Source organism: Flavobacteriaceae bacterium (assembly GCA_003443635.1).
Lineage (GTDB): Bacteria > Bacteroidota > Bacteroidia > Flavobacteriales > Flavobacteriaceae > AU392.
Genome location: CP031964.1, coordinates 749,730 through 807,400 on the forward strand (window position 1 = coordinate 749,730; position 57,671 = coordinate 807,400).

Consider the following 57,671-nt stretch of genomic DNA (forward strand, 5'->3'; position numbering starts at 1 on the left):
ACCCCCAGGGGGAGATTATCAATATAATCAGAGATGTTGGCCACATCAATAGCATGCGCTAGTTTATCTTTATCGACATAATCCTGTCCCACTGCAATATTATGAGCAATAGTATTATTAAAGATATACCCCTCTTGCATGACCACCCCACAGTGCTCACGCCATACCTTTTGAGAGATATTATTGAGATTAAAATTATTGATCGATATATCCCCTTTCTCGACTTCATAGAATCTGAGTAAGAGTTTCATCAGTGTGGTTTTCCCACTACCGCTCACTCCTACAATAGCAGTTGTTTTATTAGCAGGGATGGTTAAGGACAATCCTTTGATCACAGGCTCTAAGCTTCCGATATATCTAAAAGAGATATTATTGAGTTGAATGCCTGAATTCTCAGGGAGTGATTTCACTTTTTCGTCAGTAGCTAATTCCTCATCCTCTTTATTGTGAATTTCTCCTAAACGATCTAAAGAGATTTTAGCATCTTGGACATCTCTCATAAAACTAATAAGCTGACTGATAGGCGCATTGAGCTGTCCTACGATAGAGGTAATGGCCAGCATGGCCCCCAGCGTAATATCTCCATCAACCACTAACTTAGCAGAGAGAATGGTAATGAACATGTTCTTGAGCTCATTAATAAAATTAGATCCTACGGATTGTGTTTGTTCTAAGACAAGATTCTTGGTAGAGATCTTAAAGAGGCGTGCCTGTACAAACTCCCAGTTCCATCGCATGCGTTTTTCAGCATTGTGGAGTTTAATTTCTTGCATACCATTGATAAGCTCAATGACCTTACTCTGCTCGTTACTGACTTCATGAAACCGTTTGTAGTCGAGTTCTTTTCTACGTTTAAAGAAGAAGAGTACCCATCCAACATATAGTAAACTCCCAAAGAAGAAGACACTAAAGATTTGTAAGCTGTAATAGCCCAGCACAAAACTAAAGACGATCAGATTAAAGAAAGAGAACAACATGGTAAGTGAGGAGGTGGTTAGAATCCTTTCAATACGCTTATGATCGTTAATGCGTTGTAATAGATCCCCTGTCATTCGTACATCAAAGAAAGAGATGGGGAGTTTCATGAGCTTTATAAAGAAATCAGAGATCAGAGAGATATTAATACGTGTACTGAGATGCAAAAGAATCCAAGACCGAATAATTTCCAGGGAAGCTCTACCAATAAAGAGGAAGAGTTGAGCTGCAAGTACGAGATAGATAAAGTTGAGATCTTGATTTTTAATACCGACATCGACCACACTTTGAGTTAAGAATGGGAAGATGAGTTGTAATAGACTCCCAGCAAGCAGACCAATGGCTAGTTGTACGACAAACCGTTTGTATTTATAGACATACTTTAAGATAAATCCAAAGCCAAAGGATTGTTTGTCATCATCAAACTCTTCGTTGTAGAACAAGGGTGTGGGTTCTAAGAGTAAGGCAATGCCTTCTTCAGTAGCGTCATTGGCATTGTTACCGATCCAGAACTTGATAAACTCAGTTTTGGAGTATGTTAATAGCCCATGAGCAGGATCAGAGACATAGACAGTATCTTTTTTTATTTTATAGACCACGATATAGTGGTTCTTGTTCCAATGTACAATACAGGGGAAGGAGGCTTGTTTTAACTTCTCAAAAGAGAGTTTCACTCCAAGAGAGCGAAAGCCAAGAGATTCTACTGCATCACTAAGACCAAGCAAACTACTTCCTTCACGAGTGGTTTCGGAGAGTTCACGTAATTGTTGTGCACTAATGGTCTTACCATAATGTTTGGCAATGATCTTAATACAGGTAGGGCCACAGTCTTTAGCCTCGGCTTGTTTGTAAAATGGAAATTTTAATCTCAAAGGTGATTACTTTATATTACTTAATAAAAACCTCCTCTAAGAGAGGTTTTAAACTAACTAGATATCAAATTGAAAAACTTCTCTAGAAAAGAGAAGTTTTTATTAGATACAAGACCTAACTAAAGGACTGTCTGGACAACTTATGTTTAAATTGAATGTAACACATTGAGGGTTTTCTGCAGGACAACCACTATTGTTAGAACATTCATGCTCACATACACCACCACTACTAATTCCAGCAGGCCCTAATCCTCCATTAATATGTAATTGCTCTTGTTTATTTAGGGTTTTACCTAATTTTTTCAAATTTTTCATAATAAAATGATTAATAAATTATATTTGCTGTGAACATTTAAAGACACTCACAAATTGTGTCTATTCTTCGCGAGAGAATATCTTGTTCAGTAAAGCCCTTAATTGGGCTTTACTTATTTATACAGTTTTATGTAAAGTGTTAGTTTGTTTCAGGTTAGCATTTTCATAGAGATCTTCAATAAAATAGATCAGTTCAGAACGTTCGTATTCTTTAGGGAAAGAACGTCCGTTTATTAAGATCTCAGGAGTGAAGTTGATGTTTTTGTCCTTACACCATTCACTAGCTAGTTTAAGCGTATTTAAATAAGGTGCTCTGTTATTAGTTTCTCCCCACTTATTAAACCACTGTTCAGACGTTAAGCCTCCATAGATGTCATGCATGGCCTCTAAACATTTTGCTTTGCTTTCAGTATGATACAACTCCAACAACCTGCTGGTAATATTAATTAAAGGCGTATTATCCTGGTGAGTACTAAAACGAATGTGTATCTGAACCTCTTCAGAATGTTTTTTTAATACCTGTTCTATTAAGGTATGTACAGGTTTACAATGCCCACAAAACGGACTTGTGATAAGTGTAATGTTTAAAGGTGCCTCAGGATTTCCGAAAACAACTTCAGACGCACCTGTAATAGTAGTATCTACAACTGTAGATTTATTTAATAAAGCCTCAAACAAGCTGTAATCTCTTTTAAACTTAAAATACTTGATCTTAGACTCTTTAAGTTCTTTGATGAGTTTAATATTAGGAGAGAGTATATTCCAGATGGTAAACACAGATAAGAAACTAAAGGAGCTCACCAGTAGAGCATTTAGAGTAATATTAGAAAGTATAATAGAGTTATAATTAAGAGAAAGAATAAGAGCAGCCTGAATCCAAAGTACGGCGGTAACACTTAAACATAAGAAACACCATTGTTTGACTACTGCATATTGATAGTAAATAGAATACAATGTCACAGGAATGGCAATTAAACTAAAAATAAATACGATAGTTAAACTACTTGCAATAAGTGTTAATAGTAATGTAGATAGCAATAGACCAATAAAGTAAATCATACTAAAATCACTTAGCTTATACCTTCCAAATTGAGCTCCTTTAGAAGATAATACAGAATTACAACTGTTACCTGTATTAGTAGATTGAGAACAGAAGGCATCCCCTAAGAGAGATTGTTCACCCAGTTCTTGTTTTATAATAGCTCTACTTATATAGACACCTATGGCAGATAATAAAAAGTAGACAGCAGTACTTAAGCTGGAGCTCACTTTAATAAAAAGACCAGCTAAGAGCATTAGAGATAAAGAGATAAGAATAGTATTTACTTTAGAGGTGTTATTTTTTTTAAGTTCAATACCTTCTGTTTTTTCGACAGCGACGATGATGCCGGTAAATTTCTCTAGAAACTCACTAGAGGACACATTTTGTTTTTTCTTATCACCAGAGATGAGATTATAAACTTCATTATTGTTGTTCACAATAACAAAACTCATTCCGCTTTCATCTTTGATCTGAGCTAAGAAACAATTAGGGAGTTGCGATAGTGTTTCTTGATTGATGGGGACATCCAGAGCGATGTTATCGATATTAAAATGATCTAGGACTCCTGTTATGGAATGTAGACTTGGATAGGAAGGATGGCTTTCTATTTGAAAGGATAACTCTTCTTTATCACAAGAGATGGCATTGTTAAATAATAATAGTTCTACCTGAGTTGCTAAGGAATTGTTCACAGTAATTTATTTTTTTGAGAAAATCACTGAAAAAAAACATAAAAAACAAAAGTAGGGAGGCTTGTTAGTACTTATAGATTAAGGTTTGGGAATAATCATTTAAATATAAGAAATGAAGCGCATTTATATAAAAATTATAACTCTTGAAACCCTATAATTATCTATAACAGATGGTTAAGTTACAGTAATATCAATAATTAATTTCAATATAAAGCTACTTATAAAATTTTAATTTTAATTACGGTAAAACCTTACTTTGGTTACGGTAAAACCTCACTTTGTAATATTTTACTATAATAGTGTTTGAAATAATTAACAAAACTTTATGTGTTAAATATTTTAAACTGTTAAAAAACAAATAAAACTTATGTTAAGCATTTTTTAATAACTTGAATAATATAAATAATGACTTTTAAGTATCAATAGGCTTTTTCTTTATATTTGTTTTGTATGAATGAAAACCTTAACCCATCTAACGATAACCTTTCTTCTGAAGAATATGATATAGAAAGAGCATTACGACCACTTTCTTTTGAAGATTTCACAGGGCAAGATCAGATTTTAGAGAATCTAAAAATATTTGTAAAAGCTGCTAATCTTAGAACAGAGGCTTTAGATCATACATTATTTCACGGCCCTCCAGGATTGGGTAAGACTACACTAGCGCATATACTAGCAAATGAACTAGGTGTAGGTATAAAAGTAACTTCTGGACCAGTTTTGGATAAACCAGGAGATTTAGCTGGATTGCTTACGAACTTAGAAGATCGCGATGTACTTTTTATAGATGAAATTCACCGTTTAAGCCCTATTGTAGAAGAATATTTATACTCTGCAATGGAAGATTATAAAATTGATATTATGATTGAATCTGGACCTAATGCCAGAACAGTTCAAATTAATTTAAATCCATTTACTTTAATTGGTGCAACCACACGATCAGGGTTATTAACTGCTCCAATGCGTGCACGTTTTGGAATTAGTAGTCGTTTACAATATTATTCTACAGAATTACTATCCACTATTGTAGAACGAAGCGCACATATTTTAAATGTTCCTATTTCTATGGAAGCCGCTATTGAAATAGCAGGAAGAAGCAGAGGAACTCCAAGGATAGCTAATGCGCTCTTGCGTCGTGTTCGTGATTTTGCACAAATAAAAGGCAATGGAGAAATTGATATTGAGATATCAAAATTTGGATTGAAAGCCTTAAATGTCGATGCGCACGGATTAGATGAAATGGATAATAAAATTTTAACTACCATTATAGATAAATTTAAAGGAGGCCCAGTAGGAATAACAACATTAGCCACTGCAGTAAGCGAAAGCTCAGAAACTATTGAGGAAGTCTACGAACCATTTTTAATCCAACAAGGTTTTATAATGCGTACACCACGTGGTAGAGAAGTAACAGATTTAGCTTATAAACATCTTGGACGTATAAAAGGAAATATTCAAGGCGGGTTGTTTTAAATATTCTGTTATAGATAACTTATTCTAGAACTTCATAATAGTGAAATCAAAAACCTCATATACACAATTAATAAAAACCGAAGCGAAACGCCTCGGTTTTTTATCTTGTGGAATGAGTAAAGCAGAATTTTTAGAAGAAGAAGCTCCTCGATTAGAAAAATGGTTGAAAAATAATATGCATGGAGAAATGCGTTATATGGAAAATCATTTTGATAAACGTTTAGATCCAACCAAATTAGTAGAAGGCTCAAAAAGTGTGATTTCTTTGATATTAAATTATTATCCTTCAGAAGTTCAAAAAGATGAAACTGCTTTTAAAGTTTCTAAATATGCTTATGGAACTGATTATCATTTTGTTATTAAAGATAAATTAAAAGAATTAATACATTTTATACAAACTGAAGTAGGAGAGGTTAATGGTCGTGCTTTTGTAGATTCAGCACCAGTTTTAGATAAAGCTTGGGCAGCAAAATCAGGATTAGGATGGATAGGTAAACACAGTAATTTATTAACGCAGCAAGTAGGATCATTTTATTTTATTGCAGAGTTAATTGTTGATTTAGAATTAGATTATGATACACCAGTAACAGATCATTGTGGAACCTGTACTGCATGTATAGATGCTTGCCCAACACAAGCAATCACTGAACCTTATGTAGTAAATGGTAGTAAATGTATTTCGTATTTTACGATTGAACTTAAGGAAAATATCCCTTTAGAATTTAAAGGGCAGTTTAATGATTGGATGTTTGGTTGTGATATTTGTCAAGATGTATGTCCTTGGAATCGATTTTCAAAAACACATAATGAACCCTTATTCAATCCACACCCAGAATTGCTTTCGATGTCTAAAAAAGATTGGGAAGAGGTTACGCAAGATACATTTAATAAAGTATTTAAAAACTCAGCAGTAAAGCGAACTAAATTTTCAGGATTAACTCGTAATATTGAATTTTTGAAAGATTGATGATTATTTCTTTTTTTTAGGAGGAATTTTTAATCTGTATATCGCTTCAAATTCAAATAAAAAACTCGATTGGATATCAGGATTGAGTTGATTTCTATTATCATTAATATCAAACCCAGGTAATCTTAACCCTATGCGTTGCCCTTGTTGATAAGCTTCATAATTATTACTAGCATGACCAAATTTAGCTCGTAATAAAATATTTTTGTTTAATACTTTAGTTTGAATATAAGCAGTTGCTTTTAAAGAACCTTGATCTGCATACAGATTTGCATCATTCTCATTTACATTATAACTTCTACCTACACCAATATAATCAAATCCAATAGAGAATTTATTAAATGCATAATTTACATCTGCAGAAATAGGAAGTAATACATCCATCGAAAATCGTTTATTAGGACCTAAATAATACCAACCAAAAAAAGGTGTTGTTACAAAACCAAAAGCTTCAGTAGAGCCATAAGCGCCAAATTTATAAACTAAATTTTCTGACTTTTTATAACTAAAAATAGCAATACCTCCATATTGAAGATCATTACTAGATATGTTTTTATAATCTGAAGCTAGTTTTGGGAGGGCAACAAGGCTGCTTGTCCATTTTTCTGAATGATTAATGATTAATCCTAATTTTAATAAAGTACTATAAACTGTAATAGGGTTACTTCCGGGAAATAATTGAAATCTATTCCTGTTAAAAATAGGTCCAGTTACAAATGTATATTTGTCATTAATAACAAATGGGATTGTTAAATCGACATCTAGAGCTTCTACATTAGTACTGCCTGGAGTGTTTTCAAAGTCATTTTTAAATGAATGTCCATATCCTATTGATAAAAGATCTACAAAATCTTGAGCATCTGTAAAAACAGGAAATATAAATAGAACTAAAAATAATTTTTTCAAAGAATGAAATTTAAAACGCAAAAGTAGAGAAATCATATAGGTAAAATGGTAATAAAACCTTTAAAAAAGTAGAAAGGGATGTTAAAAAGTAATATTTAAACGAAAAAACATTAAAAGTATTTCTTTACGATTTTTAAAATAAGAATAACGTTTTAAATTTTGCAATTCCTTTTAAGGGTTTACCTTTGTAAGTCGATATTTAATGAAATTATATGATTAAGCAAAGTAAACGTCGTGAAGCATTAGTGTATCATGCCAAACCAATTCCAGGGAAAATTAAAGTAGTACCTACTAAAAAATATGCAACACAAAGAGATTTATCTTTGGCGTACTCACCCGGAGTAGCTGAGCCGTGTTTAGAAATAGAAAAAGATAAAACAAATGCTTATAAATATACTGCTAAAGGTAATTTAGTAGCTGTAATTTCTAATGGTACAGCTGTTTTAGGTCTAGGCAATATAGGCCCAGAAGCGTCTAAACCTGTAATGGAAGGGAAAGGATTGCTTTTTAAGATTTTTGCAGATATTGATGTATTTGATATAGAAGTAGATACTGAAAATGTAGAAGAATTTATTCAAACGGTTAAAAATATAGCACCAACATTTGGTGGTATTAACCTTGAAGATATTAAAGCTCCTGAAGCGTTTGAAATAGAAAAGCGTTTAAAAGAAGAATTAGATATCCCTGTAATGCATGATGACCAACATGGAACGGCTATTATTTCTGCTGCTGCTTTGTTAAACGCTTTAGAAATTACAGGAAAGAAAATTGATGAAGTTAACATTGTAATAAGTGGAGCTGGAGCTGCAGCAATCTCTTGTACTCGTTTATACCAATCTTTTGGAGCTAAACGAGAGCATATTGTAATGTTAGATAGTAAAGGTGTAATAAGAGATGATAGAGAAAATCTTAGTTCTCAGAAATCAGAATTTGCAACCTCTAGAAAAATTAACACTCTGGATGAAGCAATGAAAAGTGCAGATGTATTTATTGGTTTATCAAAAGCAGATATTGTAACAACAGATATGCTACTTGCTATGGCTAAAGATCCAATTGTATTTGCTATGGCTAACCCAAATCCAGAAATAGAATATCAATTAGCTATAGATACTCGTGATGATATTATTATGGCTACTGGTAGAAGTGATCATCCTAATCAAGTAAATAATGTATTGGGATTTCCTTTTATCTTTAGAGGTGCTTTAGATGTTAGAGCAACCGCTATTAATGAAGAAATGAAAAAAGCAGCTGTTAAAGCATTGGCTGAGCTAGCTAAAGAAGCAGTTCCAGAACAAGTAAATGTAGCTTATGGTGAAACAAGATTAACTTTTGGAAAAGATTATATTATTCCAAAACCATTCGATCCTCGTTTAATTGGTGTTGTACCTCCAGCTGTTGCAAAGGCAGCAATGGAAAGTGGTGTAGCAGAAGAACCTATTGAAGATTGGGAAAAATATGAGAGCACACTTTTAGAACGTTTAGGAGGTGATAATAAATTAGTTAGATTAATACACAGTAGAGCCAAACTTGATCCTAAACGTGTTGTATTTGCTGAAGCAGATCAATTAACTGTTTTAAAAGCAGCTCAAATAGCATATGATGAAGGTATTGCACAACCTATATTATTGGGGCGTAAAGAAAAAATAGAGTTACTTAAAAAAGAAATTGAGTTTGATGCAGAAGTATTAATTATTGATCCTAAAAGTGACGGAGAAGAGGAAAGAAAAGATCGTTATGCAGAAATATATTGGAAGCAACGCAAACGTAGAGGAATTACGTTAATTGCTGCTAAAAAATTAATGCGTGAACGTAATTATTATGCCGCTATGATGGTTAATGAAGGGGATGCTGATGCTTTAATTTCTGGATACTCCAGAAATTATCCTACAGTTGTTAAACCAATGATGGAATTAATAGGTTTAGAAAAAGGTGCGACACGAATCGCTACTACTAACTTATTGATGACAGATCGTGGACCTTTATTTTTAAGTGATACATCAATTAATATAGATCCTACTTCTAAAGATTTAGCTAAAATTGCTCAAATGACAGCAACTACAGTTAAAATGTTTGGATTGGAGCCAGTAATGGCTATGATTTCGTTTTCAAATTTTGGTTCTTCAACAAACGAAAGTGCCACAAAAGTAAGAGATGCTGTAAATTATTTACATCGTTTTTATCCACACCTTATAGTGGATGGGGAATTGCAAACAGATTTTGCATTAAATAATAAAATGAGACAAGATACTTTTCCATTCTCTAAGCTAGCAGATAAAAAAGTAAATACACTAATTTTTCCAAATTTAAATGCAGCTAATATTACTTATAAACTTTTAAAAGAATTAAACAATGCAGAGAATATCGGTCCTATTATGATGGGGATGAAAAAACCAGTTCATATTTTACAGTTAGATGCTAGTGTAGACGAAATTGTAAATATGACAGCAATAGCTGTAATTGATGCCCAGAAGAAGCAAAAAAGAGTTAATTTAAATTAGTTTTTTAATTAAATACTTTGTGAATAATTTTATTACATTTGATTTGCTAACCGTTATCTATTAATGATTACTCATATACAAGGAAAACTTACCCAAAAAAACCCAACAAACGTTGTTATAGATTGTAATGGAATAGGTTATTTAGTTAATATTTCATTACATACATTTTCGCAAATCCCAGATCAAGAAAATCTAAAACTCCTTACTCATCTTCATATAAAAGAAGATTCACATACTTTATATGGCTTTTATTCCTTTGCAGAACGAGAAATCTTTAGACTTTTAATCTCAGTAAGTGGTATTGGTACAAGTACTGCTCGTACAATGTTATCATCTTTAACACCTAAACAAGTAAGAGAAGGAATTGCAAGCGAGGATGTTAGTTTAATACAGTCGGTTAAAGGGATAGGGTTAAAGACCGCACAACGTGTAATTATTGAATTAAAAGATAAGGTATTAAAGATTTATGATATTGATGAAGGATTGAGTTTTCAGAGCAATACAAACAAAGATGAAGCGTTATCAGCATTAGAAGTTCTTGGTTTTGCTAAAAAACAATCTGAGCGTGTTGTAGATAAAATTATATCAAATCAAACAGATATTAGTGTAGAAACCATTATAAAAGAAGCATTAAAAAATTTGTAATTAAATTGAATACGACCAATATTACACTAAATAAATTTCTGAAAACCCAAATATTAGTAATTCTACTGCTATTTTTTTATGACTCAGTATTGGGTCAACAAACACCTCCAAAACAACCAGATTCAACTAAAACAACATTTTCTTTCAGGAATTTAAAACTACCAAACCCAAATAGTGTCGTTACAAAATATACATACGATCCTATTACAAATCGCTATATTTATACGGAGAGGGTAGGAAGTTTTAATATAAAATATCCATTAATTTTAACCCCTAAAGAGTATCAGAAATTAGTAGATGCAGAGAATTTAAAAAATTATTATAAAGAAAAAATAGATGCTTTTGAAGGTAAAAAAGAAGGAGCTGATGAGCTTCGAAAAAATCTTATTCCGGATTTTTATGTAAATTCAGATTTCTTTTCATCAATTTTTGGAAGTGATACTATTTCGATTGCTCCGCAAGGATCTGTAGAATTAGACTTAGGAGTATTGTTTACAAAACAAGACAATCCTTCATTTTCTCCAAGAAACCGTAGCAATTTTACATTTGATTTCGATCAACGGATTAATTTAAGTTTACTAGGGCAAGTTGGAACGCGATTACAGGTAACAGCAAATTTTGATACAGAAGCGACTTTTAATTTTCAAAATTTAGTAAAATTAGAATACACGCCTACCGAAGATGATATCGTAAAAAAGATTGAAGTAGGTAATGTAAGTTTGCCTTTAAATAGCTCATTAATTACTGGAGCACAAAGCTTATTTGGCGTAAAAACAGAGCTTCAGTTTGGGAAAACAACTATAACAGGAATTTTTTCGGAACAACGATCAGAAACTAGAAGTGTGGTGGCACAAGGAGGTGGAAGGCTTCAAGAATTTGAGTTTTTTGGATTAGATTACGATGAAAACCGTCATTTTTTCTTAGCTCAATACTTTAGAGATAATTACGATGAAGCACTCTTAACATACCCATATATAAATTCACCTATACAGATTACACGTATTGAAGTATGGGTAACTAATAGAGGTAATCGAACTGATAATATAAGAAATATTGTAGCAATTGAAGATTTGGGAGAGGCGGATCCATCTGCTTCAAAAGTCTCAATTCCTTTTGATAACTTAGATCAACCACAGCCTGGATTTCCATTTGGCACATTTTTTAATGTTGGACCCAATACACCTCCAGATAATGGTAATAACGATTTAGACCCTACAGCTATAGGTACTACTTCGGTTCTTAATGAAAATATAAGAAACATTTCAAATGTTCAAAGTGGTTTTGGTAGTGTAAGTCAATTTGTAAATGAAGGATTCGAATATAGTAGATTAGAAAACGCAAGGCAATTAACACAGGCCAATAGAGAATTCACATTAAATACACAATTAGGTTATATTTCTTTGAATCAACGTCTTCAAAATGATGAAGTTCTTGCAGTTGCGTATCAATATACAATAGGTGGTCAAGTATTTCAAGTTGGTGAATTTGCTAATGATGGTGTAGATGCTACTGGAGTAAGTACAGATACAAATACGGGGAATCAAGTTATTGACAATAATGCTTTAGTATTAAAAACACTTAAAAGTTCCATAACAAGTGTAGAAGAACCGTTTTGGAACTTAATGATGAAAAATATTTATGACACGGGTGCTTTTAGATTGAGTCAAGAAGACTTTAGCTTAAATATTTTTTATACAGAAACATCTCCATTAAATTTTATTACTCCAGTTGAAGGAACTACTTTTCCTATATTTGATAATAATACTCCAGACACAAGTGATGATGGATTAATTCAAGAGACCCCATTAATTCGCTTATTTAATTTAGATAAGTTAAACTTTAATGGCGATCCACAAGGTCGTGGTGATGGCTTTTTTGATTTTGTACCTGGGATAACAGTAATTACAGAAAATGGAAAATTAATATTTACAAATATAGAACCCTTTGGGAGGTATTTATTTGATGTTTTAGATGATGATAATAACCCAAATAATAATGAAGTAGATTATGCAACTAGTGATCGATCAGGATTTAATCCTAATCAAGCACTATATGTTTACGATCGACTTTACCAAGAAACAAAAACAGCCGCTTTAGAAGATGGAGAAAGAAATAAATTTCAAATAAAAGGACGTTATAAATCAGAAGGAGGAGGAGGAATTCCTATAGGATCTTTTAATGTGCCAAGAGGATCTGTTACAGTAACTGCTGGAGGGCGAGTATTAGTTGAAGGTATAGATTATACAGTTGATTATATAGGAGGCACGGTACAAATAATAGATCCTGCATTGCAAGCATCAAACGTGCCAATTCAGATATCTACAGAAGATAATGCTGTTTTTGGACAGCAAACCAAACGATTTGCTGGGTTTAATATTGAACATCAGTTTAATGAGAATTTTGTTCTTGGAGGAACTTTTATTAACCTTAGTGAACGCCCAATTACACAAAAAGCAAATTTTAATAGCGAACCTATTAATAACACAATTTTTGGTATCAATGGTAATTTTTCTACAGAGTTACCTTTTCTAACGCGATTAGTAAATAAACTACCAAATATAGATACAGATGTACCATCACAACTTTCTGCTAGAGGGGAATTTGCTTATTTATTACCTGGATCCCCAAAAGGAATTGATTTTGAAGGAGAATCTACATCGTTTGTAGATGATTTTGAAGGAACACAAAATGGAATTGATTTACTATCGCCATTAGCTTGGACTCTATCGAGTAGACCTAGAGAATTAGGAAGAATATATGCTGAAGGAGGGGAAGATGAAAATGGTGTACAAAACGGATTTGATAGAGGTCATTTAAATTGGTACTCAGTAGACCCTATTTTTTATAGCAATCAACGCCCTAGTGGAATCTCAGATGATGATGTTTCAGATTTATTTACCAGACGCGTATTTATAGATGAACTTTTCCCTCAAGTAGATATTGCTCAGGGACAAACAACAGTAATAAATACATTAGATTTAGCTTTTTACCCAGGAGAGCGAGGTGCATATAATATGGATCCAGCTGCAACAAATGATATTTTAAATAACCCTACAGATAGTTGGGCAGGTATAACAAGGCAATTGACTTCTACAAATTTTGAACAATCTAATGTAGAGTTTATTGAATTCTGGGTACAAGATCCTTTTTTAAATAACCCAAATGGTGCTGGTGGTAAATTAACTTTTAATTTGGGTAATATCTCTGAAGATATTTTAAAAGATGGTAGAAAACAATATGAAAACGGATTGCCAGAGAATGGAGATATTTCTGGGTTAGTTCCTACAGATTGGGGGTCGGTTGTGCCACAAGAACAATCTTTAGTATATGCTTTTGCAACAGAAGGACAAGAAAGAGCTAATCAAGATGTTGGATTTGATGGTTATGATGATGTAGAAGAAGCAACAGTGTTTCCAGCGTTTAGCGGGCTAGAAGACCCAACGAATGACAATTATGTGTTCTTTTTAAATAGAGATGGTAATATTTTTGAGCGCTATAGAGATTTTAATGGACTTGAAGGTAATACACCTGATCAATTTTCTAATGAAGATCGTGGATCTACAACACAGCCAGATGTTGAAGATGTGAATAGAGATAATACATTAAATACGATAGATAGTTATTTTGAATATGAAGTAGATATCACACCTACTGCACTTGCAGATGAAAATAATGAACTAATAAATGATAGAAGATTAAATGTACCAGTAACACTTCCTAACGGAAATCAAGCTACCGTAAATTGGTATCAATTTAGAATTCCGTTAACAAGTGCTACAAGGGCAATTGGAGGTATTACAGATTTTAGATCTATTCGTTTCATCCGGATGTATTTAAATGAATTTTCAGAAAATACAGTACTTCGTTTTGGAACTTTAGATCTAGTAAGAAGTGATTGGAGACGATATAATTTGGCATTAGATGATGAACCAAATAATGATGACGATAATACTATTTTTACCGTAAGTAATATAGGAATACAAGAGAATGATGGACGTTATGTATCTCCTCCTGGGGTTGAACGAGAAGAGCTTAATAACAATAATAATATTATAAGACAAAATGAAGAATCACTTGTTGTTGAAGTTTGCGATTTAGAAACTAGAGATTCGAGAGCGGTTTTTAAAAATATAAATGTAGATATGCGTAGATATAAAAGACTACGTATGTTTTTACATGCTGAAAATGGAAGTAAAGGAACAATAAATGATGGAGAAGCTATCGGTTTTATACGTATGGGTAATGATTTTACTGAGAATTTTTATCAAATAGAAGTGCCTTTGCAAGTGACGAATGGCAATTCTAATATCCCCGAAGTTGTTTGGCCAGATGTAAATGAGATTGACTTACCAATTGAAATACTGGCACAAATAAAAGCTTTAGGAATTTCTAATGGAACTTTAGGAAATGAAGACCCTACTTTTTATGATGTTGTCGATGATGTCTTAATAGATAATCCAGTTTCAGAGTTTTCACCATATACAGAAGGGCAACAAAGAGTTGCTATTAAAGGGAATCCTAGTTTTGGAGATATTCGAACATTAATGCTCGGAATTAAAAATGCAGATCCAGAAAATCTCGATATTTGTACAGAAGTATGGTATAACGAATTGCGTTTATCTGAAATTGATAATGAAGGCGGTTGGGCTGCAGTTGCTACAGTAGATGCTAATATTGCAGATTTCTTAACAATTAATGCAACTGGAAGAAGAAGTACTACCGGATTTGGCTCGATAGAACAAGGACCTAATGAAAGAAGTAGAGAAGATGTACAACAATACGATTTTGTGACTAATGTGAGATTAGGACAGTTATTACCAAAAAAATGGGGATTAAATATACCTTTTAACTATGCACAAAGTGAAGCATTAATTACTCCAGAATACGATCAGAGATTTAAAGATATAAGATTAGACGATCGTTTGCGAGCTGCACAAACCTCTGAAGAAAGAGAAACTATTAGAGAACAATCTGAAGATTATACGAAACGAAAGAGTATTAATTTAATTGGTGTTACCAAAAATAGAACAGGAGATAAAACTCCAAGGTTTTACGATGTAGAAAACCTGACGCTTAACTATTCATTTAATGAAACTGAACATAGAGATTTTGAAATTGAAAATGCATTAGATCAAAATGTTAGAGTAGGAGGTAATTATAACTTTAACTTTAACCCAATTAAAATAGCACCTTTTAAGGAAAAAGATTCTTTATTTACAGGAGAGTATTGGCAACTTTTGAAAGATTTTAATTTTAATTTATTGCCTACAAGCCTTTCTGTAAACTCAGATTTTTCACGACAATTTAATAGACAAAGATTTAGAGAGATCGATTTAGGTGCGGGGAATATTGGTGTCGATGAATTGTTTAGACGAAACTATCTTTTCGATTTTCAGTATACTGTAAATTGGGATATTTCAGATAATTTACGAGCAAACTTTTCTGCTACAAATAATAATATTGTTCGTAATTATTTTATAGATGATAATTTAAGTGGAGAACAAGATCCTACCTTAGATGTATGGGATAGTTTTTTTGATATAGGAGACCCAAATAGAAGAGCACAACAATTAGGAATTAATTATCAAATACCTTTAGACAAAATCCCTGTTTTTGATTTTGTAAATGCTACATATGCTTACACAGGAGATTTTCTTTGGCAAAAAGGATCAGATTTATTTGGCAATATAGAAATAGATGGAGAAAATTTTGATTTAGGGAATACTATTTCTAATAATAACACACATAATATAACGGCTGCCTTAGATCTAAAAAAATTATACAAACGTCTTGGTTTAGTAAAAAGAACTTCAAGGCAATCTAATGTGGCAAGGGGGCCAGTGCCTCCAGGACCAAATGCTGGTAATCAAAAAACAAAGCCAAAAACAAGCAAGCTTTTTAATACTGCAGTAGATATTTTAACAAGCGTAAAGCGATTACAAATAAGTTATCAAGAAAGAAATGGAACTTTCCTTCCAGGGTTTTTAGAAACACCTGGGTTTTTAGGAACGTCAAAACCATCTTTAGGATTTACATTTGGCGGACAAAGAGATATTCGAAATTTAGCTGCGCGAAATGGATTTTTAACAACATTTCAAGATTTCAATCAACAGTTTACACAAACGGAAATTAAAGATTTAAATTTTTCAGGAGTTGTAGAGCTTTCAAGAGATCTTAAAATAGATATTAATGGAGGAAGAAGTTATGCAAGTAATTTTACCGAAAACTTTAATACCATAGATATAGATAATGATGGTCGAAGTGATCAATTTAATTCATTAATTCAGAACACATTTGGAAACTTTAATATATCAACTGTATTAATAAAAACAGCTTTTAATAAAAGTGATGAAAATGGTTCTAAAACGTTTGATGATTTTAGAGCGAATAGATTGCCGATAGCAAGACGTTTAGCTCAAAACGCAGGAATTAATCTTTCTGATCCTGCTAACTTTGAAAATGGGGATGTTAATAATTTCCCATTAGGCTTTGGGCGTACAAACCAAGCGGTATTATTACCAGCATTTTTATCTGCATATTCTGGGAGAGATCCAGAGAAAGTAAAACTAGGAGCCTTTAGAGATATTCCAATCCCTAATTGGAATTTAAAATATAGCGGATTTACAAAACTAAAATGGTTTAAAAAGAATTTTAAACGTTTCTCAATTACACACGGTTATAATTCTACATATACAATTAATCAATTTAGATCTAATTTAGATTTTGAAGCAAGAAACCCAAATTTAGATTTTGCATCTCAACCAGCAAATGCAATAGATCAAGCTGGTAATTTTAAAAATGAAACTCTATTTAGTAATATTAACTTAACAGAAAGTTTTAGTCCATTAATTAGAATAGATTTGGAATTAAAAAATTCTCTTAAGGTTTTAGCAGAGATAAGAAAAGATCGTTTACTATCTTTGAGCTTTGATAATAATTTGTTAACCGAAGTACAAACAGACGAGTTTACTTTAGGTTTAGGATATAGAATTAAAGATGTTAGAATTAGATCACAATACGCTAATAATGCTAGTAAAATCATAAAAAGTGATTTAAACATGAAAGCAGATATATCTATAAGGGACAATAAAACAATAATCAGATTTTTAGATTTAGAAAATAATCAAGTAACAACAGGACAAACAATATGGAGCCTTAAATATTCTGCAGATTATGCATTTAGCAAAAATCTAACCGGAATATTCTTTTTTGATTATCAATTCTCAGAATTTGCTATATCTACAGCGTTTCCGCAAACGACTGTACGTTCAGGAGTAACATTGAGATATAACTTTGGAAACTAAAATAAAATTAATATAAAACAAGATTACATTATGAACATTCCATCAGATTTAAAATACACTAAAGACCACGAATGGGTAAAAGTTGAAGGAGATACGGTTACTGTTGGTATAACAGATTTCGCTCAAAGTGAATTGGGTGATATTGTTTATGTTGAGGTTGAAACTTTAGATGAAACTTTAGCTGCCGATGAAGTTTTTGGTACAGTAGAAGCTGTTAAAACAGTTTCTGATTTATTTTTACCAGTTTCTGGCGAAATTATTGCATTTAATGAAAGTTTAGAAGACGAACCAGAAAAAGTAAATAGTGATCCTTATGGAGAAGGTTGGATGATTAAAATAAAATTCTCTGACGCCGATCAATTAGAAAATTTAATGTCTGACGAAGATTATAAATCTTTAATAGGTGCGTAAAAAATGGCTGTTATTAATAGCTGTTTTTTATACTATAATTTTAGGAGTTTGTAGCATTATTAGAGTTGATGTTCCCGATTTAGGAACAAATAACAAAGATAAAATATTGCATTTTCTTGCTTATGGATTATTAACTTTATTATGGTATTGTGCGCTATTAAAAATATTTAAAGTAAATAAATTAATTTTAATTGTCATTGGATCAGTAATTTATGGTATAATTATTGAGGTCTTACAAGGAGTGCTTACAACATTTAGAGATCCTAATATTATGGATATTTTTGCAAATATTCTTGGAATTGTTGTAATGTCAATAATTATAATTATTAAAAATAAGCGTTAAAAAATTATAAATTTTTGCTTATTAAGTAAATTAATAGTTATTTTACCAATCTTGAAAATACAATAATTATGGAACAAAAGAAAAGTCAAAAAGCAGATGTAAGCAGAAATGGTTCAGTTTATTTTGCGGTAGGTCTTGCATTAATGCTGTTAGTAACTAATTATACAATCAATTATAAAACTTACGATAAGTCTGATATAGATATAGGGTTGTTAAACTTAGAAGAAGAATTAGAGGAAGAAGTTCCGTTAACTGAACAAATTGTAACCCCTCCCCCTCCACCTCCACCTCCTGCAGCTCCAGAAGTTATTGAAGTAGTAGAAGATGAAGAAGAAATTGAAGAGACTGTAATTGAATCTACAGAAACAGATCAAGAAGAAGAGATTGTAGAAGTAGAAGAAATAGAGGTAGAAGAAGAAGAAGAAATTACTGAAGTAGCTTTTGCTGTTATCGAAAATGTTCCAGTTTTTCCAGGATGTGAAAGAGGGAATAATGATAAAAAGAAGAAGTGTATGTCTGATAAGATTACAAAATTTGTGCAAAAAAACTTTAACACAGAACTTGCAGGAGATTTAGGATTATCAGGAAGACAAAAAATACAAGTATTTTTCAAAATAGATCAAACCGGTAATGTAGTTGGAGTTCAGTCTAGAGCGCCTCACCCAAGACTTGGAAAAGAAGCTGCTCGTGTGATTAATAAATTACCAAAAATGAAACCAGGGAGACAAAGAGGAAAAGCAGTTATTGTACCTTATGCATTACCAATTGTATTCCAAGTACAAGATTAAATAAGCTATCAATTTTTACATAATATTAAATCCCGTTACAAATTTTGTAACGGGATTTTTTTTGGTATGCTTATTGTGATTTATCATAATTATTAACATTTTAAAACAAAATAATTATGAATTTTTTTAAAAAAAATCACAAACTCGTTGATCAGAACGAGAAGAGTGAAAAAAAGCCACACAAGCATGATGCTAATTTACAAAAAAACACAATGCTTTACTTTCAAGTTGGGTTAATACTATGCTTATTAACAAGCTATGAGTTATTAGAATTACAATTTAAAACTTCAAAAACCTCAATAAATGATGATCTTGCTTATGAAGACACTACAAGCTTTATTGAATCACCTACATTTAAAATTGAACAAGTAAAAGAGCCTGATCCAGAACCTGTTCAAAAAAAAATAATTACAAGTGTAATTAAAGAGGTGCCAGATGATACTACTATTAAAGATAACTTAAATGATATTATTACAGAACCTGAGCCAACTTTAGAGCCAGGTATAGATCCAGGAGATATATTTATAGAAGATATTCCAGAAGATATTCCAGTTCCAGTAAATTTTGTGCAAAATGTTCCAATTTATCCTGGATGTGAGAGACATTCTTCTAATGATAAGCGAAAAAAATGCATGTCGGATAAAATCACAAAACTAGTGTCTAAAAAATTTAATAATGAAATAGCAGGAGAGTTAGGGCTAAATGGAAAGCAGCGAATTCAGGTACAATTTAAAATTGATAAATCAGGAAACGTAACAGATATTAAAGCTAGAGCTGCACATCCTGGATTGGAAAGAGAAGCTATTAAAGTGGTTAATAAAATACCTCATATGATCCCTGGAAAACAAAACGATAAAAACGTGGGGGTAATTTATAATTTGCCTATAACGTTACAAGTGCAAAATTAAATATACCGTATTATATATTTAACCGTTATCATTAATATGATAACGGTTTTTTATTAACCAAAACTTAAAAAATAGTATCTTTCAGCTGTATAAATAGTTTCAATAATTAATGAAGAATTTTTTCCTACTTATTACTTTCTTGAGTTTTACGAATATATTTTCACAAGAATTATCTGAATATGAAAAACCACCAGTTTTTCCTGATTGCGAATCTGAATCTGTTGAAAACTTGAGAACGTGTTTTTATAATAATATTTCAAAGTTCGTTTATGAAAATTTTAAAATCCCAGAAATAGTAAATAATGAAAACTATAAAGGTAATATTGTTGTATTGTTTGAAGTAAATGCTAGAGGGGAATTTGTAGTGCTTTATGTAGATGCTATTTATGAAGAATTAAAAAAAGAAGTAAAGCGTGTATTTGCAGAACTTCCTGAAATTAAACCATCAACATATAATGGAAGACCAACCTATAAACAATACTCTTATCAGATAGATATTCCACTTACGAAATCTAAAACTAATATAGAAATTGTTAATGCTAAAACAAATAAAAATACTGTTTTATTCCCTTTAACTTTAGAAGAATCTAAAGAAATAGAATCTATAAAAAATGGAGATTTTGATAGGCAAAAGAAATTTAAAAGTCAATTAAATATTCCATTGTCACATGAAGTATATTCTCGTTTTGATAAAGCTCTAAATAGAATAGGAGTTAATACGCATACTGCGAGTAGACCTTTTTTATACGATGTAGTAAATAATCATCATGATTTTGAATCTATATTAGACTCTCTCCAATTAGATAAAAGTAGTTGGTTTGGCCGTAAGTTTTTTAACGAACATATGGTACGATTTCAAGGTGATAATTATTGGTTTACAATAGATCCAGCAGCAGATCTCCAATTAGGTGTAGAAACAGATGAGCGTAAAGAAGATAATATTACTTACAATAATACACGTGCTATATTTGTCCAAGGTGGAATAGGAAAAAAGTTTAGTTTTTTTAGTGCTATTTATGAAAGTCAAGGGCGATTTGCTCAGTATTTTAATGATTTTGCAAGATCTATTCGTCCAGCTGGCGGTAATCCAGCAGTAATTCCAGGAAGAGGTATTGCAGATGAGTCTAGAGCAGGAGATTTTGATTATCCTGTAGCTGAAGGATATATATCGTATACTCCTAGTAAGTATTTTAATTTTCAATTTGGAACAGGGCAACATTTTATAGGTGACGGATATCGCTCGTTATTATTAAGTGATGTGTCTTCTAATTATCCTTATTTCAAGATTAATACTACATTCTGGAAAATTAAATACACCAATACCTTTTTGTCATTAAGAGATATTAGACCTGAAGCTACAGATGATGGAGCATTTGGAACTAAATTTGCTGTAAATCATTATTTAAGCTATAATATAAATAAGAAACTAAATATTGGCCTTTTTGAATCTGTAATTTTTTTAAACGAAGATAATAGCGGAGTAGATTTAAGTCTTTTAAATCCAATTATATTTTTAAGGAATGTAGAATTTCAAAGAGGTTCAAGAGGAGGTAATGCACTTATTGGAGCAACTGCTAAATATAAATTTAGTAATCGATTTAATATATATGGACAGTTAATTATTGATGAATTACAGTTGTCACAATTAACTAATGGAAGCCAGAATTTTAGAAATAAACATGGTTATCAATTAGGGTTTAAATATTATGATGCGTTTAATGTGTCGGATTTGACACTTCAATTAGAATACAATCAAGTACGGCCATTTACATTTTCTAATAATGACCCAGCACTTAGTTTTACTAATGCTAATCAACCATTAGCGCACCCTTTTGGAGCAAACTTTAGAGAATTTATAGCTATAGCGCGTTATCGTAGTGATCGCTGGTATGGAGCAGGGCGATTAATATATGGACAAAGAGGTTTTGAAGATGATATTAACAATGTGTTTTTTGGCGGAAACAATCTTTTTGGGAGTGAAGATAATCGACCTAGTGATAACGGAAATGAGCTGCTACAAGGGAACAGAGTAAATTCAATCTATGCTGATTTAGAAATAGGATATTTACTCAACCCTGCAACAAACTTAAAATTATTTATAAATCCTATATATCGAGACTTTAGCCCAGAAACAGAAACAGAAACAGTTTTTAAAACAAATACATTGTGGTTTAATGTAGGATTTAGAACAGATTTGTTTAACTGGTACTTTGATAATTAAAAAAGTCCATTAGTTTTTTAACTAATGGACTTCAATTTATATAAAAAAGATTTTTACTTTTTTAAACTTCTATAAAACGTTCGTCTAATACGTTCGCTATTTATAAACCCACTTCCATAACCTAAATCGTCATATTTTTTTGTAACAGCTTCATTAGCTGCAACCTCATCTTCAGTTTTCCCTTTAGCAATTTCAGCAGTAATGTTTGTATGAAGATATTGTAACATTTCTAAAAATGCTTTGTACTCTTTTTTATTAGATTCTCCACCGTGACCAGGAATGATTTTAGTTTCATTATTAATTACTAACAACCCTCGTTTTGCTGCTTCAATGAGTCCGTTGGCGCTTCCTCCAGAATTTAAATCAATAAAAGGGTAGCCATTTGTGTTAAAATAAGTATCTCCTGTGTGTAATACATTACTATCAGTGAAATATAATAAAGCATCACCATCTGTATGTGCATTATCTACATGAAAAACAGCAACTTGTTCGCCATTCATAGTGAGATTTAATTTATCATTAAATGTAATCACTGGTAACGCTTCTTTAGGACGAAAAGCACCAGTTTGTCTGTTAGGTGTTTCCTTAATACGTTTTCTTACGTTATCATGCGCAAAAATAGTAGCCCCTAACTTAGTAAAATTTTCATTTCCACCTGAATGATCTCCATGCCAATGTGTATTTGCTAAAAATCGAATTGGTTTGTCGCTCAATTTTTTAATGGCAGCGACAATTTTATCTGTAAGTGGTGCAAATTGATCATCGATAACAAAAACACCATCATCACCTACAGAAACACCAATATTTCCACCAGCACCTATAAGCATATATACATTATCTGTAAGCTTTATAGTTTCAATTTGTATATTATCAAAACGCCCTTGTGCTTGCGAAACATTAAATATAAAACTGAATAATAAAATAGCGTAAAATGAATTTTTCATAGTTAGTTAATTTAAAAGTTGGGTAAATATAATAAATCTTGACATTGGTCGTAATTATATAATTTACTTTCATTTAGGATTGTTCATAATTAAATTTAGAAGTATCTTTGCACTCGCAAAACAACAGCGATATTAAACTCATGTCGAGTACTGCAAATTCTTCTATTACCATAAGTTCTGTAATCTCTAATTTTAAAGAGATTACTAAAATGAGATTATCGTTAAGTGTAGTTTTTTCTTCATTAGCTGGGTATTTGTTAGGAGCAGAAACTATTAGCTTTTCTATTCTTCTTCTTTTAGCATTTGGAGGTTATTTTATGGTTGGAGCATCTAATGCGTTTAATCAAATTATAGAACGTGATTTAGATGCATTAATGCAACGCACGAAAAACAGACCAATACCTACAGGTAGAATTTCTGTAAATTCAGCATTTGTTATAGCAGTAATTTTTACAATCTCTGGAATTTCTATCCTATACATAATAAATCCACAAACAGCAATGTTTGGAGCGATTTCAATTTTTTTATATACAAGTGCTTATACACCTTTAAAAACAAAAACACCTTTATCTGTTTTTGTAGGAGCTATTCCTGGAGCAATCCCTTTTATGTTAGGTTGGGTAGCAGCTACAAATGATTTTGGTATTGAACCTGGCATTTTATTTATGCTTCAGTTTTTTTGGCAATTCCCACATTTTTGGGCTATTGGATGGATGCTTCATGAGGATTATAAAAAAGCTGGATTTAATATGTTACCAACAGGAAAAAGAGATAAAGCCACTGCAGTGCAAACCATATTATATACAGTATGGACAATTTTAGTGTCAATACTTCCAGTATTTGGATTTACAGGTGAACTTAAACTAACCATTGTTGGAGCTATACTTGTATTTTTATTAGGATTAGGAATGCTATATTATGCATTTAGATTATTTAATAAAATGACGGTTATAGCAGCTAGACAATTAATGCTAGCTAGTGTTTCCTACATAACGTTGGTGCAAGTAATATATGTTTTAGATAAATTTATTAGATAGTATGGATTTAACTCAAGGAACAATAGAGGAAAAAAATAGCAGAGCAAAAAAAATGATGCTTTGGTTTGGTATTGTGTCTTTATCAATGTCTTTTGCAGGCCTAACCAGTGCTTATATTGTTAGTAAATCTAGAGAAGATTGGTTAAAGGATATTCAATTGCCAAATGCATTTATTATTAGTGTAGTTATAATTATATTGAGTAGCATTACTTTTATTTTAGCAAAAAAGGCATTAAAACAAGGCAAACGAGAATTAACAACAAGATTTTTATTGTTGACATTAATACTAGGAATTGGTTTTATAATTAATCAATTTTTAGGGTTTGGGGAGATCATAGAGTGGGGGTACCATTTTACAGGACCAACGAGTAATATTACAATGACGTTTATATTTATTATCGCATTTGTACATATATTACATGTTGTTGTAGGACTAATTTGTTTAATAGTAGTAATTTATAATCATTTTAAACAAAAGTATAATACAGAGAAAATGCTTGGTTTTGAACTAGCTGCAATCTTTTGGCATTTCATAGATATTTTATGGGTACTATTGTTTTTATTTTTATATTTCTTTAGATAAATAAATTGATTATTTTTGTGCAATTTTAAAAACGAGATTCATTTATGGATAACACAGTAGCAAGTACTGGAGCAGAAGATAAACCTTGGGGAGGTGGTGCAAAACCACTAAACGCAAGTTATGGAAAAATGATGATGTGGTTCTTCATCGTCTCAGATGCTTTAACTTTTTCAGGATTTTTAGCAGCCTATGGGTTTTCAAGGTTTAAATATATTGATTATTGGCCAATAGCTGATGAAGTATTTACCCACGTTCCGTTTTTTCACGGGAACTACCCAATGATTTATGTTGCATTCATGACTTTTGTTTTAATCATGTCTTCAGTAACTATGGTATTAGCTGTAGATGCGGGGCATCAAATGAAAAAAACTAAGGTTACTTGGTATATGTTCCTTACGATTATCGGAGGATTGATATTTGTTGGTTCTCAAGCTTGGGAATGGGCAACATTTATCAAAGGAGATTACGGTGCAATTCAAACAAACGGAGGTAATATCTTACAATTTGGAGAATATGTTAATGTTGATGGAGAACAAAAGTTTAAACGTGTAGCCTTAAGAGATTTTACAGTTGCTGAACATAAAGATAGAGTGCAACATGAGAGTAAAGAAGGGATTTGGTTTGCTAGCGAAGGGACATTACCTTCATATACTGTTGGAGAAGTTATAAAAGGGTTGGAAGCTAATAGTAATGTGTTAGTTCGTACACAGCTAATAAATGAAGAAGGAGAAAAAACAGTTTTATCTCGTTCAGAGTCGTTAAGAATGCTTAAAGAGAATGGGAAGACAGTTGTTGAAGGAGCTAATTTAAAAGTTAATGAATATGGGTCGCCATTATTTGCAGACTTCTTCTTTTTTATAACAGGCTTTCACGGATTTCACGTATTCTCAGGAGTAATTATAAATATCATTATTTTCTTTAATGTAATAATTGGTACATACGAACGTAGAAAAAACTATGAAATGGTCGAGAAAGTTGGGCTTTACTGGCACTTTGTAGATTTAGTTTGGGTATTTGTATTTACATTCTTCTATTTAGTATAATAAGACAATTCAATTTAAAATGGCAGATCACGCACACGCACATAAATTAGAAATATTTAGAGGTTTAATTAAGTTTAAATCTAATATTCAAAAAATTTGGGGAGTACTATTGTTACTTTCTATTATTACGGCAGTAGAAGTTGTTTTAGGTATATATAAACCAGCATTTCTTAATGCACCTTGGATGACAGCTTTTGAAGGTGGTTTTTTTGCAACTTTAGGGAACATAATATTTTCTGGTTTTATCTATATGAAACCTCTTAATTTAATATTTATACTGCTTACGATAGTAAAAGCATATTATATTACTTGGGATTTTATGCATATGAGAGATGAGAAATCCAGTTTAAGAAAAATGGTAGTATGGACGGCAATATTCTTAATTTGTTATTTGATTTTTATCCTCTTACAAGAAGGAGGTTATATTGAAAGTGTCTATACTAATGGCTATGTAAAACGAGATTTTTAATAATTTATAATCATAAAAAAGACGGTTTTTAAAACCGTCTTTTTTATTTTTGCACAATGGGGAATAGCAAGAAAAAAACGAAAAAAATATTGATTTTAGGAATTTTATTTTTTCTTCCAGTTATATTTCTACTATTCTTATATCCATCAACTCATAACTATAATACACTAGATGTTATAAAAGAAGATATAGTTGAACTTTCTAATTTTAAATTAGAAACAAACAACTCTTTACAATTAGAAGAAAATATAACAATACTAGGTTTTTTTGGGAAAACTCCAATGGATAAAGCTATAACAGCCCTAAATCTAAAAGAATTAATCTATGATAATTTTACGGGGTTTAAAAGATTTCAAATAGTTATATTAATGCCTAATGGTACTCAAGATCAAGTAAAATTATTAAAGAAAGAATTAGAGAAACCAGATCAACTTAAATATTGGCAATTTGCTTATGGAAGTGAATCAGATATTGTTGAGGTTTATAGAAGCTTAAAATATAATAAAGGATTAAGTGCGAATTTGGATACAGATAATGTTTTTATAATTGATAAAGAACGAAATCAAAGAGGGAGAATAGATGACAGAACAGATAAAGAAATAGAAAAAAATGCTAAGATTTATGGATTAAATTCTTATAACTGTATAGAAGTCTCTGAAATTAAAAATAAAATGAGCGAAGATATGCGTATTTTGTTTACAGAATATAGACAAAAGCGAAAAGGAAATTTTGATTCTTCATCCCGAAGAGTAGAAGATATTAAAGAAAATGGCAAAGAAAACTAATTATTCATATGTCGGAATTGCATTAATAATTCTTGTTTTTGGAATTATTTTTGTCCCCCGCATTATAGATCGTATTAGCGATAGTGATATAACTCGTACAGAAAGTAGGAGTAAAAAAGTAAGTACTCAAATTACTGACGAAACTCCACTAGAGTATATAACCCAAAATGGTGTTAATAGGAAAGTGCCAGCATTTAGTTTTACGAATCAAGATGGTAAAACGATTACTAATAAAGACTTTGAAGGGAAAGTGTATTTAGTAGAATTCTTTTTTACAAGCTGCCCAACGATTTGCCCTAGAATGAATCGCAATTTGGTTCAAATTCAAAATAATTTTAAAACACTTGATAACTTCGGAATAGCGTCTTTCTCCATTACTCCAGATTACGATACTCCAGAGGTGTTAAAAGCTTATGCTAAACGTTATGGGATCACAAATCCTAATTGGCATTTAATGACAGGTGATCAAACAGAAATATATAAACTTGCTAATGAAGGTTTTTATCTCCATGTAGCCGAAGATGAGGCAGAAGAAGGGGGATTTTCACACTCAGGAAACTTTGCACTCATCGATAAGAATGGATTTATTCGTTCTAGAGTAGATGATTTTGGAAATCCAAAAATTTATTATCGAGGCATTATCAGCGAAGATGAAAAATTTGATGAAGATGGAGCAGAAGAAGAGATAAGTATTTTAAAAGAAGATATCGCTAAACTATTAAAAGAATAACATGCGAACCGAACACGATATTTTAAAAGAAAAATCTTATAATAAATGGATAGTTGCACTATCTATAATTATACCAATTGTTGTCGCAAGTTTGTTTAGAATAAAGCTTCCTAATGTAGAACCGTTAACATACCTACCCCCAATTTATGCAACCATAAATGCAGTTACAGCGTTGATTTTAGTTTTAGCATTTGTAGCCATTAGAAATAAAAATATTATACTTCATAAAAAACTAATGTCATTTGCAATTATTCTTTCAACTTTATTTTTAATATTGTACATCGCGTATCATATGACTAGTGATTCTACTAAATTCGGAGGTGATAATGCTATAAAATATGTGTATTACTTTATATTAATTACACACATAATTTTATCAATAATAATAATTCCTTTTGTTTTAATTACTTATGTTAGAGCAATTACTAATAATATAGAGAAACATAAAAAAATTGCTAAAATTACTTTTCCTTTATGGCTTTATGTGGCTGTTTCAGGAGTTTTAGTATTTATTTTAATTTCTCCTTACTATTAATATACAAATGAAAAAGAGCAGTATTATAATAATTATTACAATTTTATTTTTTAGCATGAATGTTGACGCTCAGTGTGCGATGTGTCGTGCTGTGTTAGAAAGTGAAGAAGGACTTAGTACGGCAAAAGGCATAAATAATGGAATTATATACTTAATGTCAATTCCTTATATTTTGATTGGAGGCTTAGCATATTTTATTTATAGAAAGCTGAAAAACAGTTAATTATAGTTTTGTATTTTCTTTCTGTAATTTTTTTGTAACAAAATCTATCTTTAGAAGTCTAATAGGTGTTGCATTTAATTTGTAATAAAAAATCAACCAAAAAATGTTAAAAATTAATCAACTGCACAAATCTTATCCTATTGGAGATACGAGTTTACATGTGCTTAAAGGAATAGATTTATCTATAGAAGCAGGAGAAATGGTGGCCATAATGGGCTCATCCGGTTCGGGAAAATCTACGCTATTAAATATTATAGGAATGCTTGACGAAGCAGATTCTGGGGATTATATTTTAGATAACTTACCTATAAAAAACCTTACCGAGAAAAAAGCAGCCGTATACCGTAATAAGTTTTTAGGATTCATTTTTCAATCGTTCAACCTTATTAATTATAAGAATGCTTTAGAAAATGTTGCTTTGCCGTTGTACTATCAAGGATTAAAACGGAAAGAACGTTTAGAGAAAGCAATGTTTCATTTAGGAAAAGTTGGATTGAAGGATTGGGCTAAACACTTACCGAGAGAACTCTCCGGGGGTCAAAATCAACGTGTAGCAATAGCTAGAGCTTTAGCAGCTAATCCAAAACTATTATTAGCAGATGAACCAACAGGAGCATTAGATACAACAACTTCGTATGAAATTATGGAATTTCTTCAGCAATTAAATGATGAAGGAAAAACAATTTTAATTGTTACACACGAGGAAGATATAGCAGATATGACTAAGCGTATTGTGCGATTACGTGATGGTGTAATTATGGAAGATAAAACAGTTAACCAAGTAAGAGCATCACAATATGTTTGATAGAGATCTTTGGCGAGAAATATTTCAGAGTATAAACATGAACAGAACCAGGAGTTTATTATCTGGAATTACAGTAGCGTTTGCTATTCTCTTATTTACTTTACTTTTTGGTGTTACTAACGGTTTAGGAAATACTTTTGAAGAAGCATTCGCTGATGACGCTCAAAATTCAATTACTATTTGGTCTGGGCAAACTACTAAAGCCTATAAAGGATTACAAGCAGGAAGACAAATTCAATTTAAAAATGAAGATTATAATTTTATAAAAGAAGAGTTTGGTAAAGATATTGAGTTTATTACCTCTCGAGTAATGAAGAATGTGACAGCGTCTTATAAGAATGAGAAAAATAGTTATACCATTAGAGCAATCCATCCTGACAATCAGTTTGTAGAACAAAATAAAGTCCAAAGTGGTCGGTATATTAACCAAAGAGATTTAAATGAATTGAATAAAATTATAGTTATTGGAAGGTTGGTTGAAGACGATTTATTTATAAAAGAAGATGCTGTAGGTAAATATTTAAATTTAAATGGCATTCAATATAAAGTTGTAGGAGTTTATAATGACCCTGGAGGAGATGATGAAGAACGTATTATCTATATGCCAATTACAACATCGCAACAAGTTTATGGAAATAATGAATTTATAGATATGATGTATATGACCTATAATCCTAGAATGGATTATAATAAGGCTATCTCATTTGGAAATATAATGACAAAAAAACTTAAAGATCGATTCACTGTGGCTAAAAGTGATCAAAGAGCTGTAAGAGTAAACAATAATGCTGAAGATGCGAAGGGTGTTAATCAATTATTAGGAGGTTTAAATGCCATCATTTTAATTGTTGGATTAGGGACTTTAATTGCCGGAATCGTAGGGATAAGCAATATGATGATATTTATCGTTAAAGAACGTACTAAAGAAATAGGTATTCGTAAAGCCTTAGGAGCCTCTCCAAGATCGATAGTATCTATTATTTTACTTGAATCTATTCTTATTACTACTTTGGCAGGTTTCTTTGGATTATTACTTGGTAGAGGTATATTGGAAATAGTAGGACCTGGTTTAGATAAATATTTTATTACAGATCCTAGTGTAAGTAAAAGCTTAGTTATAAGTGCAACTATAATTTTAATAGCAGCAGGAGCTATTGCTGGATATTTGCCAGCAAAAAAAGCATCGAGAATAAAACCCATTGTTGCTTTAAGAAATGATTAGCTATGTTTAGATTTTTATTTGATAGAGATACCTGGCAAGAAGTTTTTGATAGCCTTAGTAAAAATAAGCTGAGGTCTATTTTAACTATGGTAGGTGTTTGGTGGGGGATCTTACTTTTAATAGGGCTTTTAGGATCTGCAAGAGGCATCGAAAATTCTTTTAATCGCTTATTTGGAGATTTTGCAACCAATAGCGTATTTATTTTTGGTGGCACAACGAGTAAACCTTTTAAAGGATTTCAAGAAGGAAGACGTGTGCAATTAACCTTAGAAGCAGTTAAAAAAATAGAAGAAAATATTGAAGGAGTAGAATTTGTAGTACCTCGAAACTTTAATAACGGTCAAGTAGTTAGAAATTTACTGTCAGGTACTTTTGGAGTTGCTGGAGATTATCCAGTATTAGATAAAGTACAGAAAAGGAAATTAACCTATGGACGATTCATCAATCAGAATGATATTGATAACAATAAAAAAGTAGCTGTAATATCAGAAGATACCTATAAACAATTATTTGAAAAAGATGAAGACCCTATTAACCAGTACATCACTATCAATAGTATCAATTTCACGGTTATTGGAGTTTTTAAAGAACCGAGAGTAAATGGAGGGCCTCCGATAAACATCCATATTCCATTTAATACATTTCAACAAATTTACAACCAAGGTAATCGTATAGGTTGGATGATGATTACTGGAAAACCAGAATACGATATTACACAAATTGACGCTGATGTAAAATTACTTTTAAGAAATATTAATAGAGTTCATCCAGATGATAGACGTGCTTTTGGAGGCTTCAATTTAGGTAGAGAATTTGGAAGGCTTACAGGATTTTTAAAAGGAATGCAATTTTTAACTTGGTTTGTAGGCATAGCAACACTTATTGCAGGCGTGTTTGCAATTGGAAATATCTTATTAATTACCGTAAGAGAGCGTACTAAAGAAATAGGAGTAAGGAGAGCTTTAGGTGCAACACCGTTTGAAATTAAGAGGCAGATTGTTGTAGAAGCAGTATTTATAACACTATTGGCTGGAATTATTGGTATTATTTCAGGAGGCTGGATTTTAATTTTAATAGATAATACTATTGGTCAAGGTGATGATGCGGTTTTTGTAAATGCATCTGTATCTATAGCTATTGTATTTATAGCATTAGGAATTTTAGTAGCATTGGGCACATTAATTGGGCTAATTCCTGCTTTTAAAGCTACTAGTGTTAAGCCGATTGAAGCATTAAGAGAAGAATAACCAAAAAATCAATCAAAATAGATTTGAGTATTTAATTACTTAAATTCAATGAAACCATTAAATAACGAACAATCAAAATGAAAAAAGCAATCAGAATTATATTGGTAATAGTTGCAATAATTGCACTCTTATTTGTATTAAAACATTTTAAAGATGCTAACTCAAAAGAAGTAGTAGATTTCGAAGTTGAAGAACCATTTTATACTTCTATTACAACTAAAGCTGTAGCGACAGGTAAACTTAATCCAGAAGAAGAAATTGAATTAAAACCACAAATATCAGGGATTGTTGATAAAGTACTTGTAGAAGAAGGAGATATTGTAAAAAAAGGAGACCTTATTGCTAAAATTAGAGTCGTTCCTAATGAGCAAGCACTGGTAAGTGCTAGTAGTAGAATTAATACTCAAAAATTGTCTTATGATAATGCAAAGACATTGTTTAATAGAAATAAAGTGCTTTTTGAAAAAGGAGTTATTTCTAAACAAGATTTTGAAAATAATGAGTTATCATTAAATCAAGCAAAAGAATCTCTTGAGCAAGCACAAAACGATTATCAGATAATTAAAAGAGGTTCACTATCTGGGGGCAATTCAGCAAATACGAATATTGTAGCGCAAATTTCAGGTACAGTTTTAGAGATTCCTATTCGAGAAGGAGATCAGGTAATACAAAGTAATAATTTTAATGCAGGAACAACTATTGCCACTATTGCAGACATGAGTATTATGATTTTTGAAGGTAAAATAGATGAAGCTGAAGTTGGAAAACTTAAAGAAGGAGAGGCTATAAAAGTGATACTTGGAGCAATTAATGCTAAAGAATTTCCTGCGAAATTAACCTTTGTAGCACCTAAAGGTGTTGAAGAAAATGGAGCAGTACAATTTACAGTAAAAGCAGATGTTGAAATAGACGCATCAGTAAATGTAAGAGCAGGGTATAGTGCTAATGCAGAGATTGAATACCAAAGTAAAGATGACATTTTTTGTGTTAAAGAAGCTTTATTGCAATTCAATAGGGTTACTGAACAACCATTTGTAGAAATACAAAAGGAGGATGGTAGTTTTTCAAAGAAAAATGTAAAACTTGGAATTTCTGACGGGATTAATGTCGAAATTCTTGATGGTATTGAAGAAGGAGATAAAATTAAAGTTTGGAATAAAATTTCTAAAGAAGATGAAGAAAATGAAGATGATAATTAATACGTCAACCCAATTTAATATGAAAAGAAGCATTTTATTATTGATGTTGTTTGCTTGTTGTATAGCCTTTAGCCAAAATAAAGTATGGACTTTGCAAGAATGTGTAACTTATGCTTTAGAGAATAATATTCAGGTCAAGCAAGGTGAAAATACTTTATTGACTAATGAACAAGATATACTTGGAGCCAAAGGGAATTTTTTACCCTCTATAAATGGAGGTATAGGATCGGGAGTAAATTTAGGGTCAGGATTTAACCCGGTAAGTAATCAACGTATTAATAATACCGTGTTTTCTGGAAACTATAATGTAAGTTTAAACCAAACTGTTTTTAATGGCTTTAGAAATTTAAACTTATACAGACAAGCAAAATTAAATCGAGAGCAAAATGAATTGGAATTAAATAGAATTAAAGATGATATCTCTTTAAATGTAGTAAATACCTATTTAAATATTTTATTTAATAAAGAAAATTTAGAAACAGCAAAAGCTCAAGTTGAATTTTCAAAAAAACAATTAGAACAAGTTGAAGGATTAGTAGATGCTGGAGTACAACCAAGAGCAAATATTTTTGATTCACAAGCGACTTTAAGTAGAGATGAACAGAGTTTAACAGTTGCTCAAAATAATTTTGATTTAGCATTATTATCATTATCACAGCTATTACAATTGCCTTATGATGGATTTAATGTAGAAATTATTGATGTAGATACACCATCTTCAGCGTTACTCTATAATGATATTAAACCAATTTTAAATTATGCTTTAGAAAATAGGAATGAAATTAAAGTAGCTGAAAAGAGAATTGAAAATGCAGAGTTAGGAACAGAAATTTCTAAAGCTGGATACCTTCCAAGTTTATCTTTTGGGTATAGTTATGGGAGTTCAGCCTCTTTTATAAGACCAAGAACTACTTTTCAAAATCCAAATACAGGAGAAATTGAAAGAATTCCTGAAACTAGCCTTTTTAGACAGTTTGATCAAAATTCAGGACATAACTTTAATCTTAGTTTAAGTATTCCTATATTTTCTAGATTTCAGAATAAAACTTCTGTAACACGTTCTAAAATACAAGAAGATAATAATAGATTGCAGTTAGAACAAGCAAAAATAGATTTAGAATCTACAATACAACAAGCTTTTACAAATGCAAAAGCAGGATTTCGAGCTTATGAAGCAGCAAAAGCATCTCTAGAATCTCAACAATTAGCGTTTGATAACTCAAAAGAACGTTATGATATAGGAGTGCTAAATTCTTTTGAATTAGAACAAGCCAGAATAGCGTTAATTAATGCTGAAGCTTCTTTAATAAATGCTAAATATGATTTTGTATTTAGAAATAAAATATTAGATTTCTACTTAGGAAAATCATTAACAGATTAATTTTGGCGTATATACTAAATATAGAAACATCAACAACAAATTGTTCAGTCTCACTCTCGAAAGATGGTGAGACTTTGGTTTTAAAAGAAGATTATAATAATAATTTTTCTCATGCAGAGCGTTTGCATATGTATATAGATGATGTTTTAAAACAAGCAAAAATTGAGAAACAAAACCTTAATGCTATTGCTGTAAGTAAAGGCCCAGGCTCTTATACAGGTCTCAGGATAGGCGTGTCTGCTGTAAAAGGATTATGTTTTGCTTTAAATAAACCATTGATCTCTGTTTCAACGTTAGAAGTATTAGCAAACGATTTAAAAGGTGTAATTGAAAAAGATAGCTTGATTGTTGCAATGTTAGATGCTAGACGTATGGAAGTGTATTCTGCTGTTTTTGATTCTGATTGTAATCAAGTTAGAGATATTGAAGCAGAAGTATTAAATGAAAGTTCTTTTAATACTTATTTGAAAAATGATAAAGTTTATTTTATAGGAAGCGGTGTCGAAAAAACTAAAAACCTCATTACAAATTCTAATGCTGTTTTTGTAGAAGGAAAATTACCTTCAGCTAATCAAATGAGTCAACTGTCAAGTATAAAATATAAAAAAAACGACATCGAAGATGTCGCTTATTTTGAACCTTATTATCTAAAAGATTTTGTATCTTTTAGAGAGTAGTAAATTTTTTATTGAATAGACCCGTTTTTATTTATATAATTTATTACTTTAATGATGTCTTCTTCTTTAGATAATTTTATAGAATTCTCTTTTATAAAAGTTAAAATGTCTTTTTCATATTTTGAAGAAAATAATTTTACAAATTTCTTTTTCTTTTTAGGTAATAACTCTAAATCAGAGCTATTTCTGCTAATATAATAAGTATCCTGAACACGCTTAAATTTAGCTTCTTGTTGACCTTGTTTATATGTTGAAGCTGCTTCCTGAGCTGCAGGAATAAAACTAATACGCTCTTTTTTAAATAAAGCTATATTTTCAGAAGAGTTAACTTCTACAAAAAAACCTTTTAAAAGTGTACCTTCTTTATTAGTATAAGAATGTGCTTTATATATTTTTTTTGAATCTACAAAAGTTATTTTATAATTTGTATTAATAGGATTAAGTGCTCTTGGTTTTTCTCCTTCAGCTTTAATAACTTCCATGTTTCCATTATATGCGTTAAATCTGATAAGAAAGATCTCATCTCCTTGAGATTTAATTTTTGCAGGCAAAAATGACGCATTTAAATAAGCAGATCCAATAATCTTACCGGTAGGCGTGCTATTTAATCTTTTTAAAACCAATGGAGTTATATTTTCAGAAGGTATATTTTCAGAAGGTGTAATTTCGGATGGTTGAGAAAAAGAAAGACTTGTAGATATTACAAATAATAGTGTTAGTAAGAATTTCATAGCGTTTTTTTATTTAGGTCGCCAAACATAATAATTACTTTCTTATTATTAAATAATGTAGTTTAATTTTAACAAATTTTAATAAATTAAAAAGAATACTATAGAGGAACACCCATTACTAGATTTAAAATATTATGGAGATATTTGAATGAACTAATAGTATTAACCATTTATAGCTTCAACAGAAGAAATTTTTCCTTTAAGCATCTCCTTAAGCATATTTTCTATACCATTTTTTAAGGTAAAAGTTGAAGACGGGCAACCACTACATGCTCCTTGTAAAATAACTTTAACTATTTTTGTATTTGCATCATAAGATTGGAATTCAATATTACCACCATCACTAGCAACAGCAGGCTTTACATATTCGTTAAGAATGTTTACAATGTCTTTAGAAGTATCATCTAAAGTTTCAAAATGTGCTTCTTTTTTAGCTTCAGTATTTTTTTTAAACTCTGGAGTATCTGCTAAAATAATAGGATCACCACTTTCGATATAACTTTTAATAAATTCTCTTAATTCCATAGTAATATCATTCCATTCAGCAATATCATATTTGGTGACAGAGACATAATTCTCATCAATAAATACATTTTTTACAAATGGAAAATGAAATAATTTTATAGCAAAAGGAGATGATTTAGCTTGATCTATAGATGTAAATTCAAACATAGTCGGAACTAGTTTTTTGTTCGCTACAAACTTAATAACAGATGGGTTTGGAGTGCTTTCAGCATAAACGGTTACAGCTGTTTTTTTAATAGCTGTATTATTGGTTTCTACAACAATACCACCTTCATTTAAATAGGTTTCTATCTGAGAAGAAACCTCCTCTTGAACATCTTCCCACGCTACAATGTCGTAACGCTCTATAGCGATAAAATTACCAGAGATGTATATTTTTTTTACAAAAGGTAAATAAAATAATTGCTGTGCTAAAGGTGAAGATTTAGCTTCGTCGATATTATTAAATTCAAAACTCTCGTATTGGGTTAAAAATATATTGGCTTCAAATTTTAATATTGAAGCATTGCTAGTTTCTATAATAGAGATGTTAATTTTAGACATTGCATTTATTTTATGCAAAAATAAAAACATAATAGGGATAATATAACTTTTTAACTAAATAATAAAGGCGTTTAATCGGTTAATTACACTATTAAACTTTTTATTATATAGTGCTAATAAAAAAATTATATATTTGATAATATGCACGAATACGCATAGTTATGCGTTATTGATAATGTATTAATTATTTTTTAATTAAATGGAATTTAAAAAATACTATTTTTTCTTATTAGTTACTTTATATTTCTCTTTTGCGAATGGGCAAGAAGGGATTCCGATTTACTCAGATTATTTAACAGATAATTATTACTTATTACACCCTTCTACGGCAGGAATTAGTATTAATGGGAAAGCAAGATTAACTGCAAGACAGCAATGGTTTGGAGTAGACGATGCACCTAGTTTACAAACATTAAGTGTTAATAGTCGTATAGGTGATACAGCTTCTGGTGTTGGAGGTATTGTATATAATGATAGTAATGGTTTTCATTCACAATCTGGAGGATATTTAACCTATGCACATCATGTTTTATTATCACGAAATCCAGTAGATTTAAATATGATTTCTTTTGGGCTAAGTGCAGGATTTATACAATATAGGTTAGATGAAACTTCTTTTTTATCTCAAGGATTTGATAGGCTTATCACAGGTACTCAAGTTAGTGCAACAAATTTTAATATTGACTTAGGATTTTCATATCACTTTTTAGATTTCTATACGCACTTTACAGTTAAAAATGTTTTAGAAAACGACGGTGTAAACTTTAATGAGCAAGGATTTAGTTTTAATAACTTAAGAACTTATATCGCATCACCTGGATATGTTTTTAGTAGCATTAATAGTGATTGGAGTTATGAACCTTCAGTATTATTTGCATATAGAGATGCTACAAAAGAATCTTTTGCAGATTTTAATTTTAAAGTTTATAAAGAAACATATTATGGTAAAATATGGGCAGGGATTTCTTATAGAAGAAGTTTTGATGGTGCTGAGTTTTTAAATGGCTCTGGAGTTAGTAGTCAAAAACTACAATTTTTTACACCATTATTAGGTGTTAATTATAAAAAGTTTGTTTTCGCATATACATATTCATATCAAGCTAATTCTGTGGTATTTACTAACGGAGGCTTTCATCAAATAACATTAGGAATAAATTTTGGGAATACTCGAGAAAAATGGGATTGTAATTGTCCTAGTGTAAATTAAAATGCTATTGATATTTCGTTAATAAAAAAAGGCATAACCCATAGTTATGTCTTTTTTTATTATAAAATTTAAAATGAGGGAACTCTTAGTATTAATTAGTAAACGTATGTTTTGAATGCGTAAAATGAACGATTAGATATTAAAAAGTAGAGTTTATAAAAATTCTCGTTTTATTTTATCACGTAAAGTGCGTATGTTTACTAACTTACAATACAAAATGATACGATTTTATAAATATATATACGCTTTTGTGATATGCTTTTTTTCATTGACATCGTATGCCCAAATAATAGATAAATCTCAGAACGAAGAAAACTTTATAGTTAGAGGATCTGTTGTAAACAATGAAACGAATGATCCTATAGCAAATGTAGCTATTGAAGTAAATACAGGGAAATATACAAGAACAGACAATTCAGGGCAATTTCGAGTACAAGTTAAAATTGGAGATCAATTAATTATTAGGCATAGCGATTTTAATACGGTTTATTATACGATTAAAAGTAATGAGCGCATTCAGGTAAGAGTAAAGTCAGATATTTATCGTTCAAAAAATAAATCTAGTATATCTTCAAAAGAGTTTAAATCATTAATAGATTCTGTAGATGTTTATTTTAAAGAAAATGTAGAAAAAAGCATTGACTTTATTGGAGAAGCATTAAAGATTTCTTCATCTAAAAGAGAAAATGCAGAAGCTTATGAGGTTTTAGCAGATATATATTTTGAATGGAAGCAATTTGACCTTGCCATATCCAATTATAAAATCAGTCTTCAAAATGAAATTTCTAATGAAGTAAGTTTAAAACTTGCAAAAGCCTATAATTTTTATGGAGATTATGATGAAGGAATTGACATATATTTAAATATAGATGTAAAAACACTATCTAATTGGCAATTAGTTGTTTTTTATGAAGGTATAGGAGATTTATATTTTAAAAAAAATGACTATGAAATAGCTATTTCTAATTATAAAAAAAGTTTAGCAGTTGCTGAACAGCATAAGATTACACCTAAAATAACAGACTTAAATTCTAAAATCGCAAAAACATATGATGCAAATGGAGAGCAGGGGAGAGCAAAAGGCTTTTTTAATAATGCATTAAACTTAGCAGCACAAGAAAGCGAAAAACGAGAAGTTGAAGAAAAAGTTACTGTAGCAGATTTTCAAAATAAAAATAGAGCATATAATCAAGAGATAAAATTAAGAAAACAAATATTACAAGTTGTAGAAAATATTGAATTAGATTCTGTTTTTGATAATGAAAGTGCTTTAACACCACAAAAACAAAATTATAAAATAGGTAATGCCTATGCATTGCAAGAAAACTTTGAGGAGGCTATTCCATATTTTGAGAAAAGTATTGAAGAAGCAAATAATAGAGAGGACATACTTATAGAAAAAGAAGCCACTAAAAAACTAGCTGAAGCTCAAAGAGATGCTGGAGATACGGAAGCGGCACTATCTTCTATTAAAAAATATGAAATACTTGTAGACGAATTGTATATTAAAAAAGAACAAGAAATATCTCGAGCAGCACGTATTTCAAAAGATTTAATTACAAAACAAAACAGGATTTTAAGTTTGGTAAAAGATAGAGAACTTTCAGAGAGTAATTATCAACTTACAGAAGAACAGAATAAGAATCAGAAAATTATTATTTATTCCTTAATTGGAGGGTTGTTTCTTTTACTTATGAGTGCTTATGCAATGATTAAATATATAAAACAGCAACAGTTAACAAATAATTTATTAGCATTAAAATCTTTAAGAAGTCAAATGAATCCTCATTTTATTTTTAATGCTTTAAATTCAGTGAATAGTTTTATTGCTACTAGCGATGAACGTTCAGCGAATAAATATTTATCAGATTTTTCTTTGTTAATGAGAGCAGTATTGGAAAATAGTGAAGAGAGTTTTATTTCCTTAGAAAAAGAAATCGAATTATTACAACTTTATACCAAGTTAGAACATTCAAGATTTAAAGATAAATTTGAATACTCGATAGTAGTTGACAAAGATGTAAAAGTCGAAGATTTTCAAATTCCACCAATGCTCTTGCAGCCCTATATTGAAAATGCCGTGTGGCATGGTTTGCGTTATAAAAAAGAATTAGGGTATTTAAATATTACAATTTCCCAAAGAGAAAAAGATAAGCTTGAAATTGTAATAATAGATAATGGTATTGGAAGAGAAAAGTCTAAAGCTTTAAAAACTGAGCATCAACAAAAGCAAAACTCAAAAGGAATGAGTACTATTAAAAAACGTGTCACTATTTTAAACAAGATGTATAAAAATAGAATAGATATAAATATTGATGACTATCAAAAAACAGGAGATATTGGCACAAAAGTAGTAGTAACTATTAAAAAAAATTAAATGCAGTTAAAATCAATCATTGTTGAAGATGAAGAGACAAGTCGGGAAATTTTAAAGAATTACCTTAAAAAGTATTGTCCTAGTGTTAAAGTTTTAGGAGAGGCATCTCATATAGACGAAGCTTTGCTACTAATAAAAAAGCACGAATTAGACCTTGTGTTTTTAGATGTAGAAATGCCTTATGGTAATGCTTTCGACCTACTCGAAAAAATAGAGGAAATAAATTTCGAGACAATTTTTGTAACAGCATATAATCATTATGCAATAGAGGCATTAAATATGCATGCATCGTATTATTTAATGAAGCCCATTGCAATAGACGAACTTATTAAAGCAGTAGATTATGTTTTAGAAATAAAAATAAAAGAAGATGCGTTGCAAGATCAAGTTTTAATCTCTAAAACAAATACTGTAAATGGAAAGATAACAATCCCACAACAAAATGGGTTTGAGGTTATAGAAACGGCTTCAATTTTGTATTGTAAAGCAGATGATAATTATACCGAGATATACCTCAATAACAACAAAAAAAAGTTAGTTAGTAAGACTTTAAAATATTTTGAAGACATTTTAATTGATAGTAGTTTTGCAAGAGTACATAAATCTTATTTGGTAAATGTAAATGAGATTGTAAAGTATTTGAAAGGAAAAGGTGGAAGTGTTGTGTTGAGTAATGGTCAGGAAATTATGGTTTCTGCATCCCAAAAATCTAATCTATTATCTTATTTTAAATAAAAACTATGATTATAAAGCCAGTTAAAGGAAAAAAACCAGAAATAGCAGATGATTGTTATATTGCTGAGAACGCAACGATTTTGGGAGAAGTGTCAATTGGAGAACAGTGTAGTATATGGTTTAATGCAGTTATTAGAGGCGATGTAAATTATATTAACATAGGAAATAAAGTTAATGTTCAGGATGGAGCTGTTATTCATGCAACTTATAAAACAGCTCCAACAAATATTGGAAACAATGTATCTATTGGACATAATGCAATTGTTCATGGATGCACTATACATGATGATGTGTTAATAGGTATGGGAAGTATTGTTATGGATAATTGTGTAATCGAAAGTAATAGTATTATAGCTGCGGGTGCTGTGGTCACAAAAAATACTAGAGTTGAAGCTGGAAGCATTTATGCTGGTATACCTGCTAAAAAAGTGAAAGATATTAGTCAAGAATTAATTTCTCATGAAATTAATAGGATTGCAGATAATTATATAGAATATTCTAGCTGGTTTAGAGAGTGATTTAATTATTATGTAATCGTGTCTTTCAGAAGATTAATTAGCTCCTCTGCAGATGAAATTTTATTTATTTCACTTGTATTTAAAATAACTTCTAAATTAACATGCTCTTTTTTTAAAATTATAGGGTAAGTATAATTAGTATTGGGGTAAAGTTTTAAAAATTCATCAATGTGATAGAATTTTATATCTAGATTACTATTAATTTTAAAAGCTTTCCAAATCTTATTTTCAGAAAATGTACCGTGTGTTAGCATACATAGATTACAAGTATAAGTTTTAGGGCTAAATAATTTATGACCAATATCAAACAAAGTATTTATAGTCCCTGAATTCGCATTATATATAAACAAAAGAGTATGCATCATTTTTATGACGATATATTATCATAAAGCTAACAATCTAAAAATCTAAATATAATACATCAAGATTGTTATTATTCAAAAGAGATGAGAGTACTCCAGTAGATGTATTTGTGTAAAAAATGGAATTTCCCAAATTTGATGTTTCGGTATTTAATAAATTGTAAGATTTTAAAACTGATTTAGTTTGTTTTGCTACAGCTTCTCCAGAATCTATAATTTGTATATGGTGTGGTAGTAATTCTGAAAGTAGAGGTATTATATAAGGATAATGAGTACATCCTAAAACTAGATAATCGATATTAGCATCTAACATAGGTTGTAAATATTCTTTTAATAGTAATTTCATATCGACAGATTCTGACTTTCCTTCTTCTATTAAAGTAACAATCCCTTCTCCTATTTGCTCTATAACTTGTATGTTATTGGTATATAGATTGGTAGTTTTATGAAATAGCTCACTAGCTAATGTGCCTTTAGTAGCTAAAATACCAATTGCATTTGTTTTAGTTTGTAAAGCAGCAGGCTTTATAGCTGGTTCGATTCCAATAATAGGAATATTATAAGAATTTCGAAGTGTTTTTATGGCATTTGTAGTTGCAGTATTACAAGCAACTATAATGAGTTTACAATTATTTTTTATAAGCAGTTCTGTATTTTTAATACTTAATTTAAGTATCTCTTCAGGGGATTTATTACCATAAGGAGCATATTTACTATCTGCAAGATAAATAGTATTTTCATAAGGCAGTAATTGGCAAATTTCTTTCCAAATAGAAGTTCCTCCAACACCAGAATCAAAAATACCTATAGGTTGTTTACTCATTTCTCACAAAAATAAAAAAGCTGCCTTAATAAGACAGCTTTAAATTATAATTTTAAAATGTAATTTTTTAGATGCCTAATTCTTTTTTAACATCAGCCATTAAATCTTTACCTTCAGCCATAATTAAACCTGGACTATCCATTACATATTGAAATCCTTGCGCTCTAGCTACTTTTTGTATAGCTGCTACTGCTTTTTCACTAATAGGATTTAAAAGATCGGCTTGCTTTTTTTGAATATCTTGAGCTCCTTTTTGTCTAAATTGTTGAATGCTTTGTTCCATAGTCAATAACTCTTGTTGACGTTTTTGATTTTCTTCATCAGTTTTAGTAGAAGCTTCTTCTTGATATTGCTTAGCTTTATTTTGATATTCAGTTACTATACCTTTTAAATCTGTGTCTAAAGTAGTTGCAAATTTTTCAGCTTCAGCTTGAGCTGCCTTATATTCTGGCATTGCAGCTATAAGTTCTTGAGTATTAATATGAGCAATTTTACTCTGTGCGTTCATAAGACTCATTCCACCAATAAAAAGTGTAATTGCTAATAAAGTAGTTTTTAAATGTTTCATTTTTAAGTAATTGTATTATAAATTGTTGTTTTAATTATTGTTTTTTGTTGAAGTGCTATCTTTAGCTTTTTGCTCTTCAAGTTTCTTTTTCCTAGCTTTTTCTCTAGCTTCTAATATTTTCTTTTTCTTTTCTTCTAATGCCTTTTTACGAATTTCTTTTGGGCTTAATTTTTTTGTTTTTTCTTCTCCTACTGTTCCAGTTTTCTTTTCTTTTTCAACTTTTGCTTTTTTAGCACGATCCTCTAATATTTTTTTCTTTTTTTCTTCTAAAATTTCTTTTGGACTTAATTTTTTTGCTGAATTTGTTTCTACAGAGTTTTCTTTATCATTTTTAATTTCTGATTCTAAATTTACCCCTTCTTTTTTAGCTTTCTTTGCATTAGCTTTTTCTTCTCTAGCTTTTGCTCTCTCTTCAGCTATTTTCTTTTTCTTTTCTTTTAAAGCTTCTTTTTTTGCAGCTCTTTCTGCTAACCAATCTTCTTGTTCTTTTTTTCGCTGTGCTTTTCTGTCTGCCAATATTTTGGCTCTTGATTCTTTACTAGTGTCAACTCCTCGCTCTTTTTGAGACGCTTCACGTTCTTCTAAATCCTTTTGTATATCATCTTCTTTTTCAGCAACTTTTCTTTCTCTTCTACTTTCCGCTTGTTTACGATTTGAAGATCTAGTGATTAAACTTAAAACACGATCACTTATATTAAATCTATCTGCAGAGTATAACATAGTAGCTTCAGATTTATCTAAAATATAATCATAATTCCTAGTAGCAGCTATTTCTTGAACAGCATTAAATATTTGATCTTGAACAGGCTGCATTAATTGACGCCGTTGAATTATTAAATCGCCGTTTGGGCCAAATCTTTTTTGTTGATAATCTAAAATTTCTTTTTCTTCAATATCAATTTCTTCTTGACGTTCTTCAATGAGTTCTTTAGTTAATAAAATACTTTCACTACTTAACTGTTTCTTTTTTTGATCAAGGTCAGTTAGTCGAATTTCAATTTCACTTTTCCATTTTTGAACTTTAATTTCTAATTGAGATGAAGCTTCTTGGAATTCAGGTACGTTCTGTAATATATATTCTGTATCTATATAACCAATTCTAATAGATCTTTGTGCAGAGATAGATGAACACACAAATAATAACAATAAAAAAAGAACTTTGATTTTTACATATTTAATAGTAGTCAATTTCATATTATAAACGTTAATACTTAGAAAAAACGTAATTTAAACTAAGTTTTGGATTCTTCAAATAAACGAAATAAATCCTGAAAAATTTTAACACATTATTAAATAGTTATTATGCTTATAGAAAATACCGTGCCAAAAATTAAAACTGTTGTCCAATTATAAAATGGGTCTCCCAACCGTTTTTCTGAGTTTGCCCTGGCAATGGATCAAAACCATGACCAAAATCAATCCCCAATAATCCAAAAGTTGGTAAAAATATTCGTATTCCAGCACCAGCTGATCTGTTTACATTAAATGGATTAAAATCTCTAAAGTTTTCGTATGCATTACCAGCTTCTAAGAATCCTAATGCATATATTTTTGTTTGTGCTTCTAAAACTAGCGGATATCGTAGCTCTAAAGAAAATTTATTATATATAGCACTACCGTCTTGAGGAGTTAATGTGTTATTTCCATAACCCCTTAAACCGACAGTTTCTCTACCTTGAAGATTTCCCCCTTGACCTAATCCATCTCCTCCTAAGAAAAAACGCTCAAAAGGAATAATCCCTCTGTCATTATTGTATGCTCCTAGAAACCCAAACTCAAAACTTGGACGTAATATTAATTTTTTAGTTAATTGTGTGTACCAAAGACCTTTAAAGGTGATTTTATAAAACTCTAAGAAATTAAAACGCTCTTGATCTATTTCTGATCTTCGATCTAATAAACCTGTATTTGTAGGATCATTTATTAAATCAGATTCTATCTGATCTCTTTCTTCTCTAAGTGCTCCATAATCTACACCATTAAAAAGAGAATATGGTAGTGAAAACTTACCTGTAAGACTAAAATCTGATCCGCCTTCAGGATAAATAGGATCAAAAAAGGTACTTCGTCTATTTAAACTAACAGTATAAGCTAAATTATTTGATGATCCATTACCGAATGTAAATAACTGCGAGTTAAAATTCTGTAATTCAATATTCTGAAAACTTACAGCTTGAGATAATACGAAAAAATCATCAGGGGCAGTCAATTTTTTTGCAATACCGAAACTAATACCTGTAATGCCAAATCTACTATCTCTATTAGCATCTCTAGTTAAAGGATTGAATTGAAATTGAGTAGATCTGGATATCGAAGCTGAGAAGTTAACAGGTTTTTTACCACCTAACCAAGGTTCTGAAAATGATAAACTATAAGTCTGGAAAAAACGACTAGCTTGTAATCGTAATGCAAAAGTTTGACCATCTCCTCTAGGGACTGGTTTATATGCTTCCTTTTTAAAAATATCTTTAATTGCGAAATTATTAAAGGATAGGCCTAAAGTCCCGATAAAACCACCGCCACCAAATCCTCCTTGTAATTCAATTTGGCTAGATCCCTGTTCTACTACAGAAAATTCTAAGTCTAAAGTACCATCAACTTGATTAACATTTTTGAATTCAGGAGCTATTTGTTGGGCATCAAAAAAACCTAATTGACCTAATTCTCTAATAGTACGTACTACATTTGCTTTACTGTATAACTGCCCAGGACGAACTCTTAATTCTCTATAGATAATTCTATCATTAGTAATTTCATTTCCAATTACATTTACGTTATTAAGATAAGCAGGTTTCCCTTCTACAATCCTAATTTCCATATCTATAACGTTACCTTCTGTTCTAGTTTCTACAGGGGTTATACGTGAAAATAAATATCCAGAATTTTGATATAAATTTGTTAAATCATTTCCATCAGGTCTAGTTTGATCTTCAATTCGTTTTTGTAATTCAACTCCATTATAAGTATCTCCCTTATTAATCCTTAAAACCGAATTTAATTGTTCATCAGTATAAACAATATTTCCTAGAAATTTTACATCTCCATAAGTGTATTTTTCACCTTCGATTAAGTTTATATTGAGACTGATTGTATTATTATCGTTTTTAATTAATGAGTCAGAAACAATTCTAGCATCTCTATACCCAAGTTCTTTATACTTATCTACAATACTAACTAAATCTTCTTTAAAATTATCTTCAATAAATTTTGAGCGTTTATAAAACCTAAGAAAATTCTTTCTTTTGGTTTTTTTCATTGCTTTTCTAAGTCTTTTATTACTTATTTTTTCATTACCGTTAAACGTAATTTTCTTTATTTTTATTTTTTCGCCTTTATCTATATTAACAGACATGTTAACCCTTCTGATTTTTACAGAATCATTGAGTTCTGAGGTGTTAATGATAACTTTTGAATTTAAAAATCCTTTTTCACGATATTTATTTTCTAAAAAATTCTTAGTAGTTGTCAAAAGATTCTCTGTCACCTTAACACCTGTCTGTAATTTATTTTCTTTTATAATATCATCAAACTTAGACTTTTTAACACCAGTTATAGTTAAATCTTTAAGTTGAGGTAAGTCAGTAATTTCAATCTCAAGAGATATTGAATCTCCTTCAATTTTTGTAACAAATATTTCAACACTACTAAAAAGCTTAGATTCCCATAATTTTTTAATAGCACGGGTAGTTTCTTTACTGCTAGGAAGAATTATTTCTGTACCTATTTTTAATTCAGAGAACGCGATTATAGTTTGAGCACTATAATTAGTATTCCCTGATACAGTTATATCTGTTATTTTATATGTTTTTCCATCTTCAATACCTGTAGCTTGTGCAGATATTTTTAAACTAATAAACAATAAAAATATAAATATAAAGCGGATGATATATGTTTTCAATAGTTGTATGTTATTTAAGTTGCTCACTAGTTTTTCCAAACCTTCTCTCTCTTTGTTGATAGTTTAAAATGGCTTTATATAAATCTTTTTTTTCAAAATCAGGCCATAATACGTCTGTAAAATACAATTCAGCATATGCTATTTGCCATAATAAAAAATTACTAATACGTTGTTCTCCACTTGTACGAATTAATAAATCTACATCTGGTAACCCATTCGTGTAAAGATGCTCATTTATTAGCGATTCATCAATTTTTTCTGGCGAAATTATATTATTTTTAACTTTAATGGAAATTTGTTTTATAGTATTTATTAATTCATTTCTAGAACCATAACTTAAAGCTACAGTTAGTGTCATTCTATCATTATCTTTAGTTAATTCTATAACATCATTTAATTCCTTGTAAACCTTTGTCGGTAAGGAATTCAAATCACCAATTGCATTAAGTTTTATGTTATTGTCATGCAAACTTTTCATTTCTTTTCTCAGTGAAGAAATTAATAGTTTCATGAGTGTTTGAACTTCAATTTTTGGTCTATTCCAATTTTCTGTAGAAAAGGCGTAAAGTGTTAAATTTTTAACGCCTAGCTCAGCAGATCCTTCTACAACTTGTTTTACAGCTTTAGCTCCATTTTCGTGACCAAATACTCTTAACTTACCTCTTTGTTTTGCCCATCTACCATTGCCATCCATGATAATTGCAATGTGCTTGGGCATAGTATGTTTTTGTATTTCACGTTTAATGTCCATATCAATCGTTACAATAACAGGGTTTTCGTCCAAACGTGTAAGTTAAAGTAATTCCGGAAAATACATACCAGTCGTTATTGTTTATATTTCCAAACCTAAAACTTGCTAAATCACTATCACTAGGATCACTACCATCTATATTGTCAGAAAAAGTATATCTGGCACCGATTTCTGCGGCTAAAATAAAATGATAAGCAAATCTAGTTTTTATTCCTAAAGTTAATGGAATACCAATTGCTAAATTTGAAGAATCTCCATCAATAAGATTACCACCATTGTCAAAATAAAAATCTTCGTGGCTGAGAAGACTAATTCCTGAATATAAATAAGGTGTAAATTTGGTCTTATCATCATGCAAATTAAAATCAAGAAAAGTAAACTCTAAGCCAGCAGATGCTTCAAAAACATTAGAATTAAAGGATAAACCTCTTTGTTCTCTTCGTGGATCGTCTGATTTTGTATCTATAGCTTCAATATCAGAAAAAAGTAATGATAATCTCCAAGAGTGACGCGGGCTTCTATTCCATTTCACAATACCTCCAAATGCGAATTGATTTGGTGATATAAAATTTGTTCTACCTACATCTCCAATGAAATTACTTCCACCCAAAAACACCCCAACTTCATAAATTTGAGAGTAACTAATCTGATAGGATAAAACACTCATAATTAAGACGAATAAATACCTCATAATGCCCAAAAGTTTGCAAATATAGTAAATAAGATTTGGCTATAATAATTTGCTGTTTAGTATTAGAGATAAACAGAATTAAAACAATTTTATTGTTTAATTCCTCTTATCTTCACCCCATAACAATTTCTTTCTTAAAGTCTTTAAAAAGCTTTCGTTATTTAATTCTATCATTCTAATTTTAAAAGGCGCTTTTTTTATGGTGATATTCGTTTCGTTATCTAAAGTTGCGATTCTAGAATCTAAAGAGACTAAGTGATTTGTTTCTCTTCCAGTAACTTTTAATTTTATTTCTGTAATATCAGGTATTATTAATGGTCTTGCATTTAAATTATGAGGAGCTATTGGTGTTAATACAAAATTTTCAGAATCTGGCATAATAACTGGTCCGCCACAACTTAATGAATACCCTGTAGATCCGGTAGGAGTAGAGATGATTAAACCATCTGCCCAATAAGAAGTTAAATATTCGTTATTTAAACTTGTTTCAATCGTAATCATAGAGGTGGTATTTTTACGACTTACAGTGATTTCGTTTAACGCAACATTAAAATCAAGAATATCTGTATTTTCTGGAGAAGTACTAACGCTTAATAATGTTCTTTCAGATATCTTATAGTTTTTATTTAAAATAGCATCTATGGCTTGTCTTATATTATTTTCTTGAATAGTGGCTAAAAATCCTAATCGCCCAGTATTTATACCTATTACTGGTATAGATAAATCTCTAATATATGTGATAGTTCTTAAAATAGTTCCGTCACCTCCAATGCTAATTAATAAATCAAATGAAGAATCTAAAACCTTAAAAGTTTGAATATTTGTCTTACTAAACTTATAACCACTTTCTTTTTTGATAGAATAGAAATATGAATCTTCAACAAAAATCGAAATATTTTTCTCTTTTAAGATATCTAAAAGCGTTTTAATTGTAGCTTTTGAATTTTCATTGAAGTATTGTCCGAAAATTGCAAGTTTCATAAATTACAAGTTTAGATATTTATCTAAATAATCTGAACGTTCTTTTAAACTACTTATAAAGGAATCGTCAGCGTGTCCCGAAATAATATTGTAACCATATCGCCTAAAAGATTGAATAATTTCATTTAAACCTGAATGACCTATCTTTATGGTGAGTTGAACTATATCGTTTTGAATTCTAGAAATAAATAACCCTAACAACTTAGCGTTATTAGATTCTATAATTTGGCTTACCTCGCTAAACGAATAATCATTATATCCTTTTTCTATAATTAATAAACCTCCAGGCTCTGAAAAAAAAGGCGTTTTTTTAAACAATGAGATAATATCGTTAAGCTCGTAATACCCTAAGTACACATTTTTATTATTTAAAACTGGCATTATGTTAGTGTCATTTTGAGCAAAAACCTCTAAAATATCTAACCATAAGGTGCTTTCTCTAATATAGAACCCTTCAAGCGAATGAAGAGTGTCACTAATAAGTTGTTCGGAATCAAAACAATGCGCATCGGTTTCAGAAATACAACCTATATAAATACCGTCTTTTTGTATAGGGATGTGAGAATAGGTTAATTGATTAAATAACTCTTGAGCACTACCAATTTTATCATTAACATTAAGAGGTTTAATATCATTTATAATGTAGTCACTTATAGCCATATTGTTTTTATAAAACGTTACTGCAAATTAATCAAAAATATAAACATTAAGCCTAACTTACTTTGTATTTTTGCGTTTTAAAATTTTTAATAATGACAAAGCTTAGCGTAAATATAAATAAGATTGCAACTTTAAGAAATTCAAGAGGAGGAAATACTCCTAATGTAATGCAATTTGCTAAAGATGTTCAAGAATTTGGAGCCCAAGGCATAACAATTCACCCGAGGCCAGACGAAAGACATATACGCTATCAAGATGCTTACGATTTAAAACCTATTGTATATACAGAATATAATATTGAAGGAAATCCTATTCCAAAATTCGTAGATATGGTTTTAAAAGTTAAACCAACACAAGTTACTTTAGTGCCAGATGCTGTTGATGCTATTACCTCAAATGCAGGGTGGGATACAATAAAACATAAAGATTTTTTAATTGAAATGATTAAAGAATTCAAGCAAAATGGAATTAGAACTTCAGTTTTTTTAAATCCAGATCTAAATCAAGTTGAAGGGGCTAAACAAATAGGGACAGATAGAATTGAATTGTATACTGAGACATTTGCACATCAATACAGTTTAGGAAATGAAAAAGCTATAAAACAGTATACTGAATGTGCGATTTTGGCGAATTCGTTAGAATTAGGAATTAATGCAGGGCATGATTTATCGTTAGAAAACATTAAATTTTTTAAAGAAAACATTCCTAATTTGTTAGAGGTTTCAATAGGCCATGCATTAATTTCAGAAAGCCTGTATTTGGGGATTGAAAATGTTATAAATATGTATTTACATAAATTAAAATAATGACATTACATTCTAATATATTAGGAGAAGGGAAACCGTTTGTAATTCTTCATGGATTCCTTGGAATGAGCGATAATTGGAAAACTCTGGGTAAGCGATTTAGTGATGAAGGATATGAAGTGCATTTAGTAGATCAACGAAATCATGGGAGAAGTTTTCATAGCGATGAATTTAATTACGAATTATTAGCTGAAGATTTAAAACATTACTGTCAAACTCACCAATTAAATGATATCGTGTTATTAGGTCATTCAATGGGAGGGAAAACAGCAATGTTTTTTGCTGCAGAATATCCAGAATGGGTTTCTAAGTTAATTATTGCAGATATATCTCCTCGTTTTTACCCTGTACATCATGATGCCATATTAAATGGATTATCATCATTAGATTTTAATGTGTTAAAAACTAGAAAAGAAACCGAAATGCAATTGGCAACTTACGTAACTGAGTTTGGTGTGCGTCAGTTTTTATTAAAGAATTTATATTGGATTGAAAAAGGGCAATTAGCACTTCGTGTTAATTTACAAGTTTTAAAAAATAATGTTGAAGAAGTAGGAGAAGCACTTCCAATTTATTCAAAATTTGAAGGAGATACACTTTTTCTTCGTGGTGATAGATCAGAATATATTACTTCTCAAGATGAGCCCATTATAAAAACACAATTTCCAAAAGCTACAATTGCTACAATACAAAATGCAGGGCACTGGTTACATGCAGAAAATCCGATCGATTTTTTTGAAGAAGTTATGAGTTTTATAAGTAAGTAGCCAAACAACTCAACCTTATCAGTAAAAATTAAAATAATTACACTATTAAATATAGTGTAAATGTTAAAGTTTTAAGGGGGTGTGAAATTATTGTATTAACAACCAATAAGTTACAATAAAAACAAAATTTCTCTTAAAATATTCTGTTTTTAGAATTTTAAAATGCAAAATATATTCTGTAGGTTTATACTGTATTAAAAAAACGAATTATAAACTTACCCTACATATAATTCTTTATATGTGATTTTAAAGTGCAGTTTACTCGATATGATTAATAGTTCCCTAATTAGCTGTTTTAATAGCATTTTAAATATTTAATTTTAAAAACAAAAATGTAAATGAAACAACACAAACCTATTTTAAGCATTTTCATAGTATTATTTCTATTATTAGCAGGCTGTACACAAGATGATACGCCTCTAGAAATTGCTCAAGAAGAACAAGAGATTTTTCAAACTGCAAACTCAGAAGATGTATTAAATCTATTTAAACCATTAAGTGTTAATACTGAAAGTATTCAAACTGAAACTTCCTATGAAACTTCAGAAACAAATAATTCGGCTTTTGTGATTCCAGATGTAGAACAAATGACTCAAGAAGAGTTAATTAATAGCGATCAATTAATTACTGTAATTCCAGCAACTACACCTACTATTGAAAGGAGCTATAGTCGCATGTTAGCTATTAATGTTAATGGAGAATTACAAACGATTGTTTTTACAATGATTCCTAATCAATCATCTACCGATGATGAATTTAATGGTAAGTATTATGTAAATGATTTGGAAGGTAATTTAATTAACGAATATAATGTAGAGGATGGATTAGTAGTGGATAATATTTCTACAGAAGAAACTATAGCATCCTCAGTAAGCCAATCTAGTACAATAGAAGAACTAGATGCAGTAGATGTAGGAACTGCATTTAATACGGTAATTAATTTAGACCTTTTGTTTGTTGATTCAAGAGGGCCAGATAGTCTTTCTGATCTTGATAATGCAGAGCCAGTAATGTTTTTTACTGGCGGTGGTGGCTCCCCTTCTGGTGATGACAATAATCCTACGGACTGTTCACCTGGATTCCATTTTGACAGAATTCTTAACAGATGTGTAGCAGACCAACAACAGTTAACTACAGACGAAAAAAACTGTAACGACCTTAATGCGCTTATTGCAGATGCTACCCATACAATTACACCACCAGCAACATCTGTTAAAAGTGCCATAAATAATTTAAAAGGTTTTGCAGATAATAATCTAGATATAGGTGCTGTAGAGCGTGGCTCAACACTAAATCACAGTGGTTCATTAACCCAAAGTGCTAGAGCGGTACCAAATGGTGATCTTACCAGAATTAGATATACCAATGCTGGTATAGCCACCTTTGGTGCTATACATTTACATCCTAATAATGGAGTGGCACACCCTATGTTTTCGGCAGGTGATATTTTTAACCTGTTTGAGTTTTCCAGGGATTATAATAATGGTGTTGTATTAGATTTTTCGATATTTACATTAATTGTAGTAACCTCACAAGGAGAGTATGCCTTAAAAATTAACGACCCTATTAAATTTTCAAGACTTGGTGCTATTTTTGCTACCAGAAATGATGAAGGAGATTCTTCATATAAAAAATTTATAAGAAGGGGAGGGAATGCATATGGTAATTTTCAAGATGCTCGTGGTCGCCCTAACGGTGGTGCAACAAGCTATGAAGAAGCATTTTTAGAATTTCTTGAAGATGAAGATTTAGGAATTAGCTTGCATAAAGCCAGTGATGATTTATCTGGTTGGACAAAATTAACCCTAAGTGGTGATGCCTTTAGCCCCGTTACAGATACCCCTTGTAATTAAAAATCAATAAAAAATTTAATAATACTATATTATGAAAAATTTAATACTACTACTCATAACACTAGCAAGTTTATCTTGCAAAGCACAAAGCCCAGTTTACGGGATTTCCGAACGAGTGAAGCTATCTCCTAATAGTTATAATAAAGATATAGATAACGATTTAAACAAATTTGAAGGGACTTGGGTGTATCAGAACGGAACAACTTCATTTACTATTGTATTCCAAAAACTCGTACAATACTTTAATGGAGATTGGTATGAAGATAAACTTATTGGTAGTTATAAATATATAGAAAATGGCACAGAATTAGTTAATTATCTTCCATCATTTTCAACATCTAAATTTACAATTGATGGAAATACTGTAAAAGTAAAAGAAAGTTTGCCCATAATATGTAATGATTGTTCTCTTAATGAGCGACGTATTGAATTATATTTTCAAGATACAGAAAGAAGCTATCTCTCCTCTAAGATAATAATTCGTTATGTTAATGACAATGGGGTAGATAAAATTCAAGCACATTTGTATGGATTTGGACCATACATCCCACCTAGTGATGATGCACCTGATAGTATAAGAGTTCCTTATGGAGATTATGTGTTAATCAAACAATAAGTTATAAAGTAACTACGGCAAAAACATATAATTTTTGCCGTAGCTTTATTATGAAAAATTTAATACTACTACTCATAACAATTGCAAGTTTATCTTGCAAAGCACAAAGCCCAGTTTACGGTATTTCTGAACGAGTGAAGCTATCTCCTAATAGTTATAATAAAGATATAGATAACGATTTAAATAAATTTGAAGGAACTTGGGTATATCAAATCGGCAGTACCAAATTTACGATTGTTTTAGAAAAATTAATTCAAGATTTTAATGGAGATTGGTATGAAGATGTACTTGTTGGAAATTATAAGTATGTAGATAATGGTTCACCAGTTTTAGATTATTTACCTGAATCAATTAATAATAAACATTACGTTTGGGGAAATACCGTCAAAGTAAAAGAAGGTTTACCTATATGTAATGATTGCCCTCTTAACGAGCGACGTATTGAATTAGAAATTCAAGACACAGAAAGAAGTTACCTTACCTCTAGAATTATATTACGTTATGTTAACGACAATGGGGTGGAAAAAATTCAAGCGCATTTGTATCCTTATGGACGCAGAATTATACCACAAGGGGGTTATACAAATACAAGAGTTCCTTATGGGGACTATGTGTTAACTAAACAATAAATTGTAAAGTAGCTGCAGCAAAAATTTTATGTTTTTGCTGTAGTTTTTAATATGAAAAATTTAATACTACTACTCATGACAATGTGCAGGTTATCAATTAGCTTATAAAATATATGTTTTAGTAAAACAGTAACAATAGCTAACGCTCTCAAAAACATACGTTTTTGAGAGGACTTAATTTATAATGCTCAATCTATGATATAATAGCAATATATGTTGTAGTTTTAATTATAAAAAATGTAATATTACCACTATGAAATTATTCTCGACCCTTTTGATTTTTATGTTTTGTTTTCACGCAGCATATTCCCAGCAAAATGGCCCTTTTAAAGAATACCACGATAATGAACAACTTAAAACTGAAGGTCAATACTTAAATAAAATACGTGTTGGAGATTGGAAAGATTATTATAAAAGTGGTGAGTTATCTAAAACGTATACATATCATAATGGGAAGCCAATAGGAGAATGGAAAAGCTATTATAAAAATGGACGATTAGCAAGCAAATATATTTATGATGTTAACGGAAAGAGAAAAAAAGAGCATGTGTCTTATTATGAAGACGGTTCTTTATCTAATATAACTAATTTAGAAAACGGAGTATATATTACAAGAGGGTATTACGATAGCAGTAAATTAAAATATGTGAGGCAGTTTGAAAGTGGTTATTATAAAGAGTTCCTTGAAGATGGAACGCTTTTAATTGTATCCAATTATTTAAATAATGAGCTTTCCGGTTCTTGGAAACGCTATTATAAAAATGGTACAGTTGAGTGGGATGTTACTTATGAAAACGGTTATAGAAATGGTAAGTATAGAAGCTTTTATGAAAGTGGTCAATTAAAAGTAGATGGTACAATTAAAAATGAGAAAAAAAATGGTAAAGAATTTAGATATCTAGAAAATGGACAATTGAATTGGAAAGGTAATTATACAGGAGGTTTATTAGATAAAAATTGGATAAAATTTGATGCAGACGGTAATGAAATTGAAAAAATTAAATTTAAAAAAGGAGCTCTACTTGATCCAAATTTAAATTCTAAATTAACTCAAACAGATGTGCCGGACGGAGTATTTCTAAAAGTTCCTTATCACCCAGATTGCGAAAAAATTTATGGTAATAAAGCGAGAAAAAAATGTACAAGTGATAAAGTAACTAAGTTTGTTACTAGAAAATTCAATATTAATTTGGTAAAAGGTACTAATTTATATGGGAAAGAACGAATTTTAGTCTTTTTTAAAATAAATGAAACAGGCTCTGTAATAGAGGTAAAAGCAAAAGCGCCACATCTTTTTTTAGAAAATGAAGGCGTGAGAGTTATAAACTTACTTCCAAAATTCAAACCAGGCACTCAAGGGGGTGAACCAATTACTATGCCTTATACTTTACCTATTCTCTTTACAGCTAATTAGTAATAATGCTATTATGAAATTTTTCTCAACCCTATTTACTTTTATTATTTGCTGCCAAATAGCATCTTCCCAACAAAATGGCCTATATAAAGAATACCATGATAACGGACAACTTAAAACCGAAGGTGAATATTTATATAAAAAACGTATTGGTGATTGGAAAAACTATTATGATAATGGACAAGTATCTAGCCTTTATAGTTATACAAACGGAAAACAAAATAAAGAATCTACGGCTTACTTTAAAGATGGCTCTTTAAAGTATATAACTAAAAAAGAAGGAAACGTTTATATTACTAGGGGCTATTATGATGATAGTGGTAAGTTAAAATTTGAAAGAGAGCACACAAGTGGGTATTTTAAACAGTTTTTTGAAAATGGACAATTACTAGTTGAAACTAATTATTTAAATAACCAATTATCAGGTACTTGGAAACGTTATTATGAAAATGGAAATATAGAATGGGAAGTAGTTTATACCAAAGGTTATAAAAACGGAACTTATAAATGTTTTTATAAAAGCGGGCAATTAAAATTAGAAGGCAATACCAGAGAAGGTAAAAAAGAAGGGGAGGAGAAAAGATACAGTGAGAATGGAATATTAAAATGGAAAGGGGATTATAAAAAAGGAAAATTTAATAAGCTTTGGGTAAAATATGATGTAAATCAAAACGAGGTTGAAAGTATTAAATTTAAAAATGGAAAAGTTATTAAAGGGAAAGTTGTGCCAACCCTCATAGATATTCCTGAAGGAAGTTTTGAAAGAGTTCCATTATACCCTGGCTGTGAGGAAGATATAAATAATGAGACGAGAAAAAAATGTATGAGTGATAAAATAACGCAATTGATTTTCAAGAACTATAATCTTAATTTAGCGAGAAATACTGGGCTCTATGGAGTTCAGAGAACTAAAGCTTACTTTAAAATTGATAAGACAGGATCTATTATAGATATAAAAATAGAAGCTCCACATTCT

The 57,671-nt window shown here is 30.5% G+C and carries 51 protein-coding genes (2 of these 51 cut by a window edge); 35 read left to right on the top strand and 16 right to left on the bottom strand.

The genetic code is table 11. The features are described 5' to 3' along the window. The 3 genes from D1817_03235 to D1817_03245 all read right to left on the bottom strand — a co-directional run. Positions 1-1,847: the 5' portion of a peptidase domain-containing ABC transporter gene (locus tag D1817_03235; GenBank protein ID AXT18912.1), read on the bottom strand. It extends 346 nt beyond the left edge of the window; the window shows 1,847 of its 2,193 coding nt (coding positions 1-1,847); it begins with the start codon at positions 1,845-1,847; its stop codon lies beyond the left edge, outside the window. A 102-nt stretch (positions 1,848-1,949) separates the two neighbouring features. Further along, the gene (locus tag D1817_03240) at positions 1,950-2,162 is read right to left on the bottom strand and encodes a hypothetical protein (protein AXT18913.1); all 213 of its coding nucleotides are present in this window, start codon (positions 2,160-2,162) and stop codon (positions 1,950-1,952) included. A gap of 117 nt (positions 2,163-2,279) precedes the next feature. Continuing rightward, positions 2,280-3,896 carry a hypothetical protein gene (locus D1817_03245; GenBank protein AXT18914.1) on the bottom strand — a complete coding sequence of 539 codons (1,617 nt, stop codon included), beginning with the start codon at positions 3,894-3,896 and terminating at the stop codon, positions 2,280-2,282. Positions 3,897-4,346: 450 nt separating this feature from the next. Here D1817_03245 and ruvB point away from each other — a divergent pair, with 450 nt between their 5' ends. Further along, entirely contained in the window at positions 4,347-5,369 is a 1,023-nt protein-coding gene (gene ruvB, locus D1817_03250) for a Holliday junction branch migration DNA helicase RuvB (protein ID AXT18915.1), read from the top strand. Between the two features lie 40 nt (positions 5,370-5,409). Further along, positions 5,410-6,336 (top strand): tRNA epoxyqueuosine(34) reductase QueG, encoded by a 927-nt coding sequence (gene queG, locus D1817_03255; GenBank protein AXT18916.1) that lies wholly within the window; start codon positions 5,410-5,412, stop codon positions 6,334-6,336. A 3-nt stretch (positions 6,337-6,339) separates the two neighbouring features. On the opposite strand, the gene D1817_03260 is transcribed toward queG, so the two are convergent. Further along, on the bottom strand, positions 6,340-7,242 hold the full coding sequence (locus D1817_03260) for a hypothetical protein (GenBank protein AXT18917.1): 903 nt from the start codon (positions 7,240-7,242) through the stop codon (positions 6,340-6,342). A gap of 212 nt (positions 7,243-7,454) precedes the next feature. On the opposite strand from D1817_03260, the gene D1817_03265 reads away from it, so the two are divergent. The 8 genes from D1817_03265 (at position 7,455) to D1817_03300 (ending at position 22,360) form a co-directional block, all read left to right on the top strand. Then, complete coding sequence (locus D1817_03265; protein ID AXT18918.1) at positions 7,455-9,740, top strand: NADP-dependent malic enzyme; 2,286 nt, start codon at positions 7,455-7,457, stop codon at positions 9,738-9,740. A gap of 63 nt (positions 9,741-9,803) precedes the next feature. Then, positions 9,804-10,385, top strand: coding sequence for a Holliday junction branch migration protein RuvA (gene ruvA / locus D1817_03270; GenBank protein AXT18919.1), 582 nt, complete (start codon positions 9,804-9,806; stop codon positions 10,383-10,385). 5 nt (positions 10,386-10,390) lie between these two features. Beyond that, on the top strand, positions 10,391-17,689 hold the full coding sequence (gene sprA / locus D1817_03275) for a cell surface protein SprA (protein AXT18920.1): 7,299 nt from the start codon (positions 10,391-10,393) through the stop codon (positions 17,687-17,689). Between the two features lie 30 nt (positions 17,690-17,719). Then, entirely contained in the window at positions 17,720-18,100 is a 381-nt protein-coding gene (gene gcvH / locus D1817_03280) for a glycine cleavage system protein GcvH (GenBank protein AXT18921.1), read from the top strand. Continuing rightward, entirely contained in the window at positions 18,093-18,443 is a 351-nt protein-coding gene (locus D1817_03285; protein ID AXT18922.1) for a hypothetical protein, read from the top strand. The genes gcvH and D1817_03285 overlap by 8 nt, the downstream gene beginning before the upstream one ends. Before the next feature lie 68 nt (positions 18,444-18,511). Further along, positions 18,512-19,231, top strand: a complete 720-nt coding sequence (locus D1817_03290; protein AXT18923.1) for an energy transducer TonB — start codon at positions 18,512-18,514, stop codon at positions 19,229-19,231. 116 nt (positions 19,232-19,347) lie between these two features. Next, on the top strand, positions 19,348-20,139 hold the full coding sequence (locus D1817_03295) for an energy transducer TonB (protein AXT18924.1): 792 nt from the start codon (positions 19,348-19,350) through the stop codon (positions 20,137-20,139). A gap of 109 nt (positions 20,140-20,248) precedes the next feature. Next, positions 20,249-22,360 (top strand): gliding motility protein RemB, encoded by a 2,112-nt coding sequence (locus D1817_03300; GenBank protein ID AXT18925.1) that lies wholly within the window; start codon positions 20,249-20,251, stop codon positions 22,358-22,360. 53 nt (positions 22,361-22,413) lie between these two features. Here D1817_03300 and D1817_03305 read toward each other — a convergent pair whose 3' ends face one another. Next, entirely contained in the window at positions 22,414-23,304 is an 891-nt protein-coding gene (locus D1817_03305) for an MBL fold metallo-hydrolase (protein ID AXT18926.1), read from the bottom strand. A 140-nt stretch (positions 23,305-23,444) separates the two neighbouring features. Between D1817_03305 and cyoE the strand changes: the two genes are divergently transcribed. The 14 genes from cyoE (at position 23,445) to tsaB (ending at position 35,240) form a co-directional block, all read left to right on the top strand. Continuing rightward, positions 23,445-24,341 carry a protoheme IX farnesyltransferase gene (gene cyoE, locus D1817_03310; GenBank protein AXT18927.1) on the top strand — a complete coding sequence of 299 codons (897 nt, stop codon included), beginning with the start codon at positions 23,445-23,447 and terminating at the stop codon, positions 24,339-24,341. 1 nt (position 24,342) lies between these two features. Beyond that, positions 24,343-24,924 (top strand): heme-copper oxidase subunit III, encoded by a 582-nt coding sequence (locus D1817_03315; GenBank protein AXT18928.1) that lies wholly within the window; start codon positions 24,343-24,345, stop codon positions 24,922-24,924. Positions 24,925-24,968: 44 nt separating this feature from the next. After that, positions 24,969-25,967, top strand: a complete 999-nt coding sequence (locus D1817_03320) for a cytochrome oxidase subunit III (protein AXT18929.1) — start codon at positions 24,969-24,971, stop codon at positions 25,965-25,967. Positions 25,968-25,986: 19 nt separating this feature from the next. Further along, complete coding sequence (locus D1817_03325; protein AXT18930.1) at positions 25,987-26,436, top strand: hypothetical protein; 450 nt, start codon at positions 25,987-25,989, stop codon at positions 26,434-26,436. 56 nt (positions 26,437-26,492) lie between these two features. Next, a complete protein-coding gene (locus tag D1817_03330; protein AXT18931.1) occupies positions 26,493-27,221 on the top strand; it encodes a hypothetical protein in 729 nt (242 codons plus the stop codon). Further along, positions 27,205-27,951, top strand: a complete 747-nt coding sequence (locus D1817_03335) for an SCO family protein (GenBank protein AXT18932.1) — start codon at positions 27,205-27,207, stop codon at positions 27,949-27,951. Before D1817_03330 ends, D1817_03335 begins: the two co-directional genes overlap by 17 nt. 1 nt (position 27,952) lies before the next feature. Further along, the gene (locus D1817_03340) at positions 27,953-28,486 is read left to right on the top strand and encodes a DUF420 domain-containing protein (protein ID AXT18933.1); all 534 of its coding nucleotides are present in this window, start codon (positions 27,953-27,955) and stop codon (positions 28,484-28,486) included. A 7-nt stretch (positions 28,487-28,493) separates the two neighbouring features. Then, entirely contained in the window at positions 28,494-28,709 is a 216-nt protein-coding gene (locus D1817_03345) for a hypothetical protein (protein ID AXT18934.1), read from the top strand. Between the two features lie 103 nt (positions 28,710-28,812). Next, complete coding sequence (locus tag D1817_03350) at positions 28,813-29,514, top strand: ABC transporter ATP-binding protein (GenBank protein ID AXT18935.1); 702 nt, start codon at positions 28,813-28,815, stop codon at positions 29,512-29,514. Next, entirely contained in the window at positions 29,507-30,736 is a 1,230-nt protein-coding gene (locus D1817_03355) for an ABC transporter permease (protein ID AXT18936.1), read from the top strand. The genes D1817_03350 and D1817_03355 overlap by 8 nt, the downstream gene beginning before the upstream one ends. Positions 30,737-30,738: 2 nt before the next feature. After that, on the top strand, positions 30,739-31,983 hold the full coding sequence (locus tag D1817_03360) for an ABC transporter permease (protein ID AXT18937.1): 1,245 nt from the start codon (positions 30,739-30,741) through the stop codon (positions 31,981-31,983). A 77-nt stretch (positions 31,984-32,060) separates the two neighbouring features. After that, a complete protein-coding gene (locus D1817_03365) occupies positions 32,061-33,182 on the top strand; it encodes an efflux RND transporter periplasmic adaptor subunit (GenBank protein ID AXT18938.1) in 1,122 nt (373 codons plus the stop codon). Continuing rightward, positions 33,088-34,563 (top strand): TolC family protein, encoded by a 1,476-nt coding sequence (locus tag D1817_03370; GenBank protein AXT18939.1) that lies wholly within the window; start codon positions 33,088-33,090, stop codon positions 34,561-34,563. Before D1817_03365 ends, D1817_03370 begins: the two co-directional genes overlap by 95 nt. Before the next feature lie 2 nt (positions 34,564-34,565). After that, positions 34,566-35,240, top strand: a complete 675-nt coding sequence (tsaB, locus tag D1817_03375; protein ID AXT18940.1) for a tRNA (adenosine(37)-N6)-threonylcarbamoyltransferase complex dimerization subunit type 1 TsaB — start codon at positions 34,566-34,568, stop codon at positions 35,238-35,240. Between the two features lie 8 nt (positions 35,241-35,248). Here tsaB and D1817_03380 read toward each other — a convergent pair whose 3' ends face one another. Together D1817_03380 and D1817_03385 are read right to left on the bottom strand one after the other, a co-directional pair. Continuing rightward, the gene (locus D1817_03380) at positions 35,249-35,971 is read right to left on the bottom strand and encodes a hypothetical protein (GenBank protein AXT18941.1); all 723 of its coding nucleotides are present in this window, start codon (positions 35,969-35,971) and stop codon (positions 35,249-35,251) included. Between the two features lie 162 nt (positions 35,972-36,133). Then, a complete protein-coding gene (locus tag D1817_03385) occupies positions 36,134-37,039 on the bottom strand; it encodes a NifU family protein (protein AXT18942.1) in 906 nt (301 codons plus the stop codon). A 199-nt stretch (positions 37,040-37,238) separates the two neighbouring features. Between D1817_03385 and D1817_03390 the strand changes: the two genes are divergently transcribed. The 4 genes from D1817_03390 (at position 37,239) to D1817_03405 (ending at position 41,876) form a co-directional block, all read left to right on the top strand. Then, positions 37,239-38,246, top strand: coding sequence for a type IX secretion system membrane protein PorP/SprF (locus D1817_03390; protein AXT18943.1), 1,008 nt, complete (start codon positions 37,239-37,241; stop codon positions 38,244-38,246). A gap of 217 nt (positions 38,247-38,463) precedes the next feature. Further along, the gene (locus D1817_03395) at positions 38,464-40,623 is read left to right on the top strand and encodes a sensor histidine kinase (protein ID AXT18944.1); all 2,160 of its coding nucleotides are present in this window, start codon (positions 38,464-38,466) and stop codon (positions 40,621-40,623) included. Continuing rightward, on the top strand, positions 40,624-41,358 hold the full coding sequence (locus D1817_03400) for a DNA-binding response regulator (GenBank protein ID AXT18945.1): 735 nt from the start codon (positions 40,624-40,626) through the stop codon (positions 41,356-41,358). A 5-nt stretch (positions 41,359-41,363) separates the two neighbouring features. After that, on the top strand, positions 41,364-41,876 hold the full coding sequence (locus tag D1817_03405) for a gamma carbonic anhydrase family protein (protein ID AXT18946.1): 513 nt from the start codon (positions 41,364-41,366) through the stop codon (positions 41,874-41,876). Between the two features lie 8 nt (positions 41,877-41,884). Here D1817_03405 and D1817_03410 read toward each other — a convergent pair whose 3' ends face one another. From D1817_03410 to D1817_03450, 9 genes are all read right to left on the bottom strand, one after another. Beyond that, positions 41,885-42,238: a GTPase gene (locus tag D1817_03410; protein ID AXT21218.1), complete on the bottom strand. Its 354-nt coding sequence runs from the start codon at positions 42,236-42,238 to the stop codon at positions 41,885-41,887. A 37-nt stretch (positions 42,239-42,275) separates the two neighbouring features. Then, positions 42,276-43,061: a glutamate racemase gene (gene murI, locus D1817_03415; protein AXT18947.1), complete on the bottom strand. Its 786-nt coding sequence runs from the start codon at positions 43,059-43,061 to the stop codon at positions 42,276-42,278. A 67-nt stretch (positions 43,062-43,128) separates the two neighbouring features. Further along, complete coding sequence (locus D1817_03420; GenBank protein ID AXT18948.1) at positions 43,129-43,629, bottom strand: OmpH family outer membrane protein; 501 nt, start codon at positions 43,627-43,629, stop codon at positions 43,129-43,131. 30 nt (positions 43,630-43,659) lie between these two features. Beyond that, complete coding sequence (locus D1817_03425; protein AXT18949.1) at positions 43,660-44,823, bottom strand: OmpH family outer membrane protein; 1,164 nt, start codon at positions 44,821-44,823, stop codon at positions 43,660-43,662. Between the two features lie 136 nt (positions 44,824-44,959). Next, a complete protein-coding gene (locus D1817_03430) occupies positions 44,960-47,566 on the bottom strand; it encodes an outer membrane protein assembly factor BamA (GenBank protein AXT18950.1) in 2,607 nt (868 codons plus the stop codon). Further along, positions 47,538-48,278, bottom strand: a complete 741-nt coding sequence (locus D1817_03435) for an isoprenyl transferase (GenBank protein AXT18951.1) — start codon at positions 48,276-48,278, stop codon at positions 47,538-47,540. Before D1817_03435 ends, D1817_03430 begins: the two co-directional genes overlap by 29 nt. A 1-nt stretch (position 48,279) precedes the next feature. Next, positions 48,280-48,969: a hypothetical protein gene (locus D1817_03440; GenBank protein AXT18952.1), complete on the bottom strand. Its 690-nt coding sequence runs from the start codon at positions 48,967-48,969 to the stop codon at positions 48,280-48,282. Positions 48,970-49,065: 96 nt separating this feature from the next. Then, positions 49,066-49,950 (bottom strand): NAD kinase, encoded by an 885-nt coding sequence (locus D1817_03445; GenBank protein AXT18953.1) that lies wholly within the window; start codon positions 49,948-49,950, stop codon positions 49,066-49,068. A gap of 3 nt (positions 49,951-49,953) precedes the next feature. Continuing rightward, complete coding sequence (locus D1817_03450) at positions 49,954-50,610, bottom strand: CBS domain-containing protein (protein ID AXT18954.1); 657 nt, start codon at positions 50,608-50,610, stop codon at positions 49,954-49,956. 92 nt (positions 50,611-50,702) lie between these two features. On the opposite strand from D1817_03450, the gene D1817_03455 reads away from it, so the two are divergent. From D1817_03455 to D1817_03485, 7 genes are all read left to right on the top strand, one after another. Beyond that, entirely contained in the window at positions 50,703-51,416 is a 714-nt protein-coding gene (locus D1817_03455; GenBank protein AXT18955.1) for a pyridoxine 5'-phosphate synthase, read from the top strand. Next, a complete protein-coding gene (locus tag D1817_03460; protein AXT18956.1) occupies positions 51,416-52,183 on the top strand; it encodes an alpha/beta fold hydrolase in 768 nt (255 codons plus the stop codon). Before D1817_03455 ends, D1817_03460 begins: the two co-directional genes overlap by 1 nt. 338 nt (positions 52,184-52,521) lie before the next feature. Continuing rightward, positions 52,522-54,036: a hypothetical protein gene (locus D1817_03465; GenBank protein ID AXT18957.1), complete on the top strand. Its 1,515-nt coding sequence runs from the start codon at positions 52,522-52,524 to the stop codon at positions 54,034-54,036. Positions 54,037-54,067: 31 nt separating this feature from the next. Next, positions 54,068-54,652, top strand: coding sequence for a hypothetical protein (locus D1817_03470; GenBank protein ID AXT18958.1), 585 nt, complete (start codon positions 54,068-54,070; stop codon positions 54,650-54,652). 50 nt (positions 54,653-54,702) lie between these two features. Beyond that, on the top strand, positions 54,703-55,281 hold the full coding sequence (locus D1817_03475; protein ID AXT18959.1) for a hypothetical protein: 579 nt from the start codon (positions 54,703-54,705) through the stop codon (positions 55,279-55,281). 253 nt (positions 55,282-55,534) lie between these two features. After that, a complete protein-coding gene (locus D1817_03480; GenBank protein AXT18960.1) occupies positions 55,535-56,695 on the top strand; it encodes a hypothetical protein in 1,161 nt (386 codons plus the stop codon). Between the two features lie 13 nt (positions 56,696-56,708). After that, positions 56,709-57,671: the 5' portion of a hypothetical protein gene (locus D1817_03485; protein AXT18961.1), read on the top strand. The gene runs 120 nt beyond the window's last position; the window shows 963 of its 1,083 coding nt (coding positions 1-963); its start codon is at positions 56,709-56,711; its stop codon lies beyond the right edge, outside the window.

Excerpts from the sequence above, each read along its gene's own strand:
- D1817_03240 (AXT18913.1), bottom strand. The coding sequence starts at position 2,162 with ATGAAAAATTTGAAAAAATTAGGTAAAACCCTAAATAAACAAGAGCAA.
- ruvB (AXT18915.1), top strand. The coding sequence starts at position 4,347 with ATGAATGAAAACCTTAACCCATCTAACGATAACCTTTCTTCTGAAGAA.
- D1817_03265 (AXT18918.1), top strand. The coding sequence starts at position 7,455 with ATGATTAAGCAAAGTAAACGTCGTGAAGCATTAGTGTATCATGCCAAA.
- ruvA (AXT18919.1), top strand. The coding sequence starts at position 9,804 with ATGATTACTCATATACAAGGAAAACTTACCCAAAAAAACCCAACAAAC.
- gcvH (AXT18921.1), top strand. The coding sequence starts at position 17,720 with ATGAACATTCCATCAGATTTAAAATACACTAAAGACCACGAATGGGTA.
- D1817_03290 (AXT18923.1), top strand. The coding sequence starts at position 18,512 with ATGGAACAAAAGAAAAGTCAAAAAGCAGATGTAAGCAGAAATGGTTCA.
- D1817_03295 (AXT18924.1), top strand. The coding sequence starts at position 19,348 with ATGAATTTTTTTAAAAAAAATCACAAACTCGTTGATCAGAACGAGAAG.
- D1817_03300 (AXT18925.1), top strand. The coding sequence starts at position 20,249 with ATGAAGAATTTTTTCCTACTTATTACTTTCTTGAGTTTTACGAATATA.
- D1817_03305 (AXT18926.1), bottom strand. The coding sequence starts at position 23,304 with ATGAAAAATTCATTTTACGCTATTTTATTATTCAGTTTTATATTTAAT.
- cyoE (AXT18927.1), top strand. The coding sequence starts at position 23,445 with ATGTCGAGTACTGCAAATTCTTCTATTACCATAAGTTCTGTAATCTCT.
- D1817_03315 (AXT18928.1), top strand. The coding sequence starts at position 24,343 with ATGGATTTAACTCAAGGAACAATAGAGGAAAAAAATAGCAGAGCAAAA.
- D1817_03320 (AXT18929.1), top strand. The coding sequence starts at position 24,969 with ATGGATAACACAGTAGCAAGTACTGGAGCAGAAGATAAACCTTGGGGA.
- D1817_03325 (AXT18930.1), top strand. The coding sequence starts at position 25,987 with ATGGCAGATCACGCACACGCACATAAATTAGAAATATTTAGAGGTTTA.
- D1817_03330 (AXT18931.1), top strand. The coding sequence starts at position 26,493 with ATGGGGAATAGCAAGAAAAAAACGAAAAAAATATTGATTTTAGGAATT.
- D1817_03335 (AXT18932.1), top strand. The coding sequence starts at position 27,205 with ATGGCAAAGAAAACTAATTATTCATATGTCGGAATTGCATTAATAATT.
- D1817_03340 (AXT18933.1), top strand. The coding sequence starts at position 27,953 with ATGCGAACCGAACACGATATTTTAAAAGAAAAATCTTATAATAAATGG.
- D1817_03345 (AXT18934.1), top strand. The coding sequence starts at position 28,494 with ATGAAAAAGAGCAGTATTATAATAATTATTACAATTTTATTTTTTAGC.
- D1817_03350 (AXT18935.1), top strand. The coding sequence starts at position 28,813 with ATGTTAAAAATTAATCAACTGCACAAATCTTATCCTATTGGAGATACG.
- D1817_03355 (AXT18936.1), top strand. The coding sequence starts at position 29,507 with ATGTTTGATAGAGATCTTTGGCGAGAAATATTTCAGAGTATAAACATG.
- D1817_03360 (AXT18937.1), top strand. The coding sequence starts at position 30,739 with ATGTTTAGATTTTTATTTGATAGAGATACCTGGCAAGAAGTTTTTGAT.
- D1817_03365 (AXT18938.1), top strand. The coding sequence starts at position 32,061 with ATGAAAAAAGCAATCAGAATTATATTGGTAATAGTTGCAATAATTGCA.
- D1817_03370 (AXT18939.1), top strand. The coding sequence starts at position 33,088 with ATGTCGAAATTCTTGATGGTATTGAAGAAGGAGATAAAATTAAAGTTT.
- D1817_03380 (AXT18941.1), bottom strand. The coding sequence starts at position 35,971 with ATGAAATTCTTACTAACACTATTATTTGTAATATCTACAAGTCTTTCT.
- D1817_03385 (AXT18942.1), bottom strand. The coding sequence starts at position 37,039 with ATGTCTAAAATTAACATCTCTATTATAGAAACTAGCAATGCTTCAATA.
- D1817_03390 (AXT18943.1), top strand. The coding sequence starts at position 37,239 with ATGGAATTTAAAAAATACTATTTTTTCTTATTAGTTACTTTATATTTC.
- D1817_03395 (AXT18944.1), top strand. The coding sequence starts at position 38,464 with ATGATACGATTTTATAAATATATATACGCTTTTGTGATATGCTTTTTT.
- D1817_03400 (AXT18945.1), top strand. The coding sequence starts at position 40,624 with ATGCAGTTAAAATCAATCATTGTTGAAGATGAAGAGACAAGTCGGGAA.
- D1817_03405 (AXT18946.1), top strand. The coding sequence starts at position 41,364 with ATGATTATAAAGCCAGTTAAAGGAAAAAAACCAGAAATAGCAGATGAT.
- D1817_03410 (AXT21218.1), bottom strand. The coding sequence starts at position 42,238 with ATGCATACTCTTTTGTTTATATATAATGCGAATTCAGGGACTATAAAT.
- murI (AXT18947.1), bottom strand. The coding sequence starts at position 43,061 with ATGAGTAAACAACCTATAGGTATTTTTGATTCTGGTGTTGGAGGAACT.
- D1817_03420 (AXT18948.1), bottom strand. The coding sequence starts at position 43,629 with ATGAAACATTTAAAAACTACTTTATTAGCAATTACACTTTTTATTGGT.
- D1817_03425 (AXT18949.1), bottom strand. The coding sequence starts at position 44,823 with ATGAAATTGACTACTATTAAATATGTAAAAATCAAAGTTCTTTTTTTA.
- D1817_03435 (AXT18951.1), bottom strand. The coding sequence starts at position 48,278 with ATGGACATTAAACGTGAAATACAAAAACATACTATGCCCAAGCACATT.
- D1817_03440 (AXT18952.1), bottom strand. The coding sequence starts at position 48,969 with ATGAGGTATTTATTCGTCTTAATTATGAGTGTTTTATCCTATCAGATT.
- D1817_03445 (AXT18953.1), bottom strand. The coding sequence starts at position 49,950 with ATGAAACTTGCAATTTTCGGACAATACTTCAATGAAAATTCAAAAGCT.
- D1817_03450 (AXT18954.1), bottom strand. The coding sequence starts at position 50,610 with ATGGCTATAAGTGACTACATTATAAATGATATTAAACCTCTTAATGTT.
- D1817_03455 (AXT18955.1), top strand. The coding sequence starts at position 50,703 with ATGACAAAGCTTAGCGTAAATATAAATAAGATTGCAACTTTAAGAAAT.
- D1817_03460 (AXT18956.1), top strand. The coding sequence starts at position 51,416 with ATGACATTACATTCTAATATATTAGGAGAAGGGAAACCGTTTGTAATT.
- D1817_03465 (AXT18957.1), top strand. The coding sequence starts at position 52,522 with ATGAAACAACACAAACCTATTTTAAGCATTTTCATAGTATTATTTCTA.
- D1817_03470 (AXT18958.1), top strand. The coding sequence starts at position 54,068 with ATGAAAAATTTAATACTACTACTCATAACACTAGCAAGTTTATCTTGC.
- D1817_03475 (AXT18959.1), top strand. The coding sequence starts at position 54,703 with ATGAAAAATTTAATACTACTACTCATAACAATTGCAAGTTTATCTTGC.
- D1817_03480 (AXT18960.1), top strand. The coding sequence starts at position 55,535 with ATGAAATTATTCTCGACCCTTTTGATTTTTATGTTTTGTTTTCACGCA.